A 50,232-nucleotide genomic window follows, 5' to 3' on the forward strand; every position below is an offset into this window, starting at 1 on the left:
GGCTTTGTTGCATAAAGGCTTGAAAGGCTGAGCTCCCCTAGGTGAGCCAAATTTAAGAGACAACTTGGGTATGAGGACGACCTAATTCTGTGAATTTATTCAAGACTGCCATGCGTGCGTGGATCTCATTCACCTGACTAGGAAAACTCCTTGCTGTTAATTTATCGCCTAATAATTTGATGCAATGCATCTTCGTTTCAACCAAACTCCGACGGTGATAACCAGACCACTTTTTCCAAAGCGATCTACCTAGACGTTTGACTGTCTTTAATAACTCGTTCCGCTCGATAGACCTCGCTTGCTGATCTTTCCAAGGCTTTGCATTTTTCCTCGGTGGAATGATCGCATGTGCATCTCGATCTAAAATGACTTGTCGGCAATGCTTTGTGTCATAAGCACCATCTGTATAAACAGAATCAATTTTCTCATCCAAGGGAATTTGAGAAAGTAAATCTTCAAGTACTTGAGAATCACCAACATCATTTGTAGTGAGCTGTACAGCACGTATTTGAAGAGTTTTAGCATCTATAGCAATATGCAGCTTACGCCATTGACGACGATATTCAGCCCCATGTTTCTTGCATTTCCATTCACCTTCACCTAGAAACTTCAAACCAGTAGAGTCTACGAGTAGATGCAGACCATCACTACTTTTTTCATAGCTAATCGCAATATCAATATGTTTTTGTCTTCTGCAAAGCGTAGTGTAATCCGGCGCTGTCCAATCTAATCCAGAGAGTTTAATCAGACTTTGAACAAAACCTGTGACCATACGTAAAGAGAGTCGAAATAGAGATTTGATCATTAAGCAGCATTGAATCGCTGTATCGGAGTAGGTCTGATTTCGACCTTGCTTGCCTTGTGATTGTGCATACCACTGGGTCTTTGGATCAAACCAAATGGAAATATTACCCCGGTTGATTAAGGCTCGATTATAGGATGACCAATTGGTTGTACGATAGATTTTAGGGGCAGGTTTATTCATTTTGAAATTATATTGCTGAATAAGCCTTCCATGCTAGGTTTGTGCAACAAAGCCTTGTTGAAGTATTCTTAATTTAGCCGTTGGTTTAATATCAATACTCTTAAAAGACATAATTACTGATTTTTCAAATTTTTCGAACTTTATTAAATCAAGTCCTTTAGGAATCCAACTTAAATTATTTAAATATAATTCAGAATTTATCGATAAAAGAACATCATCTTCAAAAATTACAATATATTTAAGATTATTCGAGATGCAATATTCCCATAAAACTACATGGCTAGCAAAACAAGCCTTTTCACCTAAGGTGAAATTTTCCTCATAAAAGCTAATATTATATTTTGATTGAAATTCATTAATATTAGATTTATCTATAGCATCAAAAAAATTGAAATCAATTCCATTTCGATTAAATTCTTTTCTAATATGGTTTCTTCTCACAACTGCGTCTTTAAGGCTAATAACAAAATTTTGCATGTAAATGGTATGTATAGATAAAAATAATTAGTATTGGTTAGTATAATAGATCTCTTTCATAAATCAAAAAACGATCTACTTTTTGTTAGTTATTTAGACTGAAGAATCCTATATATTCGTGCATAATATTTAAATGAAATACATCGATTCAAAGAAACTTTCTGAAACACAGTTTAAGCGATACACGGGCACCTCATGGTCTAATGGTTGAACAACTAAAAAGCATGTCCCTGCCAAAGGTAGACCACCTAAATTGAGCCTAGAGGATCAACTCCTCTTGTGCTTAAGTTATTGGCGTAAATATCAAACTCTATTCCATGTTGCAACGAGTTATGGAGTTTCCGAGCCCACTGCTTCAAGAATTGTCCGACATGTAGAAGACTGCCTCATCAAGTCTAATTTATTTAATTTACCAAAGCATTTGCCTGAAGGCGAAGGTATTGACTGGAATGTGGTGATCGTAGATGCCACAGAAATTCAAATCCAAAGGTCTAAAAAAACAGAAGAAAAGCTATAGTGGTAAGAAGAAGGCACATACTTTCAAAGTTCAAGCTATCATTCATTATAAAAGTCAGCAAATTCTGAGTTTATGTACAAGTCGTGGTGCTGTACATGATTTCGAACTCTTCAAACGTAATTTGAACCCAATTCCTGCAGGTGCTTTTATCCTTGCAGATAAGGGCTATCAAGGGATTTACACAGTGTATCCAAATAGTCTACTACCATTAAAAGCAAAAAAGCGCTGTAAACTAGATCCCGAGCTAAAACTTTTCAATCAAGAAATCAATAAAAGAAGAATTGGGATTGAGCATGTCTTTGGCAATTTAAAAACTTTCAAAATCCTTGCTCAGCGATATCACAACCGCGGTAAAAGACTAGGATTAAGATTCAATTTAATTGCGGGAATCTATAACATGGAACTGAGTAAAAAATGATTTATGAAAGAAGTCTAATATAAATGACATTTTTTGAAAATCTTGTTTTCTATTTTGATTCTCAATCAAAAAACTTTGAAAAAACCAACTCAAATCATTTTCAACTGAAGATACAAGTTTTTCTTCATCATTACTTTCGATTAATTCATTTATTTTATCTATTTTCCCTTGAAATACTTCTTTACTTAGCTCACCAGAATCATCTTGTTGAAGACAATAATCAAGTGATGCTATTCTATCTTTTAGCTTTTTCTTTAATAACTCAATCAACTCAATATTTTTCTTTTTATTTATATATCTTGTATATTCGGGTAATGCTATATCAAAAAAATAATCCGTATCTGACATGATTATAGCTTTATATCTCCCATACGACTCGTACTTTTGAGGAATATATTTCTCCTTAATATAGTTAAAAATATACAAAATGGAAGTTTCCATAAAAAATCTCTAAACAGCATGATTAATTAACATTTATTACAATTTCAAAAAATTTAATCTCCCCTACCCCCTCTTTAAAAAGAGGGGAAACTCCCTCCTTTATTAAAGGAGGGCTGGGGAGGATTTACGCCACATTCCCTTCTAAAAAGTCCTGCGCAAAGCGTTGCAACACACCACCCGCTTCATACACATGTACTTCTTCTTCCGTATCTAAACGGCATGTTACAGGCACTTCCACAATTTGAGCTTTGCCATCTTCCGTTGCACGCTCAATCACCAAAGTTAAAGTCGAACGTGGCGCAATGTTCCCAATTACGCTATACAACTCTGTACCATCTAAACCTAAAGTTTTACGGTCAGTTCCTGCCTTAAACTCAAGTGGTAATACGCCCATTCCTACCAAGTTAGTACGGTGAATACGCTCAAAACCTTCCGCCACAATTACTTCTACACCTGCAAGGCGAACACCTTTAGCCGCCCAGTCACGACTAGAACCTTGTCCATAGTCCTTCCCTGCAACAATAATTAAAGGCTGTTTACGGTTCATGTAAGTTTCTATGGCTTCCCACATACGCATTACTTCACCTTCAGGCTCTACACGCGCTTTTGAACCTTGCTTAATTGTACCGTCCGAACGTACCACCATCTCGTTATAAAGTTTTGGATTCGCCAAAGTCGCACGTTGTGCAGTTAAATGGTCGCCTCGGTGCGTTGCATAAGAGTTGAAATCTTCCTCAGGCACACCCATTTTCGCCAAATACTCACCCGAAGCACTATCTAACACAATCGCATTCGATGGAGATAAGTGATCTGTGGTGATGTTATCGCCCAAAATTGCAAGTGGACGCATATTTGCTAAAGTACGTGGCGCAGCTAAAGCCCCCTCCCAATATGGCGGACGGCGGATATAAGTACTTTGCGCACGCCAATCATATAAAGGACTTGGTGCTTTTTCATTTACACCCAAATCAAACATTGGAATATAAACTTTCTTAAATTGCTCAGGTTTTACCGCAACTTTTACCAATGCATCAATTTCTTCATCAGATGGCCAAATGTCTTTCAGGTAAATTGGATTACCATTTTTATCATTACCCAACGAATCTGTTTCGATATCAAAACGAATCGTACCTGCAATAGCATAAGCAACAACAAGTGGCGGAGATGCTAAGAATGCTTGCTTCGCATAAGGATGGATACGACCATCGAAGTTACGGTTACCCGAAAGCACCGCAGTAGCATACAAATCACGGTCAATAATTTCTTGTTGGATTTTTGGATCTAACGCACCCGACATACCATTACACGTGGTACATGCATATGCCACAATACCGAAACCAAGCTGTTCTAAATCTTTCAGGACACCTGCTTCTTCTAAGTAAAGTGCTGCTGCTTTAGAACCTGGTGCAAAAGAGGATTTCACCCAAGGTTTACGCACAAGCCCAAGTTCAATCGCTTTACGTGCAAGTAAACCTGCCGCAACCGTATTTCGTGGGTTTGATGTATTGGTACATGACGTAATAGCCGCAATAATCACCGCACCATCAGGAATTAAACCCTCTGCTTCTTGTGCACGCGCTGCATCTAAATTACCTGCAATGCCTTTTGCTTTTAAATCTGCTGTAGATACACGTGCATGCGGATTCGATGGCCCTGCAATGTTACGAGTAACAGTAGATAAATCAAAACGTAAAACACGTGGATATTCCGCTTTGGTCATATCGCTTGCCCAAAGACCAATTTCTTTGGCATAAGTTTCAACAAGCTTAACTTGATCTGCTTCACGACCTGTTAAAGTCAAATAATCAATAGTGTTTTGATCAATATAGAACATTGCCGCTGTTGCGCCATATTCAGGCGTCATGTTGGAAATAGTTGCTCTATCTCCCACAGACATACTATCTGCACCTTCACCAAAGAATTCTAAATATGCACCCACCACACGCTCTTTCCGTAAGAACTCAGTTAGTGCTAAAACAATATCCGTTGCGGTAATGCCTGCTTGGCGTTGCCCTACAAGCTCTACACCAATAATGTCAGGTAAACGCATCCAAGATGCTCGACCTAACATCACATTTTCAGCTTCTAAGCCCCCAACACCAATAGAAATAACACCCAAAGCATCTGTATGTGGCGTGTGTGAGTCTGTACCTACACACGTATCTGGATATGCAATACCCTCTCTGTTTTGAATTACAGGAGACATTTTTTCCAAATTAATTTGATGCATGATGCCGTTGCCCGCAGGAATCACATCTACATTTTCAAATGCCGTTTTAGTCCACTCAATAAAATGGAAACGGTCTTCATTACGACGGTCTTCAACGGCACGGTTTTTTTCAAAAGCATCTGGATCAAAACCGCCATATTCCACAGCCAAAGAGTGGTCAACAATCAATTGCGTTGGCACAACAGGATTAACTTTAGATGGATCGCCACCTTGATCGGCAATGGCGTCACGTAAGCCTGCTAAATCGACAAGTGCCGTTTGTCCTAAAATGTCATGACACACCACACGTGCAGGGTACCAAGGAAAGTCATGATCTTGTTTACGGAAAATAAGTTCTTTTAAAGACTGTTCTAAAATTGCAGGATCACAACGTCGAACTAGCTGCTCGGCAAGTACTTTTGATGTATACGGTAGCTTTTCATATGCGCCTTGCTGAATATTGTCTACGGCTTCACGCACATCGAAATATTCTAGCTGGGTGCCTTGCAGTGGTTTACGGAAGTTGTTGTTCATAGCTTACCTGCCTATTCTTTCAATCTTTTGTCAAATTATGTTGTTGCTTGTTTTTCATTCCATCGAAGGCATAGTACACTGTCAAAACACCATTTCCCAAATTTAATATTTTTCAAAGACTTAGGTTTAAAACTTGCTATTTTTTCAATATTTTTGAATATCAATCTCAAAATTTAGGTGTTAAATGTGATTTTTTTCAAAAAATAGCGGAAAATAGACCTCATTCTTTAGTATTAGATACCGTTTTAGAGATTAAAAAATGAGCTTACCTACATTCTCTTCTTTCACTTTAATTGGTGTAGATGCGCAAAAATTCCTACAAGGTCAAGTTACTTTGAATGCTGAAAAACTAGCTGAAGGAACAACGCGTTACACAGCTATTTGTAATTTAAAAGGTCGTATTCAATTTGGCTTTTGGTTAAAGAAAAATAGTGCTGAAAGCTTTGAAATTATTAGCCCGACTAACCTTGCTGAAGCTTTAAGCAAACACATTAAAAAGTTTGGTGCTTTCTCTAAAATGAAGCTTGAAGAAGCTGGTGTTGTTTATCCAACGATTGAAGCCAATCACACTATTTTTGGAAGCAGTGAAACCAATGTTGAAGCTTGGCAATTACAAGCAATTGAATCTGGTCAAGCTTGGATTGAAGCAACTACATCTGAACTATTTCAACCTCAAGAGTTACGTTTACATCAACGTGAAGGCGTTCATTACGATAAAGGCTGTTATTTAGGTCAAGAAATTGTGGCGCGCCTTTGGTTTAAGGCAAAACCAAAAAGCTGGTTACATTTAGTTCAAGGCACAGGAGATGTTCCTGCGGCAGCAACTCAGCTTAGCCCAAATACAACTGTTATCAATAGCATTGGGGTAGATGGTGGCTATAAAGCCTTAGTGATTGCTAAGCCTGATGTTTTAGTTGATCTTGGCTTAACTATTTTAGACTTACCAGAAGCATTAAATGGCGATGTTGCACGTCCGCAATCATAAGCTAAATATTTCAAAATATTTAAAAAACTAAACCTCCTGTAAAAAGGAGGTTTTTTTTGCCTTATTTTTCAAGGCTTATTATTAATTCTTATACATTGGAAACAATGTAAACACATTTAAGCCAAACATACGCTAAGAAACATAACATTAATATTCTTTTAAGTTTTTCACATTAATTTAACTTGGTAGATATTCCTAAAGTTGTTCAAAGACTGAATACTTTTAATATATTTTAACGCAACATCCTCTTTTTATATCAAATACTTAGCTTGGATGTTTATTGTTAATTTAAGGTTTTTAATTTTATGAAAAAAATACTTCTCGCAAGTTTAATCGCAGTTTCTTCTCAGTTTGCACTTGCAGATAACGCACCACAAATTGATCCTGCTTTTGCAAAAATTGAAACTTTAGTAAAAGCAAAAAACTTTAACGAAGCATATAAAGAATTAGACAAACTTGCTCAAACAGGTAATGCACAAGCAATTTATGATTTGGCATTTTTAACTCAAGCAGGTCAAGGCACAACAAAAAATGATGCCAAAGCCCTTGAACTATTTAAGCAATCTGCAGATAAAGGCTACCCAACTGCCAACTACCTTTTGGGTAAAACTTATCTTTCTGGTGGCTTAGGTGTTAAACCTGATCAAAGTACAGCAAAAAGTTACTTAGAAAAAGCAGCAAAACTTGGTATAGATGAAGCAAATGTAGATTTAGCAGCACTTTATTTGAGCGAAAATAAAGAGGCTTCAACCAAAAAAGGACTTAAACTTTTAGATCCTCTCGTGAAAAAAGAAAATCCTCAGGCAGTTCATCTTCGTGCTTTATATGACATAAATTCTGGTGTTAAAGCAAAAAATGAAGCAACTGTTAAAGCAGGTCTAAATGGCATTCAAACGCTTGCTCAAAAGGGTTATGTGCCTGCTCTCATGGAAATGGGTAATCTTTTAGCAACAGGTAAGTTGGTTCAACAAAACTTACCCGAAGCGAAAAAAATCTTTGGTATGTTGGCAGAAAAAAATATACCTCATGCAAAAGAAGCTTTAGATGCCGTTTCAAACTTAATGGCTCAACAAGCAAAAGCACCTGCTACTACACCCAAAAAGGGCTAAGTTAAATTTGCTGAATTTGACTTCCGCTTAAAACAAAAAATCCCTTAAGTGAGTTATCGCTTAAGGGATTTTTCATGGAAAGAAATCAATTAAAAGCCATGAAATAATTTGTTCATATCTTTTACCACATAATCTTTAAAATGATATGCACGTGCATGTTTTGCATCAAATTTTGCAGTTACATCATCTTTTTGAAAAACATAAACACGATCTTCAGAACTTACCAAATAGTCTTTGCCCAATGCTTTCAATAAGGCATCAATTTTATCTTCATCTGCAATACTGTCATCGGCATTAATTTTATCGTAGTTGCGTTTAATACCTTTGATAAACATCTTAGAAACTCACTTCATTACATCTTAGAAACAATGCTCAGTTTAACTGAAAGCACCCTATTTGCACGATTATCTCAGTGCAAAAATATATTTATGCCCACCACAATGCAATAAGCCCACTCATTACAATAAAGCCAACTATCGTACTCATTAGTAAGGGGGTTAAGGTTTTTTCACTTAAACCGTATGCCTGACCCAACATTGCGAATATAGTTGGCATAGGTAACGATGCAATTATAGTTCCTGCATACACCATTTCTTGGCTAACATTTGTAAGATACGTTAAGCCTAAAAACACCATGAGTGGAAAAATGATATTACTCGAAACGACTAAATAAACACTTTGCAAGTTTACATATTTTAAGCTTAAACCCACTATTCCCCCACCAATTGCAAATAATGCTAATGGTGAAGCCGTTTGCCCAAGCATTAATAAAACTTGATCGAGTTGATGTGGAAGCTTAATTTTTAATGCTGAACATAACATTCCCAGCACTACCGCCATAAATAATGGATTTTTAACTAAAGTTAAAATTGTACTTTTTATAATATGTAAAACATTTACATACTGAGACTTTTGAGAATTTAACTCGGCTAACACCAAAACAGCAGGAATTAAAAAAACACTTTCAATAATAACCACAAGCGAAATATAGGTCATCGCACTATTGCCCATTAATAAGGTCAATACTGCTGCCCCAATTAAGCCTGTATTCGACATAGATGCACCTAAGGAAAGTACAGATGTATCGGCTTTACTATTTTTAAAATAATGAGAAAGAATAAAAAATGCGCTGATATAAAGTATAAATGTTGTACCACCATACACAGCAAAATATTCAGCAAACCAAATTTCATGCAAATCTTTTGTAGAAAGTGATTGTAACAATAAAGCAGGTAACGCAACTTTTATAACAAAGGCACCTACCGCAGCAATTTGTAATTTAGATAATAAATTCAACTTTACCGACAAATAGCCAAGTGCTAAAAGCAAGAAAATTGGTCCTATTATCGTAAATATCATAAAGAAACGGTCCTATTAAATTTGCTAAAAAATAAGAGCAGCATTACATCTGCTCTATATTTTTTAATATCACTTTAAAAAGATGTAAATAATTTTTTTAAGCCGTGTGGCTGACAACGTAAATATTGTGGAGAAACTGCAACTTTTGCACCTAATTCTGCGGCTGCTTGCCAAGGCCAATTCGGCTGATACAAAATACTGCGTGCAATGCCAATTGCATCTGCTTGCTCATATTGTAACACCCCTTCTGCCTGCATTGGCTCTTCAATCAGACCAACAGCAATTACAGGAATATTCACAGATTGTTTAATGGTATGTGCAAACGGCACTTGGTAACAACTGTGAATATCAATATTTTGATTCACATCTAATCCGCCACTAGAAACATGAATATATACAGCACCTAATGCTTCTAAAGCCTTTGATAATTCAACTGAAGATTCCACATCCCAGCTTTCTACACCATCCATCCAATCGGTTGCTGAAATACGAATCCCTATAGGAAAATCTTGTGGAACAGCCTTTTTTATTGCTTGAAAAACCTCTAGCGTTAAACGAATTCTATTTTCAAAGCTTCCCCCATATTCATCTGTTCGTTTATTAGAAATAGGCGACATAAATTGATGCAACAAATAGCCATGAGCAGCATGTAATTCAATAAGGTCAAATCCAACATTTACAGCACGCTTTGCTGCATCTACAAAATCTTGAATAATTTTTTGAATTTCATTGCCTGTTAAAGCATGAGGGGCATGGTCATTTTCATTAAACTTTAAATCGCTAGCTGAAACTGTTTGCCATCCCAATATATCCTTAGGACTAATTTGCCCCTTTCCTGACCACGGATAATCAGTAGATGCTTTACGTCCTGCATGTGCCAATTGAACAGCAAAAGGCATAGGTGAAATAGCTTTTATTTTATTCAGTGCCAATTTCATTTTTTCAGCTTGTGCATTATTCCATAAACCTAAATCGGCATGGCTAATGCGCCCTTCAGGCTGTACGGCTGTAGCTTCTACAATGGTTAAACCTGCACCCGATAAAGCGTATTTTGCCCACTGTTGTTCATGCCAAAATGTCACTTTCCCATCCACAGTGGCAGAATATTGACACATTGGTGCAATGATAATTTTATTGCTTAGGCTAAGTGTTCCAAATTGAATTTGCTGAAATAACAAAGACACTAAAATCCCCTCATTTTAATCATTCATTTTTCTCATTTTTATTCTAGCTTAGAAAAACAAAAAGCAGGCTCCAAAGAACCTGTTTATTTTAAAATTATTTTCTATGTTAGAAGATCATTTTAGTGCTTAAACCCAACACAAATGCATCATCCACGTTATTTGTAGAACCTGGATTAATCACATATTGTAAGTTTGGTCTTAACATCAACCACTTCGTTGGATTGTAGCTATAATTCAACTCAATATTATATTCTGCACTCGCATTAAATTGTGGTTTTACGCTAGATAAACGGTTATTTACATGTACGCGATTTACACCTAAACCCACATAATCATTAGGTAGTGCCGCAGATAATCCGACATATTTCAAGCCAAGTTGTTGCGAGTTATCAACTTTATTTGTTATACGATCATGCCAAGTAAAGTTTGCAAAACTATGTAAACCTTGCTTGCCTGAACCTGTGGAAGTTAATTGTTGTTCTATCGCCAACCAACCCGCAAATGTACGATCTTCGGGTGCGCCTGTTTTAATATCTTTTTGATTTGCAGGATTATCTGCCGTGTTGTACATCCCCCCTACACGATAACTGCCTGCTAATCCATTAATGAATGATTTTGGCTGCCATACAACTTCTACAGGAATTGTTACACCATCGGCATTTTGTGTATCTAAACTCCAACCTTGTCCTTCTGCATTGCCGTTACCATTATCAGGGTTAAATTCATACACACCTATTTGTGTAAAAACTTCTGGGTTAATTTGATATTTAACTCGACCGCCCCACTGTGCAACTGGCGTATTCATCCAAATTCCACCTTGCCATTTCCCCATTTGTGCTGCACAAAACGCATTACTTTGGAAATTACAAGCCATCACGTTAAAGTCCATTCCCAAGCCTAAACGCCCCACTTTAATGCTTATACCTTGTTCTTTAAAACTCTTTTCAATAGATAATTCTGTCAACCGTGATTGTTGGTTTCCTCGTCCATAATTGGCTTGCACGTTGGCTAACTGAGGTGCAGCATTATCTTGCAAATCTCTGATTGTTGTACTCTGCCCCTGACGTGCAGTCATCACAGCACGAATAGTTACGCCATTCCAACCTGCTAATTTTTCCATATCTAAAGCGGTACCCAGCCAAAGTTGTGCAGCTATTGTTGGATCTGCATGCTCATTGCGACCACCATGTGCTAAATAAGCTGTATCACTTGCAAGATTTGCCTCAAATTTAACCCCTTTTTGTGCAAGTTCAGTCCGTTTACCCGACCAATCGCCAAACATATATTGACCTTTCATATCAAATACATCTTCTGCGTGAGATTGAGCAATAACAGACATTAAAACAGCTGGAAAAATGGCTAAACCAATTTTTTTCATGATGAAAACCTAGTTGGGTAAATACTTGTTTACAAACAATTAATATTTGTAAATTTCATGTGAAAATTACCCAATTTTTATATTTTTTTCTCAGCATAATTTTTATTTGATTACATACTTTTATTTATATAAGCCCTTAAAAGACTAACAAAACACAACCACAAAATATTTTATTTAATATTTTTAAATACTTAGATCCATCAATAATCCATTTAAACAATTAATCAATTGCATAAATAACATTTTTTATGCTCAATATAATTCTTTCTCCCTACAATTTAATGACTTATAACAATTATTTTTCATCATTCTAAATTTAAACTTGTAATCTAAAAGCGATAACCCGATATTAGTCACATCTTTATATATTTAATGTCAGATGCCTGAATTACCTGAAGTTGAAACCACGAAAACTAGCCTACTTCCATTGATCAATGAAAAAGTCATCGGTGTGACTGTTCATCAATCAAGTTTAAGATGGCCAATTCCTGACAATATCAAAAAGCTTATTGGACAAAAGCTCCTTAAACTTTCAAGGCGCTCCAAATACATTTTGGCTGAATTTGAACATGATTCAATGCTTTGGCATTTAGGAATGTCAGGAAGTTTCCGTATTTGTGAAACTACCGAAGAACTTCGTAAGCACGATCATCTGATTATTCAGTTTGAAGACATGGAGTTGCGTTATCACGATCCACGTCGTTTTGGTTGTATTCTCTGGTTAGACGAGCACTCACAAACTAAACTCATTGATACTTTAGGGCCTGAACCTTTAAGTGACGTATTTAATACGAATTATTTAGCAGATAAATTAAAGTCCAAAAGTACAGCCATTAAAGTTGCCATCATGGACAATCATGTAGTTGTTGGGGTTGGCAACATTTATGCCACGGAAAGCTTATTTAATTTAGGTATTCATCCCGCACAACCGGCATCATCACTTAACCAAGAACAAATTGAAAAACTTGTTCTCGAAATTAAACGTATTTTAAAACAAGCAATTGATTTAGGCGGTTCAACTTTACGAGATTTCAGCAATGCCATGGGGGAAAATGGATATTTCCAACAAACCCTACTAGCTTACGGACGTACTGGTGAAATGTGTGTGAACTGTGAAACCACTTTAGAAAATATTAAACTAGGTCAACGAGCAAGTGCATTTTGTCCACAATGTCAGCCATTAAAGAAAGTAAAACAGATTTCCCGAGGTAAGAAATGAAAAGTGCCATTGCCCGCCACATTTTAGTAAAAGACAAAGAACTTGCTGAACAGCTCAAAAAGAAAATTAAAGCAGGTACCGACTTTGCCAAAATTGCAAAGCAGCATTCGACTTGTCCATCTGCTAAAAAAGGCGGTGAACTAGGCGATATCAAAAAAGGACAATTGGTTGCTCCTATTGATAAAGCCGTATTTACTCTTGCTGAGCGCGAACTACATGGTCCAATTAAAAGTCAATTTGGTTGGCATTTATTAGAAATAAAATTCCGAATGGATTTTTAATCATCACTTCTTCTAGAAGGTGAGGAATATATTCCGCAAGGGGATGGAGGTTTTTCTATTTTTTATAAAAGCTACCCTTCCCCTTGCGAAACAGTGCTTCTCATCTCCTATAAAAAGAAGGAAACTGTAAAATAAAAAACAGCGCATTAAGCGCTGTTTTTTTATTTTAAAGGATTAACCTTTACGTTTTAATTCATCACGGATTTCACGTAATAATTCAATATCTTCTGGAGTAGCTGCTGGAGCTGGCTCTTCTACCGCTTTTTCACGGCGTAATTTATTCATTAATTTTACCAACCAAAATACAACCCAAGCCAATAAAATAAAGTTAATTAGAATTGTTAAAAAGTTACCATAAGCAAAAACATTCAAACCTACTTCTTTTGCTGCAGCTAAATTTGTAATGCTATTTGGATTATCACCCAATACTAAGAACCAATTTGAGTAATCAACATTACCACCTAAAATCCATGTAATGAATGGCATAATTAGGTCGGCAACAGCTGAGTCAATAATTTTACCGAAAGCACCACCAATAATGACACCGACTGCTAAATCCATTACATTGCCTTTTACAGCAAACTCTTTGAACTCTTGAATAACACTCATATTCACTCCAATTTTTCTTATCAAATTTAATATAACTTAGCATATATTATTGATTAAATCATTTCCGTGCAATTTACTCGGAATTTATTATTTTTTGCAATAAAAAAACCGCCAACTTAAGTTAACGGTTTTTTATCTTTCCTAATTTAGGAAAAATTAGCCATTACGGTTACGCTTACGTTCGTTTTCAGTTAGGTAACGTTTACGAATACGAATAGACTTAGGTGTTACTTCAACTAATTCATCATCTTCAATGAATTCAAGCGCTTGTTCAAGCGTATATTCAATTGCAGGAACAAGTGTTAACGCATCATCAGTACCAGAAGCACGTACGTTTGTTAACTGTTTCGCTTTAGTTGGGTTAACAGTCATGTCGTCTGAACGTGAGTTAATACCTACAATCATACCTTCATAAACTTCTAACTGTGGTTTAGCGAATAAACGACCACGGTCTTGAAGTGTAAACAATGCATAGCCAAGGCAAGTACCTTGAACCATAGAAATCAATACACCGTTTTGACGTTTCGCAACAGTACCTTGTTTCATAGGACCGTAGTGCGAGAAGCTTGATGTCATGATACCTGTACCTGAAGTCATTGTTAAGAATTCAGAACGGAAACCAATCAAACCACGTGAAGGAACAGTTGCTTCAATACGGATACGGCCTTTACCGTCAACTTCCATATTCGTCATTTCACCTTTACGGTGACCCATTTGTTCCATTACAGAACCTTGGTGTTGTTCTTCAACGTCAAAAGTTACGTTTTCGTATGGCTCTTGTTTTTCACCATCAATTTCTTTGATAATTACTTGTGGACGAGATACGCCCATTTCGAAGCCTTCACGACGCATGTTTTCAATAAGAACTGAAAGGTGAAGTTCACCACGGCCAGAAACCTTGAAACGGTCAGGACTGTCAGTGTCTTCAACGCGAAGTGCTACGTTGTGAATTAATTCACGGTCAAGACGTTCACGGATGTTACGTGAAGTTACGAATTTACCTTCTTTACCAGCAAACGGTGAATTGTTTACTTGGAAAGTCATAGATACTGTAGGTTCATCTACAGAAAGTGCAGGTAATGCTTCAACATTTTTAGGATCACAAATTGTGTCTGAAATATGAAGTTCATCAATACCCGTTACACAAACGATATCACCTGCTTGAGCAGATTCAACATCAATACGCTCAAGACCATGGTAACCCATGATTTTAAGGATACGACCGTTACGTGTTTTACCCTCTTTGTCGATTACAGTTACAGGTGTGTTCAATTTAACTGAACCACGTTGAATACGACCAACACCGATAACACCAACGAAGCTGTTATAGTCAAGTGAAGACACTTGCATTTGGAATGGACCATCAACGTCAACAGCTGGTGGTTCAACGATGTCTACAATTGTTTGGAACAATGGAGTCATGTCTTCAGCAAGTTCTTCAGGAGACGGACCAGCTACACCACGTAAACCAGAAGCATATACAACTGGGAAGTCTAACTGTTCATCAGTACCGCCTAAGTTATCGAACAAATCGAATACTTGGTCAATTACCCAGTCAGGACGTGCACTTGGCTTGTCTACTTTGTTAATAATTACGATTGGTTTCAAACCACGAGCGAACGCTTTTTGCGTTACGAAACGAGTTTGTGGCATAGGACCTTCTTGTGAGTCTACAAGAAGAAGTACGCAGTCAACCATCGACATTACACGTTCAACTTCACCACCGAAGTCGGCATGTCCCGGGGTATCCACGATGTTGATACGGTATTCTGTATCTGTACGTTTGTCTAACCATTTAATTGCAGTGTTTTTTGCAAGAATAGTAATACCACGTTCGCTTTCAATAGCGCCCGAATCCATGACACGCTCGATCTCACCCGCGCGATCACCAAGAGCACCTGATTGTTGTAAAAGTTTGTCTACAAGAGTGGTTTTACCATGATCGACGTGCGCAATAATGGCGATGTTACGGAGAGTTTTAATATCTGACATGTAAATTCAATGCATATGTAATTTGAGGGCAAATTATACAGAAAAATATTAAGTTTTTATAGTGACTGTTTATTGACATTATCGATTTTTTTTAACATTCCATCGTTATTTGGTTTTGATATGCCGTCTAACTCGATTAGAATAGCGCCATCTTGCCACTATTTGCTTTGATTCATGTCCGATTTAAATCAATCTACTGATCAAAAAGATCAACTCGATTTAGTCTACGGTCTTAATGATCGACCTAAACCACTCATCGCTTTTCTTGCTGCTTTCCAACATCTTCTTGCAATTATTGTCCCAATTGTTACTCCAGGCTTATTAATTTGCTTGGCGTTGGGCGTATCTAAAGAAGATACCAACATGATTTTATCTATGTCTTTGGTTATCTCAGGGATTGCAACCTTTCTTCAATGTAAAAAAGTTGGCCCGTTTGGTGCAGGTTTGCTCATTGTTCAAGGCACAAGCTTTAACTTTATTGGTCCTATTATTGGTATTGGCTCTGCAATGGTTGCAGCAGGTACACCTGTTGAATCTGTTATGGCTGCTATTTTTGGTGTAGTGATTGCTGGCTCATTTATTGAAATGGGTGTATCGCGCATTTTGCCGTGGGTTAAAAAGCTTATTACACCGTTAGTTACTGGTATTGTTGTTCTTTTAATTGGCTTAACGCTTATTAAAGAAGGCTTAATTAGTATGGGCGGTGGTTATCAAGCAATGGGCGATAAAACTTTCGCTAATGCCGATAACCTTATTATGTCGTGTACTGTTCTTGCGCTCATTATTATTTTGAACCGTATTCGAGTAACTTGGGTAAAAAGCTCAGCCATTTTAATTGCTTTAGTGGCAGGTTATATTCTTGCTGGCTTTATGGGTCATTTAAACTTTGATGGTTTAAAAGATGCCCCTCTTGTTCAAATTCCAACACCAATGCACTTTGGTTTAAGCTTTTCTTGGAGCTTATTCATTCCAATGGCATTCATTTATATTGTAACGTCATTAGAAGCAATTGGTGATATTACTGCAACATCTAAACTTTCAAACCAAGCTGTAGATGGCCCAACTTGGATGGAACGTATTAAAGGTGGTGTACTTGTTAATGGTGCTAACTCTTTCTTAGCTGGTATTTTCAATACATTCCCAAGTTCTGTCTTTGCTCAAAATAATGGTGTAATTCAGTTAACAGGCGTTGCTAGCCGCTATGTTGGTATTTGGATTGCAATATTATTAGTTTTATTAGGCTTGTTCCCTGCTGTTGCAGGCATTATTCAAGCTGTACCTCAAGCTGTACTTGGTGGTGCTGTAATGGTGATGTTTGGTGCAGTTGCTGCATCAGGTATTAACATTCTTGCAGGCGTTCAATTAGACCGTCGTGCTTTGCTCATTATTGCTATTTCTTTAGCGCTTGGTTTAGGTGTTGCTCAAGTTCCACAAATTCTTGAGCATCTTCCTGAATTATTCCGCAACATTTTTAGTTCAGGTGTTGCTACAGGTGGCATTGCAGCCTTGTTATTAAACATTATTCTTCCAGAAGTGAAGAAATAATTTCATTTCAGTATTAACTATGCCCAGCACTGTCTGGGCATAGTTTTTCAATGGAGAGAAAAAATGGATCCTAGAAGTGAAGTTGTCATTCGACAGCATGAATATCTTTCTGGTCGTATATTATTAGTGAATGCTCCCACAGATGATTTGCTTTCGAATCTAGATAAAGACATCGAACCCACTCTTTGGACTTGGAACTTTAACGAATACCAATACTTTCAAAATCAAAAAGCGAACATCCACTTTGGTGTTAATCTCCCTGAAAGTACTTTCGATCAAGCAATTGTTTTTGTACCTAAGTCTAAAGAATTATTGAATTACGTTTTACACAATATTGTTAGTCGTTTAACCATTGGCTCATCTATTTTCTTAGTTGGTGAAAAAAAAGGGGGCGTTGAACGTGCAGCAAAACAACTACTCCCATTCGGCTCTGCACTTAAATTAGACAGTGCGCGTCATTGTCAAATGTGGCAAATGACAATTGAAAAGTCAGTTGTCGCAAAACCATTGGCAGATTGGGCACAAGAATATAAAGTACCCACACCAAATGGTGATTTAACCATCTCTGCTCTCCCTGGCGTATTTAGTCAAAAAAGTTTAGATATTGGTACAGCTGTTTTACTACCATACTTATCTCAAGTAACTTCAGGTAAAATTGCTGACTTTGGATGTGGTGCAGGTGTTATTAGTGCTTATTTAGCAAAGCTGAATCCTAAGAATCGTATTTTTGCGATGGATGTGGATGCCTTTGCTCTCGAATCTACACGCATGACATTTGATAAAAATAATTTAGAAACGGAACAACTTGAAGTTAAAGCTGTAACAGGAATTGAGGATGCACCTCTATTCTTGCATGCAATTGTGAGTAATCCTCCATTCCATCAAGGAATTAAGACCGACTACAATGCCAGTGAAAACTTATGCAAAACTGCGCGTCGCCATCTTAAATCTGGTGGAGAACTATGGGTTGTTGCAAATCGTTTCTTAAATTACCCGATATTGATTGAACAAAACTTTGGTCAATGTACAACTAAAGCCGACCAACAAGGCTTTAAAGTGTTATTCGCTAACACTCAAAAGAAATCATAAGGAAATTCAATGAGCGAAACAGATCAAACACAGCAACTAAAGCGTAAGCTTGGTGCACGCCATCTGAATATGATCGCCATTGGTGGTTCTATTGGTACGGGCTTATTCTTAGCATCTGGTGCAACAATTGCAAATGCCGGTCCAGGCGGTGCATTGCTTGCTTATGCCCTTATTGGGGTCATGATTTACTTTTTAATGACAAGTTTAGGTGAGTTGGCAACGCACAACCCTACCTCTGGTGCATTCTTTACCTATGGAACAAAGTATGTATCTAATGGCTTTGGTTTTGCTTTAGGTTGGAACTATTGGTACAACTGGGCAATTACCGTTGCATTTGAACTCGTTGCTGTTCAATTTATCATGAAATTTTGGTTCCCAGATATCCCCGGCTTTTACTGGAGTGCAATATTCCTAGCCGTAGTATTTGGCATTAATGCAATGACCGTAAAAGGTTTTGGAGAAAGTGAATTCTTCTTCTCCCTCATTAAGGTTCTTGCCATTATTATCTTTATTATCATTGGTATCGCAATGATTATAAAAATCATGATGACACCAGGCATGGTTACATTTGCAAACTGGACCAAAGGTGAAGCACCTTTTGTTGGTGGCTTATCAGCACTCATTGGTGTTGCAATGATTGCCGGATTCTCCTTCCAAGGAACAGAAATGGTCGGAGTTGCTGCGGGTGAATCTAAGGATCCAAAGAAAACAATACCTATTGCCATTAAACAAATTTTCTGGCGCATATTATTGTTCTATATTGTTTGTATTTTCATTATCGGCACCCTGATTGCTTACGATGATCCTCGCTTACTACAAGCAGCTTCGGATGAAAATATTGCATTATCTCCTTTCACCTTACTCTATGAGCAAGCTGGCTTTGCATTTGCCGCAAGTGTAATGAATGCCGTGATCCTAACTGCAATTTTATCTGCAGGTAATTCGGGTATGTATTCATCTACCCGCATGCTTTTTGATATGGCTAAAAATGGTAGCGCACCAAAAGCATTTTCAAAGTTAGATAAGCGTGGGGTGCCAATGAACGCACTTTACGCCACTACTGCAATTGCAGCACTTTGTTTCTTGACTACTTTTATTGGTGAAGAACAAGTATTTAACTGGCTACTGAATATGTCTGGTATGTGTGGATTTATTGTTTGGCTCGGTATTGCAATCTCACACTATCGTTTCCGCAAAGGTTATTTATCTCAAGGTTATAAGCTTGAAGATTTAGCTTATCGTGCTAAGTTCTTCCCATTTGCACCATGGTTTGCCTTTATTCTTTGCGCCATTGTTGTTTTAGGTCAAAACTATCAAGCAGTATTAGATGGTGAATGGTTATCTGTTCTTTCAACCTATATTGGCATTTTATTATTCTTCGCTATTTGGGTAGGTTACTCATTTAAGCGTGAATCAAAACTTGTAAAATATAATGAAATGGATGTCCAGCCAACCAATTTAGATCGAGAATAATATCTTGTAAAAAAACAGCCTGAGGGCTGTTTTTTTACACTTGAATCTAAGTATTAAATTAACCATGAAAGTAGTAAATTACTTTTACTGACCTTTCAGTAGCAAGGTTACACGACGATTTTCCGCACGCCCTTCCTCTGTAGCATTTGATGCAACTGGTTTTGTAAATCCAAATCCAATTGTATTTAACTGCTCTGCACTAACTCCATAATTGGAAATTAGTATCGCCCGAACGGCATTGGCACGCGCTAATGCAAGTCTATTATTAATTGCATTAGCTCCAGAACTATCTGTATGCCCTTGGATATCCAATATCAAGGCGGTATTTTTAGAAAGCAGTTCAGATACTCCAGCCAATACATCTTCGTATTTCACATCAATTTGGTTTGAGTTTGTAGGAAACTGTATATTCACGCCCGAAGTTAATGCTTGCATAGCTGTTTGAGTAACAACTGTAGGCTGTTCTTGTACAACCTGATGTTTTGCACATCCAGTAAGCCCCATTCCCGATAAAAATATTACACATATTATTCTTTTCATATTAATTCCTTTTTTAATTATGGTTATTTAATACTCAAAAAAATATAGCATATTTCTTGTAACTTTCAATCAAACATAAAAAAACGACTCAAAAGAGTCGTTTTTTTTACTTTAACAGATTATTCAGCTGTTACAGTACGGCTACCAGAAATCGTAGCGAATACGCGACGGTTCATAGCACGACCTTCTTTAGTTGCGTTGCTAGCGATCGGTTGATCCCATGCAAAGCCTTTAGTAGTCAAGCGAGCTGGATCTACATTGTATTCATTAACAAGTGCTGTTTTAACAGAGTTAGCACGAGCTAAAGATAAACGTTGGTTCAACGCTAATGGACCAGTGTTATCTGTGTGACCATCAATGCTAGCTGTAGCATTAGGGTATTCAGTTAACGCTTCAGCAACTTTAGCGATTTCTGGTTGGTATTGTGGCTTAATGTTTGATTTGTTTGTATCAAAGAAAACACGAAGTTCCATGCTTAGGTCTTCTGTTAACTCTTGTGGAGCTACAGGAGCTACAGGAGCTACAGGAGCTACAACAACAGCAGCAGCTGGCTTCAAGTGACCGCCTAAAACTACGTTAAGACCAGCTAAAGCTGTGTAGTTCCAGTTTTTAACTGCATCGCTATAAGTAGCACGAGCTTCTGTACGAACAGATAAAACATCATTTAACTGCCAGAAAGCACCAACACCTGCGTTACCGATTGTGCCTTCAGTTTTGTCAAATGTAGCAATATCACGTGGTTTAACTTTAGAGTGACCAGCACCTAAAAGTACGTATGGCTTGATTTTGCTGTCATAATCTTTAGTGATTAAGTCAGAAGTTACATAGAAGTTACCAGCAACGTTTTCTTGCTTGTATTCACCATCAGCAGCACCAGTAGACTGTTTTTGAACATCACCTTTAACTTGGCTGTATTCAACTTCAAAGCCTAACCAAGGAGTTAATTCAACACCAAGAGCAGCACCAGTGAACATATCACCTTTAAGCTTAATATCTGTACCTTCATGATTATTGAAGTCTTTTACTGAATCCTGCCAAGTATAACCAAGCATTAACGGAGTAACAGTTACACCAGCATTTGCAGCAGCTAATGGTGCAGCAACGAGCATCGCTAAAGCAATACGACTCATTTTCATGGATTTATCCTCCAGAGATAAACAATTGTTGTTCAAGTTTAAGCCTAAATTATATCTATAGCTGAGATAGGCTTTTATACCCCAGTTGTTTTTTTAAGCTATTCACGTGCATCATACAAACACTTTTCACGTTTTCCAAGTGCCTGATTCTATAAATCAAACAAATTATGACAAAATTACTTACAATTTACGTTGTAATTCGGTAATTTTTTATCCAATTATACAAACAAATAGCTTATTTTCACTTGTCTTTAATTCTAACATTTTTATTAAAATTTAAGTAACTATTATTTTTAACAAAAAAGATATTTAAAAACAATACTTTAATTCCTAAAAAACACCCAACACTTAATTAAAAAGTTTCATAATGCTATGTTTTATAAAAAATATTTTGGTTTTTCCTTGATAGAAATCGTGATCTGTACTGCAATAATTTCGATTATATACTTCTATACAATTCCTTATTTCCATCAGCATATGGCACGTGAAGAACTTAATAAAGTTCAAAAAATATTACTTTATAGTAATTTAACGGCAAAAAGTCATGCTTCAACACATAGAATAAATGTAACCATCTGCTCAACTGAAGATGGTCAGCAATGTCAAAAAGCACTCTGGCACACTGGTATTCTTATTTTTTTAGATAACAATCAAAATAAAAAAATTGATGCCAATGAAAAAATTATTCTGTATGAAAGAACCAACCTGAAATATGGCTCTTTAGATTGGCGAGGTACACTTTCATCTCCAACTCTAACATTTATGGCAAAACATGATGGATTACCTATAGGTTCCAATGGAAGTTTTTTTTATTGCTCATTTCAAAATTCAGCGAACAAACGCATTGTTTTAAGCAAAATGGGACACATTCGGATAGAAGATAGTCAAAATTGTTAGAACTCATTAGTCTAAAGGATGTAGTGTTTTTCACTTTATTCATCACCTTTTTTGAATATACTGCTTAAAACCCAAAATTTTGATTAGAACTTAAACGGAGATACAACAATGACAGATATCGTAATTGTGAATGGTGCTCGTACCGCTATGGGTGGCTTCCAAGGTAGCTTATCAAGTGTAACTGCACCTGAACTAGGTGCCACGACCATTGAAGCTGCAATTTCTCGCTCAGGTTTACAACCTTCAGATATCGAAGAAGTCATTATGGGTTGTGTTCTACCTGCTGGGTTAAAACAAGGTCCTGCTCGCCAAGCGATGCGCAAAGCTGGCTTACCTGATACAACAGGCGCTACGACTATTAATAAGTTATGTGGTTCAGGTATGAAAGCAGTGATGCAAGCTGCTGATGCTATTAAAGCAGGTTCAGCAAACATTATTGTTGCTGGCGGTATGGAATCTATGAGTAATGCACCTTATATCATTCCCAAAGCGCGTGGTGGCTTACGTATGGGGCATGGTGAAATTAAAGATCATATGTTCTTCGATGGTTTAGAGGATGCTGAAACGGGTCGTTTAATGGGTTCTTTTGCTCAAGATATGGCAAATACTAAAGGTTATACACGTGAACAAATGGATGATTTTGCTATTCGCTCATTAAAACGTGCACAAACGGCAATTACTCAAGGCTACTTTGTCGATGAAATTACCCCTGTAACTGTTTCTTCTCGCAAAGGTGATGTTATTGTCGATAAGGACGAACAACCGTTTAATGCCAATATTGAAAAAATTCCAACCCTACGCCCTGCTTTTGCTAAAGATGGAACAATTACAGCTGCAAATGCAAGCTCAATTTCGGATGGTGCTTCTGCTCTTGTGATTACATCAAGTGATGTTGCAGCAGAGAAAGGATTAAAACCTTTGGCTAAGGTTGTGGCTTATGCATCTAATTCTCAACATCCTTCTGAATTTACCATTGCACCTGTAGGTGCAATTCAAAAAGTTTTAGATAAAACAGGTTGGGATGCTCAAGATGTTGACCTTTGGGAAATTAATGAAGCATTTGCAATGGTCACCATGTGCCCAATTGATGAATTTAAACTTGATGCTGAAAAAGTAAATATTAACGGTGGTGCTTGCGCTTTAGGTCACCCTGTTGGTTCTACTGGCTCTCGTATTATTTTAACTTTGATTCATGCACTTAAACGTACAGGTGGTAAGCGTGGTATTGCGTCACTTTGTATTGGTGGTGGTGAAGCGACTGCGGTGGCGATTGAAATAATCTAAGCTTTTAAGCCCCTCTTTGAAAAGAGGGGTTTGGGGAGATTATTCTAAAAAAATCCCTCTAAATCTCCCTTTATAAAGGGAGACTTCCTCATAAAAATTTAGGAAATAAAAAAAGCCTCCACTTGGGAGGCTTTTTATTTCAACAGATTAAGCACCTGTTTGGTAATTCGCTTTTTCAACCGCAGTTGATGCTTGATACGGGTTGGTAAAATCACCTAAACCTGCTGCCGCTTCTTGAATATCTTTACCTTCTTTAATCACGAAGGTATCAAAACCAGAACGCTTCATATAGTTCAACACATCTTTAAATACATCACCCGTTGCACGAAGTTCGCCTTGGTAACCTTGACGACGTAACAATGCAGCAAATGAATATCCACGACCATCGTTAAAGCCTGCAAATTCAATAAAAATTGCATCGAATTGATCAAGTGGAAATTCATTTGTTTCAGGAGAAGCATCAACCGTTAAGTACAATGCTTTTTTACCTGAAACATTGGCAATTTGATCTAACTGCTCAACAGTTAAAACAACATCACCTTGCGGTAATACACCATCTTCACCAATAAGTTGGTAAGTATTGTCTGCAATCGTGCCATCTTTAGAGAGCACTTGAAGTGCGGTATTAAGCATATGCACGCTCCTTAAATGGTTGAATGCCAACACGGCGATAAGTATCGATGAACTCTTCATCTTCAGTACGAAGATCAAGATATGTATTTAAAATTTCTTCTACCACATCTGGCACTCTATCTGCAGCAAATGATGGACCAAGAATGTCACCAATTGAAGCATCGTGATCTGCGTTACCACCAAGGGTAATTTGGTAAAATTCTGCGCCTTTTTTGTCTACGCCTAAAATACCAATATTACCCACGTGGTGATGACCACATGCATTCATACAACCCGAAATGTTTAAATCTAATTTACCTAAGTTGTAAATCGTATCTAAATCATCAAAACGGCGTGAAATTGCTTCAGAAATTGGAATAGATTTCGCATTTGCCAATGAACAGAAGTCACCGCCTGGGCAGCAGATAATATCTGTTATAAAACCAATATGTGCACGAGCTAAGTTATTCTTTTCAAGAGTCGTCCAAAGCTCAAATAAGTCTTTTTGTGGCACATCTACAAGGGCAATGTTTTGCTCATGTGTTGTACGCAACTCACCAAAAGTGTACTTATCTGCAAGTTCAGCAATTAAGTTTAATTCTTCTGTTGTTGCATCGCCTGGTGCTACACCTGCACGTTTCAATGAAATCGTTACGATACGATAACCTTTCACTTTGTGTGCATTCGTATTGATGTTGAACCATTGTTTGAATTTCGGATGTGCAGCGAAAAGCTCAGAGAAATCTTCATCTGCGTAATCTTGATAGTCAAATGGTGTGAAGTTCTCATCCATTTTCGCTAAAGTTTCAGCATCGACTTTCAATGTTTTAATCGTATGTGCAAATTCAGCTTCAACTTTCTCAGCGAATACTTCAGGCGTAAGTGCTTTTACTAAGATTTTGATACGTGCTTTATATTTGTTATCACGACGACCATGTAAGTTATAAACACGAAGAACTGCTTCTAAATAAGCAATTAAGTCTTCACGTGGTAGGAAGTCTCGAATGAAACTACCAATAATAGGCGTACGACCTAAACCACCACCGACTTTAATTTTATAACCAAGCTCACCTGCTTCATTACGTACAATATAAACACCAATGTCGTGGAAAGCTGTTGCTGCACGGTCAATTTCTTCAAGAGCAGATACTGCAATTTTGAACTTACGTGGTAAGAATGCGAATTCTGGATGGAAAGTAGACCACTGACGAATTAATTCACACGTTGGACGTGGATCCGCAATTTCACCTGCAACCACACCAGCATATTGGTCAGTTGTCGTATTACGAATACAGTTACCTGATGTTTGAATTGCGTGCATTTGAACTGTTGCAAGTTCTGCAAGCATATCTGGAACATTTTCTAGTGCAGGCCAGTTAAACTGAAAGTTCTGACGTGTTGATACGTGTGCATAACCACGGTCATACTCTTTTGCCAATTCTGCAATTTTGCGAAGTTGTTTAGAGTTCATTAAGCCGTATGGTACAGCTACACGCAGCATTGGTGCATAGCGTTGTACGTACAAACCATTTTGTAGACGTAATGGACGATATTCATCTTCCGTCAATTTGCCTGCTAAATAACGTTCCGTTTGGTCACGGAACTGTGCAACACGTTCATTAATCAGTTGCTGATCAAAATCAGTATATAAATACATGGCGTACAGCTAGTAGTTTCATTTTATTGTTGCACAGCATAACGATATTTAATCTATCAACAAAATGCGTTTTTTACATATTTAATAGCGATTTTTTTGATAAGCATGCTCTTAAATCATGAATAATCAGCATTTCATCTTTTTTAAATAGCTTTTTCACCCAATTGACTATTTTGTTCTTTATTTAGCATTTTTTGATATATGTAATTATAGCCCATCAATCTTCTAATCCTTATGCTTTTTTAAATTACAAAATACGTTTACGATTCTAACTTTAATAAAATTTCCTTATTCTCTAATCCACCTGCAAAACCAACCAACTTTCCATTTGCACCAATCACCCGATGGCAAGGTGCAATAATTGAAATAGGATTTTTACCATTCGCAGCCCCAACAGCACGAACAGCTTTCACATTACCAATGGATTCGGCAATTTGTTTATACGTCCGAGTTTCACCAAATGGAATATTTAACAATGCAGACCAAACAGCTTTTTGAAAATCTGTACCCTTAAATTCAAGTGGCAAATTAAATTGTGTTCGCTGCCCTGCAAAATACTCGGTTAACTGGCTTTCGGCATCATTTAATATTGAATGATCATGGTTTTGTTTAAGTTCTAATAATTTCACCCTATTCGGATCATCATTTTCCCAAAGTACAGCAATAAGCGCATGATCATGCGCGACGAGCGTTAATTGCCCAACGGGAGTTTGTATTTTCTTAAAATAATATTGCATAACTCATCTCAATGAGGCTGTATAGATATAGTACGCAATACTAATGATAAGATAAATTTTTTATTTCGATTCATTACATATAAAAAAATCGCCAGTAAATACTGGCGATTTTTTTTAAAGCTTTATATTTTAAGATGATGATAATTTCATAAGCACTAGCCCTGAAATAATTAGTACCGCTGCAAGCATACGCATTGCAGATGCAGGTTCTCCTAAAATAAAAATACCAACTAAAAATGAACCAACTGCACCAATACCTGTCCAAATTGTATAAGCCGTACCTAAAGGTAAAGTCCGCATTGCATATGCAAGCAAACCAAAACTTAAAATCATAAATACAAGTGTAACAATTGTTGGTGTCACTTTAGTAAAACCATCTGAAAGCTTCATTGAATAAGCCCAAACAATTTCAAATACACCTGCAAGTAATAATGTAATCCAAGCCATAACCTGTCTCAAAAAAAAGTAAGTGTCAGGTCGTCCTGACTTATCATACTTATTAGAAAATATAAGGATCATTTTCTAAATAAGGGGGGCGTCCCTCTAATCTTACAAGTATAAATTATTTCATGTTTTATGAATGTCGCTATTACATTTCTTGACTATTTAACTAAACTTAACCCTATAAATAAGACAAAACCATGCTATTGCACCCAATAGCATGGTTATTTTTATTAAAAATTAAACTGAACACCTACGCCATATAACCACGACTTTTTAGAGTCAGACTGATCTTGCCAATTCGTTTCTTTATCACCTTTTTCATAGCCATAAGATACATCAATATAAGGCTTAATGTTTTTGGTAATTTCATAGCGTGTTTCTAAACCAAAATGCAACTCACTTAAACCCGATTTTTTTGCATATTTTGAGTCATCATTCAATACAAATTGCGCATCAAAATAAGGCTTCAGAATCAATTTTTGTGTTAGTAAAACATCTCGATCAGATTCAATACTTAATAAAAATTGCTTATCTTTTCCTATAAAGGCATAAATATCTGTATCAAAAAAGTATGGTGCTAATCCATTTAAACCTAAAGCAGCATAAGTTTGCGACTTTTCATCTTCATGAGATGGATCATAGGTATAACGAACACCTGCTTGAATATCCCAAAAATCTGCCATCGCACGGCTGTACATAAACTTAGCATCATAACTGCTTTTTTCAGACTCCTCTTTTTCTACATGTACCTTTGTGAAAAGTTTATTTTCATCTGTACCAATCCAGCTTTCTATCTCTCCTAGCCAAATACCTTTGCCTGATTCATCTACCAACCACTTATTACTAAGTTCAGTCGATTGATAAATTTGCCCACCATGCTCCTTTGTATGGTCTGCATTATGAGCTTGATCGGCATGACTAGTTGAAGATATATGTTCAGATGGAGGTTCATGTTGTTCCATATTTGGCATGTTCATTGGAGCGCTCTGCATGTGCATGCTATGGTTTTCCATTGCAAATGCTTGTCCGTTTAAACATAAAATTGAAATGCCAAGAACATGTTTCATCTTAATGATGCGCATGTTGACCTCCGTCTGTTGTTGTTTTTAAATCAACTTTCTGCAATGTAGTTTCTTTTTTATTGTTCTGATTTTCATCAGCTACATTTGCCACAATTAGTTTTGTCATCATACCAGCACTCATGTGGTATAGAAGATGACAGTGAATTGCCCATTCACCCATTTCATTTGCTGTTAATAAAGCTGTCATTGTTTTACCTGGTGGTACAACAATAGTGTGCTTATTCGGTAAATCGGAAGATGCCTGCCCATTTTCCAACTGCATAAACATGCCATGTAAATGCATTGGATGCGCCATCATACTGTCATTAACAAACTTCAATCGAATACGTTCACCAAATTTAACGTTTAAAGGCTCTGCTTCGTTAAATTTTTTCCCATTAATTGTCCAAATATAGCGCTCCATTGTGCCGCCTAAATGAACTTCCAACTCACGCGTTGCTTCACGAGTATCTGGCTGTGGAGTTAAAGATTTTAAATCACTATATTGCAATGCTTTATTCATTTTAGGGGTTGCAGCATTTGCCCATCCTTGCACAGTTTGGGCATCTTCGCTCTTCTGTTCAGACATTGTCATTTCATGATGGTCATGTTGCATTTGAGTATGATCAGGCATTGTTGCTATATCATGATTCATTGCTTGATGATTCATTTTAGAATGATCTAAATCATCATTGTGTATTGCAGCATTCATATTATGAGACTCATGATTCATGCTCTGCATTGAACCATGTCCCATATCTTTCATCGTTAATAATGCACGTGGTCTTGCTTGTGGTATTTGAATTTTTTCAGGTGCTTTCACTTGCTGATTTTGCAAAGATGCCAAAGCAAAACCTGTACGATCAATAGATTCTGCTTGAATTTGATAATGATCTTGTTTCGGCTCCACAATTACATCATAAGTTTCAGCAGCACCAATACGAAACTCATCTACATTGACAGGTTTTACAGGTTGACCATCGGCACTAACCACAGTCATTTTTAAGTTTGGAATTCGGACATCAAAAAAAGACATTGCCGATGCATTAATCACACGCAAGCGTACTTTTTCATTAGGATTGAATACGCCTGTCCAATTTTGTTCAGGTGTTTTTCCATTCACCAAAAATGTGTAACCCGTTACATCAGACAAATCAGTTTTTAACATGCGCATTTGGTTCCACATAGAACGATCTTGCCATGTATTTTTTAAACCATCTTTTTTAATTTGAACAAAAACATCTTTTAATGTTTCACGGCGATTTTGATAAAATTCCGATGATTTCTTCAAATTTGCCATAATCTGTTCACTTGAAGATTCATGAAAATCGGACAGCATTACCACATAATCACGATCTGTTTTTTCAGCAGTAGTAACAGGCTGTTTATGTTTCGGGTAAATCACCAATGGTCCATATAAGCCATCTTGTTCTTGCCCTTTTGAATGTGCGTGATACCAATATGTTCCGTTTTGACGAACCTTAAATTTATAAGTGAAATCTTTCTTCGGTGCGATTCCTTTAAACTGGTTAAATCCTGGTACACCATCCATTAATCCTGGCAATAACAATCCATGCCAATGTACTGAAGTATCCTGATTTTTAAGATTATTATGTACATGAATAACCGCATCATCCCCCTCTTCAAACTCAAGAAGTGGTGCAGGAAACTGACCATTGACCGTGATTTTTTTGACTAATTTCCCAGTAACATTCACCATTTTCTCATCAATTGTCAGGTGATATTCCTTTACTGCTGAAAATGTATAAGTGGATGTGAATATGCTAACTACTATAAGTAGTTGCTGGTGTAATTTGATAGACATGACTAATCCTTGAATTTGAAAAATATAAAGTAAATTCAGGATTAAGCTTGTGGAGGGCGTAAAATATCTTGTCTAAAATCGGAAGAATGGAACCTTGAATATACAAAATTTCGAGCTGTTGGTAAGACAACTTTATCTAAATTAAACTGCTGTTCATCTACAACATCAATATTAAACACCGATATTTGACATTGCGGTGTTATACATCCGTGGCAATTGTCATGTGACATGTGTTGCTGATGCGTACTTACATTTTCTTGACAGTGATCATTGGCAGGCATTGGTTCAGCATGCTCCGCCATATCTTGACAATGATTTATAGATGAAACGTGATGTGAGTTTGATTCAAATTTAGTATGTTCTAAATTTTTTTGTACTTGAGTTGCAGGCACGAAAGCAAAGGCAATACCTGTCCAACTCATCAACATAGTGACAAGTAAAACAAAAGTAATACTTTTACGTTTCATGAACTGCATGGGCATAGCCTTTTATGACAACAATAGGTCTATTCTTTGAATGTGTTCCTCATTCGCGCTTGAGAATAACCGAGTGTTGTTTTATACACAAATTTTAAATTTACAATTAACAATACAGCAACAAAGTAAAAAAATGATCATTAAAATAATAAAGCTATTTATTCATCAGTCACTTTTTAAACAAAAGGTTAATAAACACACGACTACCAGCTAAACTAAAAACACAAAAAAAGGACTCATTTGAATCCTTTTTAGACATTTTTTGTATAATTTGCAAACCGTTGACACTTAAATGTTTATAAATTAATCGAGTTATCCATATAGTTACAAACATAGATATCTATACAGTTATAAACAAAGTTATCCACAGATTGTAGATAACTTATTCAAAATACCCTAAGCTTGAACTAAACCTACTTTTGCAAGTTCTGAGCGCATTTCGTTAATTACAGCTTGATAATCTGGCTTACCAAAAATAGCTGAACCTGCAACAAACATATCTGCGCCAGCTTCTGCAATTTCACGAATATTTGCAGGCCCTACACCACCATCTACCTCTAAACGAATGTCACGACCTGAAGCATCAATAATTTTTCGTGCTTCACGCAATTTTTCCAATGTCATTGGAATAAATTTTTGGCCACCAAAACCAGGGTTCACGCTCATCAATAAAATTTGATCCACTTTATCTAGCACGTAATCTAGGTAATGTAATGGTGTTGCAGGATTAAATACTAGACCAGCTTTTGCACCACCCGCCTTAATTAATTGCAATGAACGATCAATATGATCTGATGCTTCAGGATGGAACGTAATAATATCTGCACCAGCATCTAAAAAGTCACCAATCATACGATCAACTGGAGACACCATTAAATGCACATCAATAGGTGCTTTAATGCCATATTTTTTAAGTGCCTTACATACGCCTGCACCAAATGTTAAATTTGGAACATAGTGGTTATCCATAACATCAAAATGTACGACATCAGCACCTGCTGCAATAACATTTTCAACTTCTTCACCTAAACGAGCGAAATCTGCTGATAAAATTGATGGCGCAATTAAATATGGCTTGGACATGTAAGGGAACCTTGCTGGTATTTGGATTGATCCTGTAATTATAGCAAATTGTGATTCAGTGCGGGTTGTTGAATTATTCACATCACGATGAACGTTCTATTTTTCAAACGCAATGTTACAATATGAGAATTATTCTCGTTTATAATATTTGTTAAAATTATGTGAAATATACAAGAGTATAAAATATGAAAAGCCAAGCTCACATTGAAACAGCACAAGCCTCAAAAATAGCAAAACGCCTACTCAATCACTGGAAACATAAATTTGATGTTGAGCAAACTGAATTAGAGATGAAAATTTTTATGCCAAGTGCAACAGTGACATTAAGTCCAAACACAGATTCACTCCAAGTAAATATTGATTTTAAATCTGATGAATTTTCACAAGAAAAACTAGAACAAGTTGTTTTAGATCACTTGATTCGTATGGGACAAGAAGAACTTCATGCAAACTGGTCACGTAATTAATTGAATATTGTCGCAGTATAAAAATGAATAAGGGAGGCATAGACCTCCCTTATTTTTATAAAACTTACTTAAATCTATTTTTGTTGTTGTGCATCAAAATCTCTTACAGCCTGAATTCGAGCCTTAGTTGCAGGATGGCTTTGTAAAAAATCAAATACTGAACCCTCTTTAGCCTCTTCTTCATTCTTAGATGACTCTTCTTTATTATCATCTTCTAAACGCTGTAAAAAATTAGCAAAATGAACAGTTGGAATCTTATGTTGATGCATCGTATTTAATGCATAAAGATCCGCTTCAGATTCAAAATCACGTGAATATTTAGCACCAATTAATGCGACAGGAACGGTTGTAACAAGATCTGATGCATCTCCTGTAATCGCAATTAAAATCACACTAAAACCTAAACTCGATAAAGTTTGTTGCAGACTATGCTTTTGAATTAAATGTCCTTGTTCATGTGCAAGAACACCAATAATTTCATCATCATTCTTTGCAAGCTCTACCAACTCATCCGTCACAATAATGGTATTGTTAGGAATTGCTAATGCATTTGCGCCTATTTGCTCTCCTGCTCTAAATACTATTTTGGCAGGCTTGCCATCTGCAACAATACTATTATATTTATCAACAATTTGCTTCCGCCTTACATCCGATAAAGTTGTTTCACTTGTAGCAGATACAACATATTGTTCAGCTTCATCACCTATTGTTTTAAGCGTATCGGCAGGTAAATGTTTTGCCACATAATAAGCAGCTGTAGGCACACCCCATTTCACTGTCGCGAATATAAGAGCAGCTACAAATATTGCACTAAACAAAATAAGACTTGGAGATTTTTCAAGCTTCCAAATCGAGTGATATGTCTTTTTACTATTAAGCTGAAACCATTCAGGTAAAGCCTCCCTAAACTCCAATCGAGCCTCATCTTTTAATTCAATAATAGGATGAATTTTTCCTAGTGCCCCAATGAGCGTCATATCTTCATACAAATAAAGACGCTCCAATTCAAGCTGCTCACCATAACGCACTAAAATATTTTTCTCATCTATAGCGTAGACTTTTGCTTGATATGGCTTTGAGCTAAAACCATCATAAAATACAACGTCAACATTCGATGTTTGCATATTCAGTTCCCGTTACAGTGATACATCAAAGTCAAATACATCACTAATTTCTTCAGCAATGGCACTATGATCTTCTTGAATGCGATTTAGCATCTCATCTGGATTATTTTTTAAATTCAAACTTAATGATTCTACTTGATATTTATATAACCGAATTGCTGCCCAAGGAGACATAAAACCAATCGTGATAATTTTCATAAACCAATTACTCACAATAATCCACGCATAACGCCATTGATTACAATTGGTCTGAAATTCACTACGACTTAACGTGGTATTGTTCCAAGTTGCCATAAAAGTTCGTGCAGAAATTAAGGGCCAAATAAACAATAAACCCAATATATAAATTGCAAAAAAAAGATAACCAATGGTATCTACACCAACATTTGCTAAAGAACCGACCATAACCCAAAGCACAATTGCTGAAATACCAATGAGTGCAATAAATGCTAAAAATGGATAATAAAATGCCCCCATAAAGGCAGACCATTCTGCACGTAATTTAAACTTCAGCTGCCCAACATATAAATGATCTAAACTATATTTTTTAAACAACCAAACTGCGACAGGATAAAATAAACCTAATGTAAATATTGTTAGTAGAATGGATTTGAAAAACACCAAATAAATTTCTTTATTTGTTCCAGAAAAATAAAATCTGCTATTACCAAACTTACTATTTCTTGCTTTAAAGCGAAGAGTTGCACGAATTAACCACGGTACAACAAAATAAATTATAACCAAGCCAATTAATGTTGCCTTCAGTGAATAGCTCGAAATCACCGAAAATGCGATATAAAGCCCTAAAGCAATTAAACGACCAATTAAAATTTTACGAGGTATACCTGTAAAGTCAAAACGGCGCTTAAAAAATTCTGTATTTCCATAAAAATAACGTAAACGACGTACTTTTGCCCAAGGAGCATATAAGCCTATCGTCACAATCGTTAAAAGAATATTCACAATCCAAATACCAAAGTATTCAGATGCATTTCCATGAAAGTAGAAAGAGTGTTTCTTTTTCCAGTGCTCTACTTCGCTCTGTGCAGGAGGAAGTTCTGGTGGAAATGGTGGTTCTACAATAGATTGATTGTCTAAATTACCTTCTGGTGTTTGCATGAAAAATCCAGTTATTTTTAATTTTGTTATCAGTCAAAGACCTACTTTAAATAGATCAAAAAAAATGCGTTAAATCTTATAAAAGATAAAACGCATTATCTCTGAATCATAAAAAACTTACAAATATGAGATGAGGTAGCCTATATCTAAGCTTGTAATTGTTCATGATGAAATTTCAAATGATCTTCAATAAAACTTTGAATAAAGTAATATCCATGATCATAGCCTTCATGTTCACGTAAAGTTATTTTTTGACCTACTGTAGCACATGCTTGTTCCAACAAAGTTGGATTCAACTGAGAATAGAACTGATCATTTAATCCTTGATCAATTAAAATATCTGCAAATAAAGCGCCTTTTTGTTTTACTAAAGCAGTTGCATCATGTGCTAACCATTCAGATTTATCTAAGCCTAAATAACTAGAAAATGCTTTTTCACCCCAAGGACATTGGCTTGGTGCACAGATTGGTGCAAATGCAGAAACAGACTTAAACTTTTCAGGATATTTAAGTGCAAGTGTTAATGCACCATGCCCTCCCATAGAATGTCCAAAGATTCCAATTTTATTCTGCTCTATTAAAAACTCTTGATTAACTAATGCATAAAGTTCATTTGCAATGAACATTTCCATCTGGAAATGTTCATTCCACGGAGCTTGTGTCGCATTAATATAAAACCCCGCCCCCTGACCAATATCCCAATGATCACCCTGTTCAACATTTTCACCACGTGGTGATGTATCAGGCGTAATTAAAATCAGGTTAAGTTGTGCTGCTAATTGCTGCGCATGCGCTTTTATAGCAAAAGTTTCTTCCGTACAGGTCAAACCTGCTAAATAAAATAATGCGGGACAGGCTTCACCATTTAAAGCCTTTTTAGGAAGATAAATACCAAATTTACTTTCACCTTTTAGGCTTGTGGAATTAATCTTATAAATGCGCTGCTCACCATTAAAACATCTATTATTTTGGATTAATTCCATAAAACTCCCCTTTTAAATCAATGAATAGTCAGTGGCATTTCCACATTCGATGTTGTTTTTACAGGATTCACCTGCGGAAATAAACGTTGCTCAAATTGAGGCAGCATTAACTCCATATTTTTACCAATAGCCCATTGCGGTTCCGATGGTTCAAAACCTTGTGCATTTTCCCATTTCGCAACAGTATCTTTCGCCTGATTAAAGGCATCAAACATCGAGTGCTGCTCACGCATTGCCTGATCAAAGAAAGCACGGCCAAAATACGTATAATCTGCTTCATTTGAACAACCAAATGATGCCCTATCTGCTGCTGATGCAGTAATAATTAAAGTGTTTTCATCTTGCAATTCAGAAACAAAACTTCCTGAATAGCATGCTGAAATTACAATCACACGCCAACGAATGCCAGACTTGTCTAAAGTATCTTTCAGCCATTTTGGATCGACTTGTTTTAAGTCTATTGGTGCATTTTCCATTTCAAACTGATTTGGTAATCCATGTGATGTCATATATAAAAATAACACATCACTTTCCCTATTCATCTGCTGTCCCATACGGCGCAGTGCCATTTCCATACTCGTTCTAGATGCAATAGGAATGACATTTCGTGTCATTGGATTATTTACAAGAATCATAGAGCGTGAAAAAGTTCCAAATCGGGTATCAAACTGTTCTTTTATACGTTCAATTTCAGACATGAAAACATCTTGATAACTTGCACCTGCCACACCTAAAAAATACCAATGTGATTGTGCAAACTCACCAAACTCAATACCTTCAAGTGCTTTATTTAAAATTCGGTTTTGAGCATAAAAAGACTCTTCACTAAAAGATGGTGGAACATCTTCCACCTTCCAAATAGGCTGACTTTTTACAGACATTTGCCAAACAACTAACGTGAATAATGTTGCAGCAATAATAAGAGCACGCTCCCACCACGGCCAATTTAACTCACGTGCAAACACCCAAACTACAGCAAGGCTTTGCCAAACAAACAACACCATAAACAATATAGGTAAATAGTCGTAAAGCGCATAAGGCAGTACATCAACCATACCCAAATATTGAATAAAGCTTTGTAATAATGCGATATGAGTATCTAGCACTAACCAAAGCAATGCTGGAACAAGCATTAATCGCGGATTATTAACACGTTGAGATAAAAAAATCCCGACAATAAGCGCAATGAATGGCCAAAGTGCATAACTAACTAAACCTTGAGGATTAAATTCCCCTAGTTCACCCGCACTTAACCAGCTAAATAATGTGTTTGCAGCACCACCCAATATTCCCCAAAAAATAAGCTGAAAAATAGATGGGCGTACAATTTGTAAAGAACGTCGTGAACCTAAGAATAGCCATAATCCAGCAGTTTGATTGCTTTTAAGATCATGCCAGAAGTTTATGGAGGGTTTGAAATCAATCATAGGTTCAACGTGTTGTTATAGACCGCAATTTGAATAATTAGTTTATGCCTGATAATTTTTTTATCAATGACGTTTTTTCACTATATCTCAAATCTTTGCAGTTTATTTAAGTAGTTACCAAAATACTAAGCAAGATCATGTTGAAAATATGCATCAAAACGACAAGCATCTCCTTGCCATTGATGATTTGGTTCTTGATTTGCTAAAAATACGGCAAGTCTTGGGCGTTTGACTACAACTCGCTTTGCAATTTTTTGTGCTAATTCAAGTAAGTTATCACCTAAATCCATTTCACCATCTTCAGGTAAAATTAAATGCAATAATTGCATTTGCTTTTTAACTTGTGCTTGTTTCTTTTCTGCTTGTTGGTTTTGATCACGTTGTGGAAACATTGGATCAAGATAAGCAACATCAAAAATACTGCCCTGTTCAGCTTGTTGTTTCAAAAAGTCAGCTGAATCAGAAAATACTAAATGAATGCGTTGAGCTGTTTTTTGTAAAAAGGGATCTGCCAATGCTGTTCTTTGTGCATCTTCCAATAATGTAAATAAAACTGGATGACGTTCTACTAAAGTCACTTCAGCACCTAAATGCGCCATCAGTAAACTGTCATGCCCTAGTCCCGCAGTTGCATCCACCAATTTAGGCTTTTCACCTAAATTACATGCTCGAGCAATCATTTCAGACTTTAATGATGCTCTCTTTAAGCGACCTACTTCTGCTTTCCAATCGGGTTGCATTTTCATGCCATTAGCACACAGCCATAATCCAAAACTATCTACACACAACGCCAATTCAGGATTTAAACGTAAAAAGCGAGCATTCAATTTTTCAACTAGCTCAATATTTACTTGTACTCCACGAGAAGAAAGCACAACAGCGAACTGTTGTGCTTTCTCTTGGAATTCTTGTTCTGTATATAAGCGAATTCCGCTTACCATAATTTCCAGCCTGTAAATGCAAAAAGTAAAATCACGAGACCTGATAGAATTCGGTACCATGCAAAAATCATAAAGTTACGTTTAGCAACATACGCAACTAATGCACGAATCAATATAAGTGCAGAAATAAATGAAACCAACAAGCCTACTGTAAGCACTAACCAATCAAAGCTAGTTTGGAACACATCATAGCTTTGATATAAATCGAGTAAACCTGCACCCACAATTACAGGAATACCTAAAAAGAATGAAAATTCGGTTGCTGCTTTACGTGATACACCTAAGAACATTGCACCAATAATGGTTGCACCTGAACGTGATGTTCCCGGAATTAAAGATAAGACTTGTATCAGACCAATCCATATTGCATCTTTAAAAGTTAAATCATCTACTTCTTGAGCACGAACTTGTGGTGGATTTTTTTCAATCCACATGATAATGAAGCCACCAACAATTAAACCTATTGCGACCGCAACATCATTAAATAACAATGCTTTTACTGTTTGACCAAAAGTTAGTCCTACCAGCATGATAGGAATAGATGCAAAAATAAGCCCTAAACCTAAATGACGTCCTTTTGCCTCTCCTGTAATTAAGCCCGTTGCCGCACCCCAAAGACGTGCCCAATATTCATAAATTACAGCTGCAATTGCACCCATTTGTATGGCGATTACGAATACATCACTTTTTTCTTTTGTCCAAAAATTCATAAGTTCGGACGCTAAAATTAAGTGTCCTGTACTTGAAATTGGTAAAAACTCAGTGATCCCTTCTACAATACCCATAATCGCTGCTTTGAGCAGCAGTAAAAGATCCATAAAAAATCCTAATTATTTACCCTGTTCTGGGATTTTTTTCCAAGCGTCATCACGTAGATAGACTGGTAACGCAAGCTCTGCATCCAACCAATTTTCGTGTTTCGCTAATTCTCGGGCAATAATAGCAATATCTTCCGCTGTTGCACTTAAGCTCTTGTATTGTATTTGTTCTTCATTGACCAAACCAGCACCTGAGCCTATAAGTTGATATTTCACAACATGTTTTGCTTTTTCATAGCTCAATAATTGCTCTTCATCTACCGCTTGCATGATATTGTTTTCATCAAGCTTAAAACTTGCAATATAAACTTCACTCATACGAGCATCAAGAACAGCCGTTACCTCTGTTAATTTCGCTTCACGATAGGCATTTTGTGCCAAAGCTTGCAATGTCGATACAGGAATAACTGGAATATCATTTGACCAAGCCAAAGCTTGTGTCACAGCCGCATTAATACGTACACCACTAAATGAACCTGGTCCGCGACTAAATGCAATTGCTGTTAAATCAGATACTTGAATTCCAACTTGTGAAAAACCTTGCTCAATCATAGGTAAAATGGTTTGAGTCTGGGCTTTTGCTCTTGTATCTAGTTGAAAAAACAACGCTTGAGTTTCATTTACAATTGAAACGGAACACTGCTCATTGGCAGTTTCCAATGCCAGCAATTTCATGCACGACCTTAAAATAAATCAGATAAATATAGTGGTTATGATACTCCACTCGTTCATTGTTCGCGAGAGATTCTGATCGTTGAAACTTAAATCTAGCTTAAATTTTAAGTCGTACAAAAATACCTTATTTGGCAAGCTTAAAGATGAACTTCTTCCAACTGCACAAACTTTTTAAAATGCTCTGCATAATGCAATGCACTGTTTTTTAACATTGCTTCACCAGATTCATCTAAAGTCTTAACGACTTTCCCAGGTGATCCCATTACCACAGAATTATCGGGAATGACCTTACCTTCTGGAATTAATGAATTTGCACCAATAATACAATTTTTCCCAATCACAGCATTGTTCAGTACAACTGCGTTAATACCAATTAAACTGTTGTCACCAACCGTACAACCATGAAGCATCGCTTGATGCCCAATCGTGACATATTGTCCAATTTTCATTTCAATACCAGCATCTGTATGAAGAACGGCATTCTCTTGGACGTTGGTGTAATTTCCTAAAGAAATTTTGCTGTTATCACCACGAATAACCGCACCAAACCAAACACTTACTTCTTTACCTAGTTCAACTTGACCAATCACAGTGGCATTATTTGCAACCCATCCATCCCATGGCAAGTGCTTTGCTTTAGGTTGATGTCCTTGAAATTTATACAACATGTCTTTCTTCCTGAAAGTTAAAACTTTATTTAGTATCTAAAGTTGGCGAATTTAGCAGTAATGGCCATTCTTTTTTATAATCTAAACCATTTTGAAAAAGTGATACCAACATCCGAGCAGTTAGCCCCCAAACCACTTCATTTTCGACCTGCATACTTGGAAAATATAGTTTTTGTTGTGCATATTGCACTTCATAAGGAATAGTTGGCGCATCCATTAAACTTTTTAAAGATGCAAAAAAAATACGGTCAATTTCAGTGGGTTGTGGTTGAAGTTCAATGTGTGGAGGAATTAACCCAACGATTGGTTTTACGGTTAATCCATTTTTTGCTTTTTGCATAGGCAAATCACCAATTAACTGAACATCAAACGGATTTAATGCTGTTTCTTCTTGAGCTTCTCTCAAGGCAACAACAATATTGCTCGTATCTTGTGGATCACGCTTACCACCAGGAAATGAAACTTCACCCGCATGACTATTCATCATAATAGAACGGCGTGTTAATAAAACTTTAGGATCTTGCTCATCTGTAATCGCAATTAATACAGCCGCTTGAGCTTCCTTGGCTTTTGCCTCGAAGCGCAACCTTTGCTGCAACAATTGTGTCAATGAATTATGATCCATAAAATTTTTATCCTTTTTGCTCTAATTCCATCATAGCTGAATTTCTATCCAATGAAAGAGAGATGATGCCAAAGTCCTAAAATTCAGTTATTCTGACAATACCTTTATCAGTGACGATGAATATGAACTTCTGTGGCAATTGTGGACATAAAACAACTGAGAAAATCCCTTTAGGTGACCATCAGCTCCGTCGTGTTTGTACAGAATGTGGAAGTATTCATTATGTAAATCCTAAAGTCATCTGTGGTGCACTAGCACTGTGGGAAAATAAAGTTTTACTGTGTCGTCGCGCTATTGAACCGCGTTATGGTTTATGGACACTACCTGCGGGCTACATGGAACTATATGAAACAATGGAGCAAGGTTCAGCACGTGAAACACGTGAAGAGGCTGAAGCTGAAATTGAGATAGAAAAATTATATTGCATGTATAACATTCCACGTATTGGACAAATTTACGTACTTTTTAAAGCCAATATTATTGATGGTAAATTTGGCGCAGGTGAAGAAACCATTGAATCTCGTTTATTTAGTGAAGATGAAATTCCTTGGAATGAACTTGCGTTCCCTAGCGTTGAACGTACTTTGCGCCATTATTTCGAAGATCGTAAAACGAACGAATTTCCAACGCATCTAGAAACACTTGGTTCACGTTTAGATCATACAGGCTAAAGATTCACCTCATTAAATACCCTCAAGCTCATTCAACAATGGGCTTTTGTTTTATTTAAGTATTCAAACTCTTTATTCCTCTTGCTTTTATCGTGTCTAAACTTCGGTTTCATGTAAAATAAAGGTGAAATTTAATGATGTGTTTTTGCTGTATATGATGAACTCTCCGACATTCAAACAGGCTTTATCTCAACAAGCGTTTTCTACTCAGGAACTTCTTGAATGTTTACAGACATATCGTCATCTCATTTACCTAAATAACAATTTCAAACCTATTATTGGTTTTTCAGCAGAACATTCTGTACTTATACAAAACCATGATATTCAATTTTCATCGGCACAATTTCAGTGTTTAAATGATTTTTTTAATGCAAGCTTAAACATACAATCTCCTTGTTTGACTATGGGTTTTGTAAGTTATGACTATGCCGCAAATCAACAAGTTCAAGCGCAAGAAAAAGTACAACCGAGTTTGTTCTTAGGTCAATTCAAACATTATTTAAGTTTTGAAAATGATACGTGGTATTTCAATAGTTTTGACACTCAGGCTTCAAGTACTTTTCAAGAAGTTGAACAGCTTACTAAAACTAAAACATCAGCAAAAATACTTGAACTTCACGCACCGTGCCAAAGTCGTTGGAATAAAAAACAATACACCAATGCTTTTCAAAAAGTACAAGATTACATTGTGGCTGGTGACTGTTATCAAATTAATTTAACGCAAGAATTTAACGCTCAAGCAGATGGCTCACTGTTATCTACTGCCGATGCATTTTGGGCACTAACCAATGCACCATATTCAGGGTATTTGCGTATAAATGATTTTGAATTACTCAGTTGTTCACCTGAATTATTCATAGATTTTGAAACCAATAAAAAAATTGTGACCAAACCTATTAAAGGCACAATGCCACGTTATAACGATCCAATTTTAGATGAGCAATCTAAAAACACCTTAAAACATTCAGAAAAAGATCAGGCTGAAAATGTCATGATTGTTGATTTATTACGAAATGATTTAAGTGTGTATGCAGAAGTTGGCTCAGTAAAAACGCCTAAATTGTTCAATATTGAAAGCTTTAACCAAGTTCACCACATGGTCAGTGAAATTGAAGCAACCCTAAAGGAAAATGTACAACCTTTCGATGTTCTCATGTCTGCATTACCAGGTGGATCAATTACAGGTGCACCTAAAATTCGAGCAATGCAAATTATTGATGAACTTGAACAAGGTGCTCGCGGTGTTTACTGTGGCTCTATGGGTTATTTTAACTCCGATGGTACAGGTTCTTGGAACATCCTTATCCGTTCAATTCAAAAATACCAAAACGGGCTTTCAATTTGGGCTGGTGGTGGAATTACCATTGCCTCAAATTGTGATGCCGAGTATCAAGAATGCTTCGATAAAGTCGATGCCTTACTCAACTTACTCAATACTTGGCATAAAGCTAAATAAAAAAAGCGACTCATTTGAGTCGCTTTTTTTAATCCCTCCCAACCTCTCTCTTTGTTAAAAGGGAGAAGTTTCCCTCTTTTATCGAAGGAAAGTTAGGGTGGATTTATCTTCTGTTATATTCGGTAGCAATTACCCCAAAATTTCATTTTTCAACGTATCGACTAAACGCTGATTTTGCTCATCTGTACCAATCGTAATACGTAAGAATTGATTAATGCGAGGCTTATTAAAGTAGCGCACAATAATGCCATATTCACGTAATTGACTCGCCAATTCACCTGCATCTTTCGATGGTAACGTGGTGAAAATAAAGTTTGCGCTTGATGGTAAAGTTTCAAAACCAAGATCTGCCAATTGAGCTACTAACTTTTCACGGCTTTCAATTACTTTACGATTTTGCTCTTCAAAATATACTTGATCTTCAAACGATGCCACAGCAGCAGCAATTGCAAAACGGTCTATCGGATAAGAGTTAAAGCTATTTTTTACCGCCTCAAGCGCAGCAATTAAATGTGGTTGAGCAATTGCAAAACCAACACGCAAACCTGCTAAAGAACGTGATTTAGAGGTAGTTTGACACACCACTAAATTTTCATACTTTTCAACTAGACTTACCGCAGATTCAGCACCAAAGTCGACATAAGCTTCATCAATCACAACCACAGAATTAGGGTTTGCTTGAAGTACTTCTTCAATTGCAGAAAGCCCCAAAGCAATACTAGTTGGTGCATTTGGGTTGGTGATAATAATACCGCCATTCGGCTGTTTATAATCATCAACTACAATTTCAAAATCATCATTCAAAGGTAAAATTTTAGTTTTTGTTGAAAGACCAAAAAATTGACTATAAACAGGATAAAAACTGTAAGTAATATCTGGATAAAGAATCGGCTTATCTTGAATAAAAAACGCTTTAAAAATATGCGCTAAAACTTCATCTGAACCATTTCCAACAAATACATTTTCAACAGCAACATCCTGCTGTTTAGCAATGGCTTGTTTTAATGCAGACGCATCAGGGTCGGGATATAAACGAAGTACATCTGCCGAATTTGCTAAAACTGCTTGAACTGCTTCAACCACTTTAGGCGATGGCGGATACGGATTTTCGTTGGTATTTAACTTCAATAAGTTTTGAATTTTTGGTTGCTCACCTGGAACATACGGTTCTAACTCACGTACTTCAGGACTCCAAAAACGCATTTGTTCATTTGTAATATTCATTTTTCAATCTCATAGTTCCCTCTCCTGAGCAAATTTTAAAGCACTGCTTTAAAATGAAGCACAAGTGAGGGTTAGGCAGAGGTTTTATCTTTTTTAACTACTGATAACGGTAACGAGCAGAGCGTGCATGCGCATCTAAATTTTCTTGTTGTGCAAGAATATCTGCTGTTTTTGCTAATGTTTTTACACCATTTTCAGAGCACATAATTAAGCTTGAACGCTTTTGGAAATCATATACACCAAGTGGTGAAGAAAAACGTGCTGTACCTGATGTTGGTAATACGTGGTTAGGGCCTGCACAGTAATCACCAATGGCTTCAGGTGTATAACGCCCCATGAAAATTGCACCCGCATGGCGAATATCTTGAGACATTTTTTCCGCTTCATCTAAACACAGCATTAAGTGTTCAGGCGCAACTTGGTTAATTAATTCTGCACCTTCAGCACGGTCTTTGACTAAAACCAATGCACCACGATTCACAATTGAAGTACGTGCAATGTCAGCTTTAGGTAAAGCTTCTAAGTGCTTTTCAATCCACTGTTCAACTTCATTTAAAAGTTGTTCATTTGGTGTAATGAAAACGGCTTGTGCAACGGTGTCATGCTCTGCTTGAGACAATAAGTCCATTGCAAGCCATTCGGCATTATTTTCGCCTTCTGCATAGACTAAAATTTCAGAAGGCCCTGCAATCATGTCAATACCAACTTGACCAAATACAGCACGTTTTGCCGCAGCAACAAAACGGTTACCTGGCCCTGTAATTTTATCTACAGCAGGAATTGTTTCTGTACCGTATGCCAAAGCTGCAACAGCTTGTGCACCACCAATAGTAAATACACGGTGTACGCCTGCTAAATGCGCTGCTGCCAATACTAGTGGATTTAAATCACCATTTGGTGCAGGTACAACCATAATAATTTCAGCCACACCTGCAACATGTGCAGGAATAGCATTCATTAACACTGAAGATGGGTATGAAGCCAAACCACCTGGTACATAAATACCAACACGGTCAAGTGGTGTTACTTTCTGCCCCAATGTATTGCCCAAAGCATCTACATAAGTCCAACCATCTTGTTTTTGTGCTTGGTGAAATTCACGCACACGGTTTGCAGCAAGCTCTAAAGCTTCACGGGTTTCTGTTGTTAAACCATCGAACGCAGCTTTTAACTCTTCTTGAGTGAGTTCTAATTCTGAAAATTGATGTGCTGGATGTCGATCGAATTGTTGTGTGAGTTTAAGTACATGTGCATCACCATGTTGGCGTACATCTGCAATAATTTGGTCTACAGTTTTTAAAAGTTCTGGATCACTCACAGTTTCAAAAGCTAACAAGTCTTTAAATACTTGTTTGAAGTTCTGCTCTTGAGTCGATAAACGTCGCATCAATTTACCCACACGGATAGTTAGGAAAGATTTAGTTTACCTTGTTTTGTATGGTTTGTGGGTATGATTCAACACTTGAAGGCTGAGTTTTATTGAAAATAACATTTGGTTTTATTGACGAAAGTATTCACCTTCTCAATATTTCCAAACTCAAAATCATGTATAAAAAAACCGCCCTTTCAGGCGGTTCTTCAAATAAGTTTAAAGCTTATTTTTTCGCTTCACGCTCTTCCACAGCTTTTTCAAGTTGTGCAAGAATCGGGTTCAACAAAGCTTGCTTACGTTTAAAGCTCGCTTTATTCACGATTAAACGTGAAGACACTTTGCAAATTTCTTCAAGTGGTTCTAAACCATTGGCGCGAAGCGTATTACCAGTGTCCACAACATCGACAATGTAATCACCTAAACCAACAAGCGGAGCAAGCTCCATAGAACCATAAAGCTTAATCACATCAACTTGTTCACCAAGGCTTGCATAATATTGACGTGTTAAATTTACATATTTAGTGGCAATTTTTAAACGACCTTTCGGACGCTCCATTCCAACCTTACCTGCTGTCATTAATTTACAAACAGCAATTTTAAGATCTAATGGCTCATAAACATTTTGCGCACCATGTTCCATGAGTACATCTTTACCTGCAACACCAATATCGGCAGCACCATTTTCAACGTAAGTTGGTACGTCCGATGCACGTAAAATTAAAATACGTACATGTTTATGGGTTGTAGGGAAAATTAACTTACGCGATTTATCTGGATCTTCTAATAAGTTAATCCCTGCTGTTTCTAGCAACGGTAAAGTCTCTTTTAAAATACGTCCTTTACTTAATGCTAAAGTTAAACCATGATCAAAATTTCCCATTACATCAAAATTAGGATCATCGTTTCTCATATCGCTCATTAATCTACTCGCTTAATTTGGGCACCAATACCTTGTAATTTTGCTTCAATATTTTCATATCCACGGTCAATATGATAAATACGATCAATCATCGTTTCCCCTTCAGCGGCTAAAGCAGCTAACACCAAAGAGAATGAAGCACGTAAATCTGTTGCCATAACAGGTGCTGCAGAAAGTTTTTCTACACCAGTTATAACAGCATCATTACCTTCAACCTGAATGTTTGCACCCATACGTGCCAATTCAGGTACATGCATAAAACGGTTTTCAAAAATCGTTTCAGAAACCGTTGCAAAACCACGACCAATAGCATTAACCGCCATGATCTGTGCTTGCATATCTGTAGGAAACTCAGGATGTGGTAATGTACGGAAGCTGACTGCTTTCGGGCGTTTACCCATCATATCTAGCTCGATCCAGTCATCACCACGGGTCACTTCTGCACCCATTTCTTCAAACTTCTCAAGCACAGATTCCATTAATGCAGGATCTGTATGCGTTGTTTTAACACGTCCACCCGTAATTGCAGCAGCAGCTAAATATGAACCTGTTTCAATACGGTCAGCAACAACAGCATATTCACAGCCATGCAAGCTTTCAACGCCTGTAACAACTAAAGTATCTGTATCTAGACCTTCAATTTTTGCACCCATTGCAATCAGCATGTTTGCAAGATCTGTAATTTCAGGTTCACGTGCTGCGTTACGAATAGTCGTAACACCATCAGCCAATACAGCAGCAGTTAAAATGTTTTCAGTACCACCAACGGTAACCATATCGAAAACAACTTCACCACCTTTTAAACGACCATCAACTTTCGCATGCACATAGCCATTTTCAACTTCAATTTCAGCACCTAAAGCTTCTAATGCTTTTAAGTGTTGATCGACTGGACGAGAGCCAATTGCACAACCGCCAGGTAATGAAACCTGAGCACTACCGTAACGAGCTAACAATGGACCAAGCACTAAAATAGATGCTCGCATTGTTTTAACAAGTTCGTAAGGTGCAAACTGATTATCTAGTGTTGATGTATCTGCAATCACTGTATCACCTTCATACTTCATGGTGATACCAAGACCTGCAATCAACTTAACCAATGTATTCACATCTTTAAGATTAGGTACATTCGTTAATGTGGTTGGCGTTTCTGCAAGAATCATTGCTGCTAAAAGTGGTAATGCTGCATTTTTTGCACCAGAAATACGCACTTCACCTTCGAGCTTAACGCCGCCCTGAATTAAAAATTTATCCAATTTATTAAGCTCCGAATAAGCTTGCTTTACGCCATTCTTCTTTAGTCATTGCGCGAATAGTAACTGCGTGTACTTCACCACTGGCAATATATGAATTTAACGGTGCATAAACCGATTGTTGACGAGCAACGGGACGTTTGCCTTCAAATTGTTCATCAACAATACGAAGATCAAATTTTCCGCCCTGCCCACTTACAGCAACTTCAGCCTCTGGAAAAGCCGCTTTTAAAATTTCAGTGAGCTGTTCACTATTCATCACAAAGACCTCTTATAGGACCGACGGTGTAAAAACCTGCCATTTTACTATAAATATAAAAAATAATTCATCTGTCAGTTGCATTATACCAATAAAAAAAGAGGTTATTTAAAACCTCTTTTTGTACAGACAGTGAACTAAATCACTAAGGGTTGATAAATCAACTGCATTTTACGATGCTTATCCAATTGTCTTTTTAATTTTTCTGTCATCATTTTGACTGAAGTATACATATCATCGGCAGAAGCTTGAGCAAAAAGCTCAATTCCAGGCAACCGAATAATCGCTTCAGCAATATGATTTAAACTTCCCTTTTTTGAGCGCTTATCTGTTTGATGATCTTTTGACAACTTCACTTGCATACTATTCACTTGATCTAGATGCTTTGTCATATCCTTAAATTTACAACGAATATCATCTTCAATTGCAGGGGTGATAGTTAAATGATGACCACGAATTGTTATTTGCATAGTTCTATCCCTCACCTTTTTTATGGAGTCAAAAAGTCATAATTAAGACGATTCAATCGTGCGAAAGAATAAGCATTCTCACAAATACAATTAAACCATTTTAACTATTCCTAAAATAAAAAGAGATTCATTATGGTGTCATAATGAATCTCTAGAATAGTCAGATTTTAAAAGTTAGATCAAGACTTTTCTCTCAGATGACGAAGGAATATGTAACGATTCTCGATATTTCGCAACAGTTCTACGAGCAACATCAATACCATCTTCTTTTAGCATATTTGCAATAATATTATCTGACAAAGGCTTACGTACATTTTCTTCTGAAATAAGCTTTTTAATTTTTGCTCGAATTGCAATTGAAGATGCTTCACCACCCGAAGTTGTTCCAACATGACTTGAAAAGAAATATTTCAATTCAAAAAGACCACGTGGCGTTAACATATATTTATTTGTTGTTACCCTTGAAATTGTCGACTCATGTAACTCAACCTCTTCAGCAATTTCTCTTAGAACCAAAGGCTTCATTCCTTCAGCACCAATTTCAAAAAAACTTCTTTGATGTTCAACAATACACGTTGCTACTTTTAATAATGTTTTATGCCTTTCATCGACACTTTTAATGAAATTTTTCGCTTCAAGCATTTGATTTCTTAAATATTGATTATCATCACTCTGATCTGCTCTACGAATCATACCTGCATAAAATGGATTAACCCGAAGCTTAGGAAGAATATCTGGGTTTAAATGAACAAACCAACGATCCTCTTTTTTCATGACTACAACATCAGGAACCTGATAGTCTAAATCTTTATTTTCAAAATCCGCACCAGGATATGGCTTTAACCCCTTTAACAATAAAACTGCAGATTTTAATTGATCTGTATTCAAACCAGTTTGCTTCATTAATTTTGATAATTCATTTGAAATCAATAATTCATAATGATTCATCAAGACAACTGCTTCACTTTTAAAAGGTATATGTTCAGATAAAGCATCTAGCTGTAACAACAAGCATTCAGCTAAATTACGAGAGCCTATACCTATAGGATCTAGACGCTGAATCGATTTTAAAACAACTAAAACCTCATCATCCTCCACTTCATCATCATAATCCATAGACTCTAATAAATGCTGAACTGATACTGTAATTTCAGAAAGCTCACAATCTAGGAAACCTTTATCATCCAAAGAGTCGATAATGCAATGTGCAATTAATTTATCAATTAATGAAAAATTCAACAGATTCACTTGTTCTTGCATATGCTCTTGTAATGTTAAATAACCTTGCCGATTATCTTCTCGTTCTTCAAACTCCATAGAACCTAAACTAGTTGATTGATGTGTATATACATCATCCCAATCTGTATCAACTGGAAGATCGTCAGGTAAAAAATCTGCATTTAATTCATTGGTTAAGTCTTTTTCTTCTCTTTCTTTTTCTTCTATACGCTCTAAACTTTCAATATTTTCCTGATCTTCAACTTTTTCTAATAGAGGATTGCTATCGAGTTGCAATTGAATTTCTTGTTCCAACTCCAAACTAGACAACTGAAGTAATCGTATTGCCTGCTGTAACTGAGGCGTGAGTGACAATGAATTTGCAACTTTAAGTCCAACCGATAACTTCATAAACCCCATTCTCTTTTTATTGCGTACACTTTAAGCAATTTTTATGCCGCTTTGATTTTTTATATCATGTTTTTAATATTTTTTATACAAATTAGGTGAAAAAGACATTATTTTTTCATCTAGATATTACCTTAAATTATTTTTCCCCCGATAAAAAAACACCCCCTGCATTTGCAGGGGGTGTTTTGAATTAATGAGCTGGCGATGACTTACTCTCACATGGGTAACCCCACACTACCATCAGCGCTAAGAGGTTTCACTTCTGAGTTCGGGAAGGGATCAGGTGGTTCACTCTTGCTATTGTCGCCAGCACAACTGTTTATGGACTTATTCGGGTCTTATTTACATCAAATGATGTATGCCTTACTTGGTACCAAATAGAATTCATTAACAGATTATTTGAGTTAAAGTATAAGTTCTAGCGTATTCTGAATCAAGATCAGTCAGTGTTGACTGTTTGGTTTTGAATCGATTTCAGCTTTATACAACAACTGTTTGGGTGTTGTATAGTCAAGCCTCACGAGCAATTAGTATTGGTCAGCTTCACATATCACTATGCTTCCACATCCAACCTAT

Annotated in this window: 50 protein-coding genes and 1 rRNA gene; 14 read left to right on the top strand and 37 right to left on the bottom strand. The window is 36.7% G+C overall.

Features of this window, described 5'->3' with window-relative positions:
- Positions 1-52: 52 nt before the first annotated feature.
- Complete coding sequence (locus AC5YDH_RS10715; protein ID WP_496116183.1) at positions 53-985, bottom strand: IS5 family transposase; 933 nt, start codon at positions 983-985, stop codon at positions 53-55.
- A 33-nt stretch (positions 986-1,018) separates the two neighbouring features.
- Positions 1,019-1,462 carry a glycosyltransferase family 25 protein gene (locus AC5YDH_RS10720; RefSeq protein ID WP_496119359.1) on the bottom strand — a complete coding sequence of 148 codons (444 nt, stop codon included), beginning with the start codon at positions 1,460-1,462 and terminating at the stop codon, positions 1,019-1,021.
- A 253-nt stretch (positions 1,463-1,715) separates the two neighbouring features.
- Between AC5YDH_RS10720 and AC5YDH_RS10725 the strand changes: the two genes are divergently transcribed.
- Together AC5YDH_RS10725 and AC5YDH_RS10730 are read left to right on the top strand one after the other, a co-directional pair.
- On the top strand, positions 1,716-1,979 hold the full coding sequence (locus tag AC5YDH_RS10725; protein WP_496119361.1) for a helix-turn-helix domain-containing protein: 264 nt from the start codon (positions 1,716-1,718) through the stop codon (positions 1,977-1,979).
- Entirely contained in the window at positions 1,927-2,397 is a 471-nt protein-coding gene (locus tag AC5YDH_RS10730; RefSeq protein WP_496119363.1) for a transposase family protein, read from the top strand. The genes AC5YDH_RS10725 and AC5YDH_RS10730 overlap by 53 nt, the downstream gene beginning before the upstream one ends.
- On the opposite strand, the gene AC5YDH_RS10735 is transcribed toward AC5YDH_RS10730, so the two are convergent.
- Both AC5YDH_RS10735 and acnD read right to left on the bottom strand, forming a co-directional pair.
- Entirely contained in the window at positions 2,356-2,745 is a 390-nt protein-coding gene (locus tag AC5YDH_RS10735; protein WP_496119365.1) for a hypothetical protein, read from the bottom strand. The two genes, AC5YDH_RS10730 and AC5YDH_RS10735, sit on opposite strands and share 42 nt — an antisense overlap.
- A 217-nt stretch (positions 2,746-2,962) precedes the next feature.
- On the bottom strand, positions 2,963-5,581 hold the full coding sequence (acnD, locus tag AC5YDH_RS10740; RefSeq protein ID WP_496119367.1) for a Fe/S-dependent 2-methylisocitrate dehydratase AcnD: 2,619 nt from the start codon (positions 5,579-5,581) through the stop codon (positions 2,963-2,965).
- 259 nt (positions 5,582-5,840) lie between these two features.
- On the opposite strand from acnD, the gene ygfZ reads away from it, so the two are divergent.
- Positions 5,841-6,566 (top strand): CAF17-like 4Fe-4S cluster assembly/insertion protein YgfZ, encoded by a 726-nt coding sequence (ygfZ, locus tag AC5YDH_RS10745; protein WP_496119369.1) that lies wholly within the window; start codon positions 5,841-5,843, stop codon positions 6,564-6,566.
- 305 nt (positions 6,567-6,871) lie between these two features.
- A complete protein-coding gene (locus AC5YDH_RS10750; protein ID WP_496119371.1) occupies positions 6,872-7,675 on the top strand; it encodes a tetratricopeptide repeat protein in 804 nt (267 codons plus the stop codon).
- Between the two features lie 89 nt (positions 7,676-7,764).
- Here the strand turns inward: AC5YDH_RS10750 and AC5YDH_RS10755 are convergent, their stop codons facing one another.
- The 4 genes from AC5YDH_RS10755 to AC5YDH_RS10770 form a co-directional block, all read right to left on the bottom strand.
- Complete coding sequence (locus AC5YDH_RS10755; protein ID WP_496119373.1) at positions 7,765-8,010, bottom strand: hypothetical protein; 246 nt, start codon at positions 8,008-8,010, stop codon at positions 7,765-7,767.
- A gap of 91 nt (positions 8,011-8,101) precedes the next feature.
- Entirely contained in the window at positions 8,102-9,034 is a 933-nt protein-coding gene (locus tag AC5YDH_RS10760; RefSeq protein ID WP_496119376.1) for an AEC family transporter, read from the bottom strand.
- 74 nt (positions 9,035-9,108) lie between these two features.
- A complete protein-coding gene (locus tag AC5YDH_RS10765; RefSeq protein ID WP_496119378.1) occupies positions 9,109-10,218 on the bottom strand; it encodes an NADH:flavin oxidoreductase/NADH oxidase in 1,110 nt (369 codons plus the stop codon).
- Between the two features lie 106 nt (positions 10,219-10,324).
- Complete coding sequence (locus AC5YDH_RS10770) at positions 10,325-11,596, bottom strand: carbohydrate porin (protein ID WP_496119380.1); 1,272 nt, start codon at positions 11,594-11,596, stop codon at positions 10,325-10,327.
- Positions 11,597-11,975: 379 nt separating this feature from the next.
- Between AC5YDH_RS10770 and mutM the strand changes: the two genes are divergently transcribed.
- A complete protein-coding gene (mutM, locus tag AC5YDH_RS10775; protein ID WP_496119382.1) occupies positions 11,976-12,815 on the top strand; it encodes a bifunctional DNA-formamidopyrimidine glycosylase/DNA-(apurinic or apyrimidinic site) lyase in 840 nt (279 codons plus the stop codon).
- The gene (locus AC5YDH_RS10780; RefSeq protein ID WP_496119384.1) at positions 12,812-13,096 is read left to right on the top strand and encodes a peptidylprolyl isomerase; all 285 of its coding nucleotides are present in this window, start codon (positions 12,812-12,814) and stop codon (positions 13,094-13,096) included. Before mutM ends, AC5YDH_RS10780 begins: the two co-directional genes overlap by 4 nt.
- A 174-nt stretch (positions 13,097-13,270) precedes the next feature.
- Here the strand turns inward: AC5YDH_RS10780 and mscL are convergent, their stop codons facing one another.
- On the bottom strand, positions 13,271-13,705 hold the full coding sequence (gene mscL, locus AC5YDH_RS10785) for a large conductance mechanosensitive channel protein MscL (protein ID WP_496119386.1): 435 nt from the start codon (positions 13,703-13,705) through the stop codon (positions 13,271-13,273).
- Positions 13,706-13,861: 156 nt separating this feature from the next.
- Entirely contained in the window at positions 13,862-15,697 is a 1,836-nt protein-coding gene (typA, locus tag AC5YDH_RS10790) for a translational GTPase TypA (RefSeq protein ID WP_496119388.1), read from the bottom strand.
- Positions 15,698-15,871: 174 nt separating this feature from the next.
- On the opposite strand from typA, the gene AC5YDH_RS10795 reads away from it, so the two are divergent.
- The 3 genes from AC5YDH_RS10795 (at position 15,872) to AC5YDH_RS10805 (ending at position 19,804) form a co-directional block, all read left to right on the top strand.
- Positions 15,872-17,242, top strand: coding sequence for a uracil-xanthine permease family protein (locus AC5YDH_RS10795; protein ID WP_496119390.1), 1,371 nt, complete (start codon positions 15,872-15,874; stop codon positions 17,240-17,242).
- Between the two features lie 63 nt (positions 17,243-17,305).
- On the top strand, positions 17,306-18,331 hold the full coding sequence (locus AC5YDH_RS10800; protein WP_496119392.1) for a methyltransferase: 1,026 nt from the start codon (positions 17,306-17,308) through the stop codon (positions 18,329-18,331).
- A 9-nt stretch (positions 18,332-18,340) separates the two neighbouring features.
- Positions 18,341-19,804 (top strand): amino acid permease, encoded by a 1,464-nt coding sequence (locus AC5YDH_RS10805; protein WP_496119394.1) that lies wholly within the window; start codon positions 18,341-18,343, stop codon positions 19,802-19,804.
- Positions 19,805-19,888: 84 nt separating this feature from the next.
- On the opposite strand, the gene AC5YDH_RS10810 is transcribed toward AC5YDH_RS10805, so the two are convergent.
- Both AC5YDH_RS10810 and omp38 read right to left on the bottom strand, forming a co-directional pair.
- Positions 19,889-20,308, bottom strand: coding sequence for an OmpA family protein (locus AC5YDH_RS10810; RefSeq protein ID WP_496119396.1), 420 nt, complete (start codon positions 20,306-20,308; stop codon positions 19,889-19,891).
- Between the two features lie 155 nt (positions 20,309-20,463).
- Positions 20,464-21,480, bottom strand: a complete 1,017-nt coding sequence (gene omp38 / locus AC5YDH_RS10815; RefSeq protein WP_496119398.1) for an outer membrane protein Omp38 — start codon at positions 21,478-21,480, stop codon at positions 20,464-20,466.
- 372 nt (positions 21,481-21,852) lie between these two features.
- Here omp38 and AC5YDH_RS10820 point away from each other — a divergent pair, with 372 nt between their 5' ends.
- Together AC5YDH_RS10820 and AC5YDH_RS10825 are read left to right on the top strand one after the other, a co-directional pair.
- Positions 21,853-22,377, top strand: a complete 525-nt coding sequence (locus AC5YDH_RS10820) for a GspH/FimT family pseudopilin (RefSeq protein ID WP_496119400.1) — start codon at positions 21,853-21,855, stop codon at positions 22,375-22,377.
- A 108-nt stretch (positions 22,378-22,485) separates the two neighbouring features.
- Positions 22,486-23,661 carry a thiolase family protein gene (locus tag AC5YDH_RS10825; RefSeq protein ID WP_496119402.1) on the top strand — a complete coding sequence of 392 codons (1,176 nt, stop codon included), beginning with the start codon at positions 22,486-22,488 and terminating at the stop codon, positions 23,659-23,661.
- A gap of 147 nt (positions 23,662-23,808) precedes the next feature.
- Here AC5YDH_RS10825 and AC5YDH_RS10830 read toward each other — a convergent pair whose 3' ends face one another.
- From AC5YDH_RS10830 to rpe, 8 genes are all read right to left on the bottom strand, one after another.
- Positions 23,809-24,294, bottom strand: coding sequence for a DUF934 domain-containing protein (locus tag AC5YDH_RS10830; protein ID WP_496119404.1), 486 nt, complete (start codon positions 24,292-24,294; stop codon positions 23,809-23,811).
- The gene (locus AC5YDH_RS10835) at positions 24,287-25,930 is read right to left on the bottom strand and encodes a nitrite/sulfite reductase (protein WP_496119406.1); all 1,644 of its coding nucleotides are present in this window, start codon (positions 25,928-25,930) and stop codon (positions 24,287-24,289) included. Before AC5YDH_RS10835 ends, AC5YDH_RS10830 begins: the two co-directional genes overlap by 8 nt.
- 260 nt (positions 25,931-26,190) lie before the next feature.
- Positions 26,191-26,667 carry a methylated-DNA--[protein]-cysteine S-methyltransferase gene (locus tag AC5YDH_RS10840; protein ID WP_496119408.1) on the bottom strand — a complete coding sequence of 159 codons (477 nt, stop codon included), beginning with the start codon at positions 26,665-26,667 and terminating at the stop codon, positions 26,191-26,193.
- 129 nt (positions 26,668-26,796) lie between these two features.
- Positions 26,797-27,114: a DMT family transporter gene (locus AC5YDH_RS10845; RefSeq protein ID WP_496119409.1), complete on the bottom strand. Its 318-nt coding sequence runs from the start codon at positions 27,112-27,114 to the stop codon at positions 26,797-26,799.
- Positions 27,115-27,341: 227 nt separating this feature from the next.
- Positions 27,342-28,193 (bottom strand): copper resistance protein B, encoded by an 852-nt coding sequence (locus AC5YDH_RS10850; protein WP_496119411.1) that lies wholly within the window; start codon positions 28,191-28,193, stop codon positions 27,342-27,344.
- Entirely contained in the window at positions 28,180-29,997 is a 1,818-nt protein-coding gene (locus AC5YDH_RS10855; RefSeq protein ID WP_496119413.1) for a copper resistance system multicopper oxidase, read from the bottom strand. Before AC5YDH_RS10855 ends, AC5YDH_RS10850 begins: the two co-directional genes overlap by 14 nt.
- Before the next feature lie 41 nt (positions 29,998-30,038).
- Positions 30,039-30,473 carry a hypothetical protein gene (locus AC5YDH_RS10860; protein ID WP_496119415.1) on the bottom strand — a complete coding sequence of 145 codons (435 nt, stop codon included), beginning with the start codon at positions 30,471-30,473 and terminating at the stop codon, positions 30,039-30,041.
- A 396-nt stretch (positions 30,474-30,869) separates the two neighbouring features.
- A complete protein-coding gene (gene rpe / locus AC5YDH_RS10865; protein ID WP_496119417.1) occupies positions 30,870-31,556 on the bottom strand; it encodes a ribulose-phosphate 3-epimerase in 687 nt (228 codons plus the stop codon).
- A 185-nt stretch (positions 31,557-31,741) separates the two neighbouring features.
- Between rpe and AC5YDH_RS10870 the strand changes: the two genes are divergently transcribed.
- Positions 31,742-32,023, top strand: a complete 282-nt coding sequence (locus AC5YDH_RS10870) for a DUF2218 domain-containing protein (protein WP_496119419.1) — start codon at positions 31,742-31,744, stop codon at positions 32,021-32,023.
- 74 nt (positions 32,024-32,097) lie between these two features.
- Here the strand turns inward: AC5YDH_RS10870 and AC5YDH_RS10875 are convergent, their stop codons facing one another.
- From AC5YDH_RS10875 to AC5YDH_RS10915, 9 genes are all read right to left on the bottom strand, one after another.
- Positions 32,098-33,147, bottom strand: a complete 1,050-nt coding sequence (locus AC5YDH_RS10875) for a M48 family metallopeptidase (protein WP_496119421.1) — start codon at positions 33,145-33,147, stop codon at positions 32,098-32,100.
- Between the two features lie 12 nt (positions 33,148-33,159).
- Positions 33,160-34,266: a YjgN family protein gene (locus tag AC5YDH_RS10880; protein ID WP_496119423.1), complete on the bottom strand. Its 1,107-nt coding sequence runs from the start codon at positions 34,264-34,266 to the stop codon at positions 33,160-33,162.
- 146 nt (positions 34,267-34,412) lie between these two features.
- Positions 34,413-35,249 (bottom strand): S-formylglutathione hydrolase, encoded by an 837-nt coding sequence (gene fghA / locus AC5YDH_RS10885; RefSeq protein WP_496119425.1) that lies wholly within the window; start codon positions 35,247-35,249, stop codon positions 34,413-34,415.
- A gap of 17 nt (positions 35,250-35,266) precedes the next feature.
- Complete coding sequence (locus AC5YDH_RS10890; RefSeq protein ID WP_496119427.1) at positions 35,267-36,676, bottom strand: C13 family peptidase; 1,410 nt, start codon at positions 36,674-36,676, stop codon at positions 35,267-35,269.
- A 125-nt stretch (positions 36,677-36,801) separates the two neighbouring features.
- Positions 36,802-37,617, bottom strand: coding sequence for a class I SAM-dependent methyltransferase (locus AC5YDH_RS10895; RefSeq protein WP_496119429.1), 816 nt, complete (start codon positions 37,615-37,617; stop codon positions 36,802-36,804).
- Positions 37,611-38,435: an undecaprenyl-diphosphate phosphatase gene (locus tag AC5YDH_RS10900; protein ID WP_496119431.1), complete on the bottom strand. Its 825-nt coding sequence runs from the start codon at positions 38,433-38,435 to the stop codon at positions 37,611-37,613. Before AC5YDH_RS10900 ends, AC5YDH_RS10895 begins: the two co-directional genes overlap by 7 nt.
- A 12-nt stretch (positions 38,436-38,447) precedes the next feature.
- Positions 38,448-39,110: a tRNA (adenosine(37)-N6)-threonylcarbamoyltransferase complex dimerization subunit type 1 TsaB gene (tsaB, locus tag AC5YDH_RS10905; RefSeq protein WP_496119433.1), complete on the bottom strand. Its 663-nt coding sequence runs from the start codon at positions 39,108-39,110 to the stop codon at positions 38,448-38,450.
- Between the two features lie 137 nt (positions 39,111-39,247).
- On the bottom strand, positions 39,248-39,778 hold the full coding sequence (locus tag AC5YDH_RS10910; RefSeq protein ID WP_496119435.1) for a gamma carbonic anhydrase family protein: 531 nt from the start codon (positions 39,776-39,778) through the stop codon (positions 39,248-39,250).
- 25 nt (positions 39,779-39,803) lie between these two features.
- Complete coding sequence (locus AC5YDH_RS10915; RefSeq protein WP_496119437.1) at positions 39,804-40,403, bottom strand: CoA pyrophosphatase; 600 nt, start codon at positions 40,401-40,403, stop codon at positions 39,804-39,806.
- Between the two features lie 122 nt (positions 40,404-40,525).
- On the opposite strand from AC5YDH_RS10915, the gene AC5YDH_RS10920 reads away from it, so the two are divergent.
- Together AC5YDH_RS10920 and AC5YDH_RS10925 are read left to right on the top strand one after the other, a co-directional pair.
- Positions 40,526-41,074, top strand: a complete 549-nt coding sequence (locus tag AC5YDH_RS10920) for an NUDIX hydrolase (RefSeq protein WP_496119455.1) — start codon at positions 40,526-40,528, stop codon at positions 41,072-41,074.
- Between the two features lie 157 nt (positions 41,075-41,231).
- Entirely contained in the window at positions 41,232-42,530 is a 1,299-nt protein-coding gene (locus AC5YDH_RS10925; RefSeq protein ID WP_496119439.1) for an anthranilate synthase component I family protein, read from the top strand.
- A 129-nt stretch (positions 42,531-42,659) separates the two neighbouring features.
- Here AC5YDH_RS10925 and hisC read toward each other — a convergent pair whose 3' ends face one another.
- From hisC to rrf, 8 genes are all read right to left on the bottom strand, one after another.
- A complete protein-coding gene (gene hisC / locus AC5YDH_RS10930; protein ID WP_496119441.1) occupies positions 42,660-43,754 on the bottom strand; it encodes a histidinol-phosphate transaminase in 1,095 nt (364 codons plus the stop codon).
- 97 nt (positions 43,755-43,851) lie between these two features.
- Positions 43,852-45,153 (bottom strand): histidinol dehydrogenase, encoded by a 1,302-nt coding sequence (gene hisD, locus AC5YDH_RS10935; protein WP_496119443.1) that lies wholly within the window; start codon positions 45,151-45,153, stop codon positions 43,852-43,854.
- Positions 45,154-45,349: 196 nt separating this feature from the next.
- Positions 45,350-46,045: an ATP phosphoribosyltransferase gene (hisG, locus tag AC5YDH_RS10940; RefSeq protein ID WP_154772658.1), complete on the bottom strand. Its 696-nt coding sequence runs from the start codon at positions 46,043-46,045 to the stop codon at positions 45,350-45,352.
- Positions 46,045-47,301, bottom strand: a complete 1,257-nt coding sequence (gene murA, locus AC5YDH_RS10945) for a UDP-N-acetylglucosamine 1-carboxyvinyltransferase (RefSeq protein WP_496119445.1) — start codon at positions 47,299-47,301, stop codon at positions 46,045-46,047. The genes hisG and murA overlap by 1 nt, the downstream gene beginning before the upstream one ends.
- Before the next feature lie 4 nt (positions 47,302-47,305).
- On the bottom strand, positions 47,306-47,557 hold the full coding sequence (ibaG, locus tag AC5YDH_RS10950) for a BolA family iron metabolism protein IbaG (RefSeq protein WP_496119447.1): 252 nt from the start codon (positions 47,555-47,557) through the stop codon (positions 47,306-47,308).
- Positions 47,558-47,694: 137 nt separating this feature from the next.
- Positions 47,695-48,027: a ribosome hibernation-promoting factor, HPF/YfiA family gene (hpf, locus tag AC5YDH_RS10955; RefSeq protein WP_496119449.1), complete on the bottom strand. Its 333-nt coding sequence runs from the start codon at positions 48,025-48,027 to the stop codon at positions 47,695-47,697.
- Positions 48,028-48,201: 174 nt separating this feature from the next.
- On the bottom strand, positions 48,202-49,656 hold the full coding sequence (locus tag AC5YDH_RS10960) for an RNA polymerase factor sigma-54 (RefSeq protein WP_496119451.1): 1,455 nt from the start codon (positions 49,654-49,656) through the stop codon (positions 48,202-48,204).
- A gap of 196 nt (positions 49,657-49,852) precedes the next feature.
- Positions 49,853-49,967 (bottom strand): 5S ribosomal RNA (gene rrf / locus AC5YDH_RS10965).
- Positions 49,968-50,232: the final 265 nt, after the last annotated feature.

The organism is Acinetobacter sp. FY683 (assembly GCF_059515885.1).

Bases quoted from the DNA above. Each gene is read 5' to 3' on its own strand.
- acnD (WP_496119367.1), bottom strand. From the start codon at position 5,581: ATGAACAACAACTTCCGTAAACCACTGCAAGGCACCCAGCTAGAATAT.
- AC5YDH_RS10920 (WP_496119455.1), top strand. From the start codon at position 40,526: ATGAACTTCTGTGGCAATTGTGGACATAAAACAACTGAGAAAATCCCT.
- AC5YDH_RS10750 (WP_496119371.1), top strand. From the start codon at position 6,872: ATGAAAAAAATACTTCTCGCAAGTTTAATCGCAGTTTCTTCTCAGTTT.
- AC5YDH_RS10830 (WP_496119404.1), bottom strand. From the start codon at position 24,294: ATGCTTAATACCGCACTTCAAGTGCTCTCTAAAGATGGCACGATTGCA.
- AC5YDH_RS10910 (WP_496119435.1), bottom strand. From the start codon at position 39,778: ATGTTGTATAAATTTCAAGGACATCAACCTAAAGCAAAGCACTTGCCA.
- hisC (WP_496119441.1), bottom strand. From the start codon at position 43,754: ATGAATATTACAAATGAACAAATGCGTTTTTGGAGTCCTGAAGTACGT.
- AC5YDH_RS10720 (WP_496119359.1), bottom strand. From the start codon at position 1,462: ATGCAAAATTTTGTTATTAGCCTTAAAGACGCAGTTGTGAGAAGAAAC.
- AC5YDH_RS10800 (WP_496119392.1), top strand. From the start codon at position 17,306: ATGGATCCTAGAAGTGAAGTTGTCATTCGACAGCATGAATATCTTTCT.
- hisG (WP_154772658.1), bottom strand. From the start codon at position 46,045: ATGAGCGATATGAGAAACGATGATCCTAATTTTGATGTAATGGGAAAT.
- AC5YDH_RS10925 (WP_496119439.1), top strand. From the start codon at position 41,232: ATGAACTCTCCGACATTCAAACAGGCTTTATCTCAACAAGCGTTTTCT.
- AC5YDH_RS10845 (WP_496119409.1), bottom strand. From the start codon at position 27,114: ATGGCTTGGATTACATTATTACTTGCAGGTGTATTTGAAATTGTTTGG.
- AC5YDH_RS10735 (WP_496119365.1), bottom strand. From the start codon at position 2,745: ATGTCAGATACGGATTATTTTTTTGATATAGCATTACCCGAATATACA.
- AC5YDH_RS10870 (WP_496119419.1), top strand. From the start codon at position 31,742: ATGAAAAGCCAAGCTCACATTGAAACAGCACAAGCCTCAAAAATAGCA.
- AC5YDH_RS10805 (WP_496119394.1), top strand. From the start codon at position 18,341: ATGAGCGAAACAGATCAAACACAGCAACTAAAGCGTAAGCTTGGTGCA.
- AC5YDH_RS10760 (WP_496119376.1), bottom strand. From the start codon at position 9,034: ATGATATTTACGATAATAGGACCAATTTTCTTGCTTTTAGCACTTGGC.
- AC5YDH_RS10895 (WP_496119429.1), bottom strand. From the start codon at position 37,617: ATGGTAAGCGGAATTCGCTTATATACAGAACAAGAATTCCAAGAGAAA.
- AC5YDH_RS10860 (WP_496119415.1), bottom strand. From the start codon at position 30,473: ATGCAGTTCATGAAACGTAAAAGTATTACTTTTGTTTTACTTGTCACT.
- ygfZ (WP_496119369.1), top strand. From the start codon at position 5,841: ATGAGCTTACCTACATTCTCTTCTTTCACTTTAATTGGTGTAGATGCG.
- AC5YDH_RS10780 (WP_496119384.1), top strand. From the start codon at position 12,812: ATGAAAAGTGCCATTGCCCGCCACATTTTAGTAAAAGACAAAGAACTT.
- AC5YDH_RS10850 (WP_496119411.1), bottom strand. From the start codon at position 28,193: ATGCGCATCATTAAGATGAAACATGTTCTTGGCATTTCAATTTTATGT.
- ibaG (WP_496119447.1), bottom strand. From the start codon at position 47,557: ATGAATAGTGAACAGCTCACTGAAATTTTAAAAGCGGCTTTTCCAGAG.
- AC5YDH_RS10770 (WP_496119380.1), bottom strand. From the start codon at position 11,596: ATGAAAAAAATTGGTTTAGCCATTTTTCCAGCTGTTTTAATGTCTGTT.
- rpe (WP_496119417.1), bottom strand. From the start codon at position 31,556: ATGTCCAAGCCATATTTAATTGCGCCATCAATTTTATCAGCAGATTTC.
- AC5YDH_RS10900 (WP_496119431.1), bottom strand. From the start codon at position 38,435: ATGGATCTTTTACTGCTGCTCAAAGCAGCGATTATGGGTATTGTAGAA.
- omp38 (WP_496119398.1), bottom strand. From the start codon at position 21,480: ATGAAAATGAGTCGTATTGCTTTAGCGATGCTCGTTGCTGCACCATTA.
- AC5YDH_RS10755 (WP_496119373.1), bottom strand. From the start codon at position 8,010: ATGTTTATCAAAGGTATTAAACGCAACTACGATAAAATTAATGCCGAT.
- mscL (WP_496119386.1), bottom strand. From the start codon at position 13,705: ATGAGTGTTATTCAAGAGTTCAAAGAGTTTGCTGTAAAAGGCAATGTA.
- AC5YDH_RS10875 (WP_496119421.1), bottom strand. From the start codon at position 33,147: ATGCAAACATCGAATGTTGACGTTGTATTTTATGATGGTTTTAGCTCA.
- fghA (WP_496119425.1), bottom strand. From the start codon at position 35,249: ATGGAATTAATCCAAAATAATAGATGTTTTAATGGTGAGCAGCGCATT.
- AC5YDH_RS10915 (WP_496119437.1), bottom strand. From the start codon at position 40,403: ATGGATCATAATTCATTGACACAATTGTTGCAGCAAAGGTTGCGCTTC.
- AC5YDH_RS10960 (WP_496119451.1), bottom strand. From the start codon at position 49,656: ATGAAGTTATCGGTTGGACTTAAAGTTGCAAATTCATTGTCACTCACG.
- AC5YDH_RS10820 (WP_496119400.1), top strand. From the start codon at position 21,853: ATGTTTTATAAAAAATATTTTGGTTTTTCCTTGATAGAAATCGTGATC.
- AC5YDH_RS10840 (WP_496119408.1), bottom strand. From the start codon at position 26,667: ATGCAATATTATTTTAAGAAAATACAAACTCCCGTTGGGCAATTAACG.
- AC5YDH_RS10810 (WP_496119396.1), bottom strand. From the start codon at position 20,308: ATGGGGCTTACTGGATGTGCAAAACATCAGGTTGTACAAGAACAGCCT.
- tsaB (WP_496119433.1), bottom strand. From the start codon at position 39,110: ATGAAATTGCTGGCATTGGAAACTGCCAATGAGCAGTGTTCCGTTTCA.
- AC5YDH_RS10835 (WP_496119406.1), bottom strand. From the start codon at position 25,930: ATGTATTTATATACTGATTTTGATCAGCAACTGATTAATGAACGTGTT.
- AC5YDH_RS10855 (WP_496119413.1), bottom strand. From the start codon at position 29,997: ATGTCTATCAAATTACACCAGCAACTACTTATAGTAGTTAGCATATTC.
- AC5YDH_RS10715 (WP_496116183.1), bottom strand. From the start codon at position 985: ATGAATAAACCTGCCCCTAAAATCTATCGTACAACCAATTGGTCATCC.
- AC5YDH_RS10880 (WP_496119423.1), bottom strand. From the start codon at position 34,266: ATGCAAACACCAGAAGGTAATTTAGACAATCAATCTATTGTAGAACCA.
- typA (WP_496119388.1), bottom strand. From the start codon at position 15,697: ATGTCAGATATTAAAACTCTCCGTAACATCGCCATTATTGCGCACGTC.
- hpf (WP_496119449.1), bottom strand. From the start codon at position 48,027: ATGCAAATAACAATTCGTGGTCATCATTTAACTATCACCCCTGCAATT.
- AC5YDH_RS10890 (WP_496119427.1), bottom strand. From the start codon at position 36,676: ATGATTGATTTCAAACCCTCCATAAACTTCTGGCATGATCTTAAAAGC.
- AC5YDH_RS10795 (WP_496119390.1), top strand. From the start codon at position 15,872: ATGTCCGATTTAAATCAATCTACTGATCAAAAAGATCAACTCGATTTA.
- AC5YDH_RS10730 (WP_496119363.1), top strand. From the start codon at position 1,927: ATGCCACAGAAATTCAAATCCAAAGGTCTAAAAAAACAGAAGAAAAGC.
- mutM (WP_496119382.1), top strand. From the start codon at position 11,976: ATGCCTGAATTACCTGAAGTTGAAACCACGAAAACTAGCCTACTTCCA.
- AC5YDH_RS10825 (WP_496119402.1), top strand. From the start codon at position 22,486: ATGACAGATATCGTAATTGTGAATGGTGCTCGTACCGCTATGGGTGGC.